This window comes from Pseudomonas sp. GL93 (assembly GCF_003408955.1).
GTDB classification, from domain to species: domain Bacteria; phylum Pseudomonadota; class Gammaproteobacteria; order Pseudomonadales; family Pseudomonadaceae; genus Aquipseudomonas; species Aquipseudomonas paracarnis.
Genome location: NZ_NKRF01000044.1, coordinates 1 through 57671, shown reverse-complemented (window position 1 = coordinate 57671; position 57671 = coordinate 1). Strand labels below are relative to the sequence as shown.

Annotated in this window: 48 protein-coding genes, 1 tRNA gene and 1 pseudogene (1 of these 50 running past the window's edge); 19 read left to right on the top strand and 31 right to left on the bottom strand. The window is 59.8% G+C overall.

From position 1 onward, the window contains the following. The 19 genes from CER19_RS07460 to CER19_RS07365 all read right to left on the bottom strand — a co-directional run. On the bottom strand, positions 1–7169 hold the 5' portion of the coding sequence (locus tag CER19_RS07460; RefSeq protein WP_256660400.1) for a filamentous hemagglutinin N-terminal domain-containing protein. It extends 3562 nt beyond the left edge of the window; 7169 of the gene's 10731 nt are visible here — the first part of the coding sequence; the start codon lies at positions 7167–7169; its stop codon lies off the left edge, out of view. A gap of 30 nt (positions 7170–7199) precedes the next feature. After that, positions 7200–8921: a ShlB/FhaC/HecB family hemolysin secretion/activation protein gene (locus CER19_RS07455; protein WP_116665959.1), complete on the bottom strand. Its 1722-nt coding sequence runs from the start codon at positions 8919–8921 to the stop codon at positions 7200–7202. A 396-nt stretch (positions 8922–9317) separates the two neighbouring features. Continuing rightward, positions 9318–9393 (bottom strand) — tRNA-Lys (locus tag CER19_RS07450). Positions 9394–9516: 123 nt separating this feature from the next. Continuing rightward, positions 9517–10164: a 7-carboxy-7-deazaguanine synthase QueE gene (gene queE, locus CER19_RS07445; protein WP_116665958.1), complete on the bottom strand. Its 648-nt coding sequence runs from the start codon at positions 10162–10164 to the stop codon at positions 9517–9519. Positions 10165–10328: 164 nt separating this feature from the next. After that, complete coding sequence (gene ybgF, locus CER19_RS07440; RefSeq protein ID WP_014719713.1) at positions 10329–11159, bottom strand: tol-pal system protein YbgF; 831 nt, start codon at positions 11157–11159, stop codon at positions 10329–10331. A gap of 6 nt (positions 11160–11165) precedes the next feature. Beyond that, positions 11166–11666: a peptidoglycan-associated lipoprotein Pal gene (gene pal / locus CER19_RS07435; RefSeq protein ID WP_003193861.1), complete on the bottom strand. Its 501-nt coding sequence runs from the start codon at positions 11664–11666 to the stop codon at positions 11166–11168. Between the two features lie 55 nt (positions 11667–11721). Further along, complete coding sequence (gene tolB, locus CER19_RS07430) at positions 11722–13002, bottom strand: Tol-Pal system beta propeller repeat protein TolB (protein ID WP_032874245.1); 1281 nt, start codon at positions 13000–13002, stop codon at positions 11722–11724. Positions 13003–13019: 17 nt separating this feature from the next. Then, complete coding sequence (gene tolA, locus CER19_RS07425; protein ID WP_003193863.1) at positions 13020–14093, bottom strand: cell envelope integrity protein TolA; 1074 nt, start codon at positions 14091–14093, stop codon at positions 13020–13022. Further along, positions 14093–14545 (bottom strand): protein TolR, encoded by a 453-nt coding sequence (tolR, locus tag CER19_RS07420; RefSeq protein WP_161793227.1) that lies wholly within the window; start codon positions 14543–14545, stop codon positions 14093–14095. Before tolR ends, tolA begins: the two co-directional genes overlap by 1 nt. Positions 14546–14568: 23 nt before the next feature. Continuing rightward, positions 14569–15264, bottom strand: coding sequence for a protein TolQ (gene tolQ / locus CER19_RS07415; protein ID WP_003193865.1), 696 nt, complete (start codon positions 15262–15264; stop codon positions 14569–14571). Between the two features lies 1 nt (position 15265). Further along, positions 15266–15721 (bottom strand): tol-pal system-associated acyl-CoA thioesterase, encoded by a 456-nt coding sequence (ybgC, locus tag CER19_RS07410; protein WP_005790903.1) that lies wholly within the window; start codon positions 15719–15721, stop codon positions 15266–15268. Between the two features lie 249 nt (positions 15722–15970). After that, positions 15971–17029, bottom strand: coding sequence for a Holliday junction branch migration DNA helicase RuvB (gene ruvB, locus CER19_RS07400; RefSeq protein ID WP_003193867.1), 1059 nt, complete (start codon positions 17027–17029; stop codon positions 15971–15973). After that, on the bottom strand, positions 17030–17641 hold the full coding sequence (ruvA, locus tag CER19_RS07395; RefSeq protein ID WP_003175802.1) for a Holliday junction branch migration protein RuvA: 612 nt from the start codon (positions 17639–17641) through the stop codon (positions 17030–17032). A gap of 72 nt (positions 17642–17713) precedes the next feature. Further along, the gene (gene ruvC / locus CER19_RS07390) at positions 17714–18238 is read right to left on the bottom strand and encodes a crossover junction endodeoxyribonuclease RuvC (RefSeq protein ID WP_019821257.1); all 525 of its coding nucleotides are present in this window, start codon (positions 18236–18238) and stop codon (positions 17714–17716) included. Positions 18239–18408: 170 nt separating this feature from the next. Further along, positions 18409–19155 carry a YebC/PmpR family DNA-binding transcriptional regulator gene (locus CER19_RS07385; RefSeq protein WP_116665956.1) on the bottom strand — a complete coding sequence of 249 codons (747 nt, stop codon included), beginning with the start codon at positions 19153–19155 and terminating at the stop codon, positions 18409–18411. A 135-nt stretch (positions 19156–19290) separates the two neighbouring features. After that, positions 19291–21066, bottom strand: a complete 1776-nt coding sequence (gene aspS, locus CER19_RS07380; protein ID WP_073522935.1) for an aspartate--tRNA ligase — start codon at positions 21064–21066, stop codon at positions 19291–19293. Positions 21067–21174: 108 nt separating this feature from the next. Continuing rightward, the gene (locus tag CER19_RS07375) at positions 21175–21396 is read right to left on the bottom strand and encodes an FmdB family zinc ribbon protein (RefSeq protein ID WP_003193872.1); all 222 of its coding nucleotides are present in this window, start codon (positions 21394–21396) and stop codon (positions 21175–21177) included. A 162-nt stretch (positions 21397–21558) separates the two neighbouring features. Then, positions 21559–21912 (bottom strand): ribbon-helix-helix domain-containing protein, encoded by a 354-nt coding sequence (locus CER19_RS07370; protein ID WP_116665955.1) that lies wholly within the window; start codon positions 21910–21912, stop codon positions 21559–21561. 181 nt (positions 21913–22093) lie between these two features. Continuing rightward, positions 22094–22567, bottom strand: coding sequence for a Dps family protein (locus CER19_RS07365; RefSeq protein WP_116665954.1), 474 nt, complete (start codon positions 22565–22567; stop codon positions 22094–22096). Positions 22568–22994: 427 nt separating this feature from the next. On the opposite strand from CER19_RS07365, the gene CER19_RS29280 reads away from it, so the two are divergent. Next, positions 22995–23597, top strand: a complete 603-nt coding sequence (locus CER19_RS29280) for a cold-shock protein (RefSeq protein WP_003193875.1) — start codon at positions 22995–22997, stop codon at positions 23595–23597. Positions 23598–23672: 75 nt separating this feature from the next. Here CER19_RS29280 and CER19_RS07355 read toward each other — a convergent pair whose 3' ends face one another. Next, complete coding sequence (locus CER19_RS07355) at positions 23673–23879, bottom strand: SlyX family protein (protein ID WP_003193876.1); 207 nt, start codon at positions 23877–23879, stop codon at positions 23673–23675. A 3-nt stretch (positions 23880–23882) separates the two neighbouring features. Continuing rightward, on the bottom strand, positions 23883–24308 hold the full coding sequence (locus CER19_RS07350; protein WP_116665953.1) for an HIT domain-containing protein: 426 nt from the start codon (positions 24306–24308) through the stop codon (positions 23883–23885). 741 nt (positions 24309–25049) lie between these two features. On the opposite strand from CER19_RS07350, the gene CER19_RS07340 reads away from it, so the two are divergent. Beyond that, positions 25050–26348: an OprD family porin gene (locus CER19_RS07340; protein WP_116665951.1), complete on the top strand. Its 1299-nt coding sequence runs from the start codon at positions 25050–25052 to the stop codon at positions 26346–26348. 182 nt (positions 26349–26530) lie between these two features. Here CER19_RS07340 and CER19_RS07335 read toward each other — a convergent pair whose 3' ends face one another. Further along, positions 26531–27373 carry a mechanosensitive ion channel family protein gene (locus tag CER19_RS07335; protein WP_116665950.1) on the bottom strand — a complete coding sequence of 281 codons (843 nt, stop codon included), beginning with the start codon at positions 27371–27373 and terminating at the stop codon, positions 26531–26533. Between the two features lie 136 nt (positions 27374–27509). Continuing rightward, the gene (locus CER19_RS07330) at positions 27510–27995 is read right to left on the bottom strand and encodes a YajQ family cyclic di-GMP-binding protein (RefSeq protein WP_003193880.1); all 486 of its coding nucleotides are present in this window, start codon (positions 27993–27995) and stop codon (positions 27510–27512) included. A 123-nt stretch (positions 27996–28118) separates the two neighbouring features. Here CER19_RS07330 and CER19_RS07325 point away from each other — a divergent pair, with 123 nt between their 5' ends. Genes CER19_RS07325 through CER19_RS07315 form a run of 3 tightly spaced genes read left to right on the top strand, consistent with a single transcriptional unit; the run spans position 28119 to position 31700 of the window. Continuing rightward, positions 28119–29036: a putative 2-dehydropantoate 2-reductase gene (locus CER19_RS07325; protein ID WP_116665976.1), complete on the top strand. Its 918-nt coding sequence runs from the start codon at positions 28119–28121 to the stop codon at positions 29034–29036. 46 nt (positions 29037–29082) lie between these two features. After that, on the top strand, positions 29083–31119 hold the full coding sequence (locus CER19_RS07320) for a PAS domain-containing sensor histidine kinase (protein WP_116665949.1): 2037 nt from the start codon (positions 29083–29085) through the stop codon (positions 31117–31119). A gap of 2 nt (positions 31120–31121) precedes the next feature. Further along, entirely contained in the window at positions 31122–31700 is a 579-nt protein-coding gene (locus CER19_RS07315) for a cob(I)yrinic acid a,c-diamide adenosyltransferase (RefSeq protein WP_032895497.1), read from the top strand. A 126-nt stretch (positions 31701–31826) separates the two neighbouring features. On the opposite strand, the gene CER19_RS07305 is transcribed toward CER19_RS07315, so the two are convergent. From CER19_RS07305 to secA, 3 genes are all read right to left on the bottom strand, one after another. Then, a complete protein-coding gene (locus tag CER19_RS07305) occupies positions 31827–32771 on the bottom strand; it encodes a Nudix family hydrolase (RefSeq protein WP_116665947.1) in 945 nt (314 codons plus the stop codon). Positions 32772–32914: 143 nt separating this feature from the next. Next, complete coding sequence (gene argJ / locus CER19_RS07300; RefSeq protein ID WP_116665946.1) at positions 32915–34132, bottom strand: bifunctional glutamate N-acetyltransferase/amino-acid acetyltransferase ArgJ; 1218 nt, start codon at positions 34130–34132, stop codon at positions 32915–32917. A 124-nt stretch (positions 34133–34256) separates the two neighbouring features. Beyond that, positions 34257–36992 (bottom strand): preprotein translocase subunit SecA, encoded by a 2736-nt coding sequence (secA, locus tag CER19_RS07295; protein WP_116665945.1) that lies wholly within the window; start codon positions 36990–36992, stop codon positions 34257–34259. Between the two features lie 306 nt (positions 36993–37298). Here secA and CER19_RS07290 point away from each other — a divergent pair, with 306 nt between their 5' ends. Further along, positions 37299–37754 carry a DUF721 domain-containing protein gene (locus CER19_RS07290; RefSeq protein WP_116665944.1) on the top strand — a complete coding sequence of 152 codons (456 nt, stop codon included), beginning with the start codon at positions 37299–37301 and terminating at the stop codon, positions 37752–37754. A 4-nt stretch (positions 37755–37758) separates the two neighbouring features. Here CER19_RS07290 and CER19_RS07285 read toward each other — a convergent pair whose 3' ends face one another. Beyond that, positions 37759–39237 (bottom strand): helicase HerA-like domain-containing protein, encoded by a 1479-nt coding sequence (locus CER19_RS07285; protein WP_047711675.1) that lies wholly within the window; start codon positions 39235–39237, stop codon positions 37759–37761. A 205-nt stretch (positions 39238–39442) separates the two neighbouring features. Here CER19_RS07285 and CER19_RS29370 point away from each other — a divergent pair. The 5 genes and pseudogenes from CER19_RS29370 to CER19_RS07265 form a co-directional block, all read left to right on the top strand. Continuing rightward, positions 39443–40474, top strand: a pseudogene (locus CER19_RS29370) (cache domain-containing protein); the annotation flags it as partial. Positions 40475–40567: 93 nt separating this feature from the next. Then, on the top strand, positions 40568–41332 hold the full coding sequence (locus CER19_RS29365; protein ID WP_370694806.1) for a methyl-accepting chemotaxis protein: 765 nt from the start codon (positions 40568–40570) through the stop codon (positions 41330–41332). 222 nt (positions 41333–41554) lie between these two features. Then, positions 41555–42676, top strand: a complete 1122-nt coding sequence (locus tag CER19_RS07275; protein WP_116665942.1) for a glycosyltransferase family 1 protein — start codon at positions 41555–41557, stop codon at positions 42674–42676. After that, positions 42669–43421 (top strand): DUF2334 domain-containing protein, encoded by a 753-nt coding sequence (locus CER19_RS07270; RefSeq protein ID WP_116665941.1) that lies wholly within the window; start codon positions 42669–42671, stop codon positions 43419–43421. The genes CER19_RS07275 and CER19_RS07270 overlap by 8 nt, the downstream gene beginning before the upstream one ends. Beyond that, the gene (locus CER19_RS07265; protein WP_116665940.1) at positions 43409–44518 is read left to right on the top strand and encodes a lysylphosphatidylglycerol synthase transmembrane domain-containing protein; all 1110 of its coding nucleotides are present in this window, start codon (positions 43409–43411) and stop codon (positions 44516–44518) included. Before CER19_RS07270 ends, CER19_RS07265 begins: the two co-directional genes overlap by 13 nt. Before the next feature lie 123 nt (positions 44519–44641). On the opposite strand, the gene purU is transcribed toward CER19_RS07265, so the two are convergent. Beyond that, positions 44642–45490, bottom strand: coding sequence for a formyltetrahydrofolate deformylase (gene purU, locus CER19_RS07260; protein WP_102061326.1), 849 nt, complete (start codon positions 45488–45490; stop codon positions 44642–44644). A gap of 351 nt (positions 45491–45841) precedes the next feature. On the opposite strand from purU, the gene mvaT reads away from it, so the two are divergent. Then, entirely contained in the window at positions 45842–46216 is a 375-nt protein-coding gene (gene mvaT, locus CER19_RS07255; protein ID WP_019821235.1) for a histone-like nucleoid-structuring protein MvaT, read from the top strand. Between the two features lie 90 nt (positions 46217–46306). On the opposite strand, the gene sbcB is transcribed toward mvaT, so the two are convergent. Continuing rightward, the gene (sbcB, locus tag CER19_RS07250; protein WP_116665939.1) at positions 46307–47734 is read right to left on the bottom strand and encodes an exodeoxyribonuclease I; all 1428 of its coding nucleotides are present in this window, start codon (positions 47732–47734) and stop codon (positions 46307–46309) included. Between the two features lie 167 nt (positions 47735–47901). Here sbcB and CER19_RS07245 point away from each other — a divergent pair, with 167 nt between their 5' ends. Genes CER19_RS07245 through CER19_RS07220 form a run of 6 tightly spaced genes read left to right on the top strand, consistent with a single transcriptional unit; the run spans position 47902 to position 54560 of the window. Further along, entirely contained in the window at positions 47902–48594 is a 693-nt protein-coding gene (locus tag CER19_RS07245) for an RDD family protein (protein WP_116665938.1), read from the top strand. After that, positions 48591–49571, top strand: a complete 981-nt coding sequence (locus tag CER19_RS07240) for a stage II sporulation protein M (protein WP_116665937.1) — start codon at positions 48591–48593, stop codon at positions 49569–49571. Before CER19_RS07245 ends, CER19_RS07240 begins: the two co-directional genes overlap by 4 nt. After that, complete coding sequence (locus CER19_RS07235; protein WP_116665936.1) at positions 49558–51087, top strand: DUF4129 domain-containing protein; 1530 nt, start codon at positions 49558–49560, stop codon at positions 51085–51087. The genes CER19_RS07240 and CER19_RS07235 overlap by 14 nt, the downstream gene beginning before the upstream one ends. Beyond that, on the top strand, positions 51084–52241 hold the full coding sequence (locus tag CER19_RS07230) for a DUF4350 domain-containing protein (protein WP_116665935.1): 1158 nt from the start codon (positions 51084–51086) through the stop codon (positions 52239–52241). Before CER19_RS07235 ends, CER19_RS07230 begins: the two co-directional genes overlap by 4 nt. Further along, positions 52238–53221, top strand: a complete 984-nt coding sequence (locus CER19_RS07225; RefSeq protein WP_116665934.1) for a MoxR family ATPase — start codon at positions 52238–52240, stop codon at positions 53219–53221. Before CER19_RS07230 ends, CER19_RS07225 begins: the two co-directional genes overlap by 4 nt. 7 nt (positions 53222–53228) lie before the next feature. Beyond that, positions 53229–54560 carry a DUF58 domain-containing protein gene (locus CER19_RS07220; RefSeq protein WP_116665933.1) on the top strand — a complete coding sequence of 444 codons (1332 nt, stop codon included), beginning with the start codon at positions 53229–53231 and terminating at the stop codon, positions 54558–54560. A gap of 52 nt (positions 54561–54612) precedes the next feature. Here CER19_RS07220 and CER19_RS07215 read toward each other — a convergent pair whose 3' ends face one another. Together CER19_RS07215 and CER19_RS07210 are read right to left on the bottom strand one after the other, a co-directional pair. After that, positions 54613–54972: a PilZ domain-containing protein gene (locus tag CER19_RS07215; RefSeq protein ID WP_116665932.1), complete on the bottom strand. Its 360-nt coding sequence runs from the start codon at positions 54970–54972 to the stop codon at positions 54613–54615. 222 nt (positions 54973–55194) lie between these two features. Further along, positions 55195–55569, bottom strand: coding sequence for a tol-pal system YbgF family protein (locus CER19_RS07210; protein WP_116665931.1), 375 nt, complete (start codon positions 55567–55569; stop codon positions 55195–55197). Positions 55570–55742: 173 nt separating this feature from the next. On the opposite strand from CER19_RS07210, the gene pyk reads away from it, so the two are divergent. After that, the gene (pyk, locus tag CER19_RS07205) at positions 55743–57194 is read left to right on the top strand and encodes a pyruvate kinase (RefSeq protein ID WP_003193904.1); all 1452 of its coding nucleotides are present in this window, start codon (positions 55743–55745) and stop codon (positions 57192–57194) included. Positions 57195–57671: the final 477 nt, after the last annotated feature.

Sequence of the window (57671 nt, the reverse complement as noted above, 5' to 3'; positions counted from 1 at the left end):
CCGTCGCCCAGGCGCTTCCAGCTGGCATCGGGGTTGTAGCCGAGTTTGCCGAGCAGGTAGTCGGAGCTCATGAACTGCTTGAGGTCGGTGAGCGCCGGGTTGGTTTCGATCAGGTATTTGTGGCTGTTGTCTACCGGGGTAATGTCCGGCATCCCTTGCACGTGGGTGATCGAGGGTGCGCGGCTGTCCAAAGCCAGTGGGCCTTGGCCATTGATTGCGCCGCTGACGGGCTGGCCGTCGAGGCTGAAACCGCGCTCTTGCACGGCGCTGTAGTCGAGGGTTTTCTCGCGGTCGGCGGCGGTGATGACACGCCCGCCTACGCTGAAGTCACCGGTGGCGGTATTCGCTTTACCCGCTGCGCCGGCCTTCGCGGCCTGGCCGCTGAGGCGGAACAGGCCATTCTGGCTGGTCGGCAAACTGAAGCCGGGTAAGGTCACCGGGTTGACTTGGCGTTGGGCCAGGTCTGGCGGTAGCTGCGCGGTGATCGCCGGCTTGACCGTGGAGGCAAATACATCCGAGTTGGTGTTGCGGTTGGCCGCCGGGGTGTCGATGTTGGTAGCGTTCGGGCGGATGACGCTGTTGTTGATTTCTTTGGTTGCGTTAACGGTGACCGAGCCGGCCGCCTGGATCACCGCTTGGGCGATCACGCTGCCCGAGGTGGGCACGGTGTAGTCGATATCGGAGGTGAAGAAGGTGTCCGAAAACCTCGTCTTCTGAATGAACTGGTCATACGTGTACTGACCCGGCTTGTAGTCACTTGAGTTGGGATCGTTGCTACGGTTGAACAGCCCGATTTCGCTCATCAGCAACAAGTAAGCCGAGCGGTTGCCCGTGTAGTAGTGATAACCGACAGTGCGTTGCTCCCCCCCGGCAGCACCGGTGTTGTTCAGCACATCGGTGTTGATCAGGATGTTTTTTGCCGCCGATATAGAGCTGTAGAGGTTATCGACGGTCTTACTGCCCACCGTCAGGTCGCCACCCGTGTTGATGTAGGCAGAGGGGCTAGTGCCCTTGATGACATCTTCATATTTCTCGAAGCCGCCAAAGACCAGTTCACAACCTTTGCCATCGCAAAGGTCATTCCAGTAAACCGAGAGCTGGCCCGATGTCAGCTGCTTTTCGGTCGTGAACTGGTCACGACGGTTACTCAGGGTATCGGCCAGCAAGCGCATGTTGCCGTCGCTTTCCAGGGTACCGGAGACGTTTTCGATCAGTTCACTGCGCCCGTTGACATCGTCGCGGGCGATGTCGAGGCCGCCCAGGCTGTAGACATCACCAAAGCGGTTGCTGAAGTCGTTGACCCGCAGGGTCATGTCCTTGCCGCTGAACAGCAGGCCTTTTTCGTTGAGCAGATGCGTGGCGTTAAGGCGAACATTCTCGGAGCCGCCCAGGGTGCCGTAGTTGTTCAGTGTTGCAGCATCGACAGTCAGGTCACCCAGCGACGTCAGGCGGCCACGGTTGTTCAGGACGTTGTTGCTGGTGACCTGGGTGGCTGCGCCACCGGTAATACGAGCGCTTTCGCCCAGGTCCATGTTGGCGGCGGATAGGCTCATGTCGCCCAGGCTGCTGATTCGGCCATCGCCGCTATAGGTGCCGGTCAGGGTCAGCTTGAGGGTGCCGTCACTGGCCAGCAGGCCGTCGTTGGTCCAGGTGTCGCCGGTGCCGGTGAGGCTTTGTGCGCCGAGCAATTGGCCGCTGGCGGTCTGGGTGAACTGGCCGATGTCGAGGTTCAGGCGCCCGGCCTGGATCACGCTGCTGTTGGTCCAGCTTGCCGCCTTGATGTCCAGTTGGCCGTTGGTGACGAAGCTGCCGCCAGCGCGGGTGACCTGGTCGGACGTCAGGTCAAACGTGCCAGTGCCGGTATGCACGATGCGCCCGCCGTTGTTATCCAGGCTGCCAGCTTGCAAGTTTAGGGTTTCGTTGGCGCTTTCCAGCACACCTAAGCGGTTATCGAATAAACCGATGGTGTGGATAGCCGTGGTGCCCACACCGCCCATGGCGCGCAGGTTGCCGCTGGCGTTGTTGATGGCCTGTGCGACGAGGCTCAGGGTGCCGTCGCTTTCAATCAGGCCATAGCTGTTGCTCAGGGCCCCCGTCAGGCCGAAATCAATTGTGCGCGCGCCGACCTTGCCGCCGTCGCCGACCGCCGTGCCTTGGTTGTCGAAGTCCTCGGCCGTGACCTTGAGCAAGGTGTCGGCATACACACCGCCTCCCTGGTTATTCAAGGTGCTGGTGACGATGCGGTTTTCACCGCCCAGCGCCGACAGATGCCCAAGTTGGTTGAGCAACCCGCCCTTGGCCTGGATATCCAGCGACTGCGCCTGGGTGATGCCGCTGCCGTTATCGAACAGGCCGGTGACCAGTTTGATCCAGCCGGTGCTGCTGTTGAGGATGCCGCCTGCGGTGTTGGCCACGCTGGCCGTTTCCAGGTCCAGGTTGCCACTGAGACTGTCGACCCGACCTCCCTGGTTATTCAAGGTGCTGGTGAGGCGTATGCGGTTTTCGGTCTGGCTTTGCAGCGTGCCCTTTTGGTTGTTGAGCGCTTGAGCGGCAAGATCCAGCTTGCCCTTTTGGCTGTAAATCAAGCCGTCTTGCTGGTTGTGGATGTCACCGGCCAACACCTTGATCAGCAGGTCTTTCTGGCTGGCGAGCGTGCCTTTGGCGCTGTTGTCCAGGTCGCCGTTGGCAAGGGTCAGGTCGAGTCGATCCTGGCTGACCAGTTGGCCGCCACGGTTGTCCAGGCTGGCAGCGTTCAGCAACAGTGCTGCGCCACTGGCCAGGCGGGCGTTGTTGGCGTTGATCAGCGCACCACTGAGGGTGCCGTCCAGGGTGCTCTGGCTGATCAGTTGCCCACCACTGTTGTCCAGGCTTTGGCCGACCAGAGAGATGTTGGCCGCGCTGACCTGGCCGCCACGGTTGAGGATTTCACTCTGGGCGTTGTTGAAGTCCAGGTGTTGACCAGCAGAAATCAAACCGTTGTTGCCGTTGTCCAGGCGGCCGGCAATGTCGAGGCTGACATCGGCCTGGCCCGAGATGATCCCTTGGTCATTGTTCAAGCTGGCCGCGCTGAGGGTTTGCGTGCCCTGGCTGACCAGGGCGCCCGCTGCGTGGTTATCCAGTGCGCCAGTGAGCAGGGTTTGCAAGGTGCCGCTCTTGCTCGACAACGTGCCTTCGGCGCTGTTGTCCAGGCTGCCGCCCACGACCGTCAGGCCATTCCAGCCAGAGATCAAACCCTTGTCGGCGTTGACCACTGTATCCGCTTCAAGACGCAATTGATCGGCACTGAGGATGACCCCACGATCACCGTTATCGATGCGCTTGGCGGCGACGGTGAACGCCGTCTGGCTGGAGATTTCGCCTTGTTCACGGTTGGTCAGGTTGGCCAGGCGCGCGAAAGTCAGCGGGCCTTTGGCGCTGATCAAGCCTGCGCTGTTATCGAGATTGCCGCCTTGCAGGTCAAGGGTTACAGCGCGTTCGCCGATCAAGCGGCCCTGGCGCTGAATCAGCTGTTGGACGGTGAGTTTCAAGTCGCCCTTGGCCGAGATTTCACCGTCCAGGCTTGAGTCCACACGCTGCCCCACCAAAGTGAGATCGCTTTGACTGTTGATCAGGCCCGCACCGTTGTCGAGGTCAGCGACGGTCAGGTTCAAGGTTTGCTGGCTGCCGATTACGCCACTGCGGTTATCCAGATCGGCTGCGGTCAGCGTCAGGCTGCCGTCGCTGACCAGTTGCCCGCCCTGCCCGTTGTTCAGCGTGCCCGTGCTCAGGGTCTGAAGCGTACCGGCAGAAAGCCGGCCCTTGTCGCTGTTGTTCAATGAGCCCGAGGTTGTAGTAAGCGTAGTGGCAGCGTAAATCAGCCCTTGGTTATGGTTGTCCAGAACGCCGGTGACCTTCAGGTCCAACGCGCCCTGGCTGGCGAGTGCACCAGCGGCTTGGTTGTCCAGACTGTCAGCCTGCACCTGTAGCAAGTTCTTCGCCGACAACACCCCTTCGAGGCTGTTATCCAGCGCCTTGGCGACGCGTACCTGAAGGCTGTCGCCACTGATGAGTTTGCCGCCGCGGTTGTTCAGCGCATCGGCGGCCAACAGGAATGACTGGGTGCTGGAAATCTCACCGCCCTGACTGTTGTCGACGGTGCCCAGGTTGTTCAGCAGCAGTTGGCCCGGTGTCGCGATCAGGCCGTGGTCGCGGTTGATCAGTTGCCCATGGTTCAAGTCCAGTTCGATGTTGGTGTTGCTGACCAGCTCACCACGGTCATGCTGGTCCAGCCCACTCAGGGTTGCCTTGACCGTTGACTTGGCGAAGATCGACCCTTGCTGGCTGTTGTCCAGTTGCCCTGCGTTGAGGGTAATACCAGCGTCACTGCTGATACTGCCGCGCTGGCTGTTATTCAGGCCGGCACTGCGCACATCAACCTGCTGCTTGGCGCTGATCACACCGCCCTGGCTGTTGTTCAGCGCAGTGCTGACCAGCGTGGCTGTGCCATCAGCGAGTAGTTTGCCTGCCTGGTTGTTCAACTGGCCCTGAGTGGTGATCGACAGCGCATTGGCTGCGGACAAAATGCCGCCCTGGCTGTTGTTCAGCGTACCGGCCTTGACGGTTAACACGCCCTCGCTGAGTAGCGTGCCCTGCCCTTGGTTGAGCAGGTCGCCGGTCAGGCTGATGTTCAGGTCTTTTTGGCTGGTGACACGGCCACCCTGGCTGTTGTCCAGTTGGGCGCCGTTCAACACAAGGCTCTCACGCCCCGCCAGCAGGCCTTTGTTTTGGTTAAGCAAGCGTTGGACCGTGAGCGTCAGGCCGCTGTCGCCGATGACCTTGCCGGTGGTGTTGTTCAGTTGATCGGCGACCACCAGCACCTTTGCCTGGCTGGATATCTCGCCTTGCTGGTTAAGAATGGTCTGGCTGCGCAGGTCCACGCCGTTGGTGGCAGCGATAAGGCCGCCGTTGCGGTTATCCAGGGACGTGCCGGTCAGGTTCAGCGCACCGTCGCTGACGAGTTCGCCCGCTTGTTGATTGAGCACACCGACCGTTGCCTGCAAGTCGCCCTTGGCGCTGATGCGACCGGCGCTGTTTTCGAGCTGGTTGGCGTTGAGGGTCAGCGCACCATCGCTGCCCAACTTGCCGCCGTTGCTGTTGTTCAACTGATTCAGTTGCACGTGCGCTACGGCCTTGGTACTGATCACGCCCGCTTGGCTGTTATCCAGATCGCCGCCGGTGAGAGTCAGCGCGTCGTCGGCAATGACCAGGCCACCCTGGTTGATCAGGCTGTCGCCGTGCAACGCCAGGGTGGTTTTGCTGGACGCCAGGCCGCCCTGGCTGTTGTTCAACTGCCCTGCGGCTATTTGTTGAGCCCCCTGGCTGACGAGGTTGCCTTCATTGCGATTGTCCAGCAGCCCGGCGACGGTCAGGTTCATCACGCCCTGGCTGGCAACGGAACCTTTATCGCGGTTATCCAGGCTGGCCGCCTGTACCGTAAGGCTGGTGGCAGAGAAAATCCCCAGGCGATTATCGATGGCACCGCTGGCGGTCACGTTGAGGTTGCTGCCCAGCAATTTGCCTGAACGGTTATCCAGGGTCGTGCCGATCACGGTGGTCTGATCGGCAGAGATTTCACCCGCCTGGTTGCTCAATTGCCCGGCGGTTACACGGGCCTGCGCCTGGCTGGCGACCAGGCCGTTATCGTTAGTCAGTTGGCCGGCGTTGAGCGTCAGGTTCTTGAGGCCGATTACGCGACCGCTCTGGTTATCCAGTGCAGCGGTTACCGTAACGTCGGTGCTGTTTTCACTGTGCAGCAGACCGTTGGTGCGGTTATCCAGGCCGGTGGCCGTTACCTTCAGCGACTCTTTGCCAAGCGCGCGGCCGCCACGGTTGTCGAGTTGATTGGCATTGATCAAGGTGGTGGTGCCGCTCAACGTGCCGCCTTGGTTATTGAGGGTCTGGCTGGCTGTAGCGGTAAGGGTTCGGCTGGCAACCACGCTGCCGCTATTGCTCAGGTTCGCCGCGTGCAGGCTGACATCGCCATTGGCATTGCGGCTTTCATCAGCGTTGACACCGGCTTCGATGATGCCGCTGTTGATCACCTGCCCATTGCTGGTCAGAGTGATGCTGTCCCGTGCGGCGAGGCTTTTCTGGTTGCTCAGGCCACCCGTGGTTTGCACATCGATTCGCGTGCCGGCATACACCGCCCCGACAGCATCCAACTGACCGGCCTTGATCACCACCGCTTCGCTGGCTTTGGCATTGGCCAAACTCAGGCGCCCATTGGCATCTAGCTGAATGTCACCGCCGCTAGCCATGAGTGCACCGTCGAGCTTAACGCCCACACCGGCTTCAGTCCCCACCAGCTTGATCGCCCCGGCATACATCCCACCCAACGCCGTCGAGTCAATCGCCAGCCCCGGCTTGGCGCTACCGTCGTCGGCCCGTGCGGTGGCACTCAAGGTCTGCGCATTCACATCATTGCGCCCAGCAACCACGCTCAACTTGCGCGCATTGATCTGCGCATTGATCTTGGCCGAGCGGGTGATGATTTCGAAGCGGTCGACGTTGCTGGCGTTCAAGCCCTGGCCGTCGATAGTTACGGCGCCGCCATCGACCTGGTAACGGTCCAGGCGGCCGTTATCGAGGATGGGTTTGCCGGTGGTCAGGGTGACGTTGGGGGTGTTGATGAAACCGCAGCCACTGCAGGTGATGCCGTAGGGGTTGGCGACGATGACCTTGGCCGACTGGCCCGCCACTTCGGTGTAGCCGCGCAACTGGCTCGGGCTGCCGCCGTTGACTTCGTTGAGGATGATATTGGCGGCGCGGCCTTGCAGGTTCGGGTTGCCGAGGATAATGCCGCCCAGTTGCGTCGATTGGGTACGGTCGGTGGCGTTGTTGAGGATTACGCCGTTGGTGCCGACGTTGTAGTCCTTGAACTGGTTGTGGGACAAGCCACTGCCATTGGGGGTGGCGATGTTCACCACCGGCACGCCATTGCCCGCCACGCCCACGGTGGTGCCGGGCGCGCTAACCACGATGCCTTCGGCCTGGGCCAGCAGCGGTTGCCAGAACAGCGCGTTGGCCAGGATCAGCGCCAGGCCACGTTTGGGCAGGCCGAGGAACGCGTCACGGCTTTTCAGGGCAGCAGATGGCTGGCGAACCAGGAAGGCAAATTGGCGAACATCCATTTCAAATTCTCGTTGCAACTGGGCGTTGAATTACAGGAAGAAATCCAGGCGGAAGTAGATCGGCGCTTCGCGTTCAAGCAGCGCGGCCGGTCGTTCCAGGGAGTGGGCAAAGGTCACGCTGGTGCTGAGGTATTTACCGCGGGCGAACAGCTCAAGTGAGTTACTCGAGACGCGGCCGTGCACTTCGCCGTTGTAGCGACCGTTGCGGATCACGCCTTGGTCGTAACCGACACTGGCGCCGTATTCACCGAACACCGGGCGCAGCCAGTCGAGCGTCACCGGGCGGCTCCAGCGCAGGTCGTTGCGCCAGTAGCCGCCGCTGTCGCCGGTCAGTTGCTGGTCCTTGTAGCCGCGTATCGACGCCGAGCCGCCGAGGCTCATGCGCTGGGGGCTGAACAGCACGTCTTCACTGCGTTGGCCGGTGGCCAGGCTGGTGAAACTGAACGACTCGCCCCACAGCGTGAAGGGTTGCAGGTAGCTGACGGTGGCGGTGTATTTGCGGTAGCGGGAGTTGGCCAGTCGATTGCCATTCTGATCGCGCTCATGTTGGGCCTGGGCATCAAGCAAACCAATGCCGTCCTGCATACCGAGGTCAATGTTGACAAAAGCACTGCCAACTCGCCGACCGTGGTTGATACCCCACTGCAACTCGCTGAGCCGATTGCTGCTGACGGCCAAGCGGCTGTCTTCGATGTAATTGTTGGTACGCAGGTGGGACAGGCCGACGTTGAGCGAGGTTTTGCTCACGGCATCACGGTGGATCACCCGCTCAGCGCGCAACTGATGGTTTTCACTGTCGCCGGTTTGCTTGAAGTCAAAACCATCGCCCTGGACCACCGAACGGTAGTCGCTCTGGTTGTAGCTGTAGCTGAAGTTCCACCAGCCCCAGGGCACGTTGTAGTAGAGCATCGCGTTCTTGGAGGTTTTCTGGTGGTCGCTGACGGCGTCATGGCCGCCGCGCAGAATCAGCTGATCGGCCAGGCCCAGCGGGCTGTCCCATTCAAAGCCGGTACCCCACTGCTGCTCGCCGGTGCTTTTCTGGCCATCATTGTTACGCGACAGGCTGGCACGCCACGGCTTTTGCGGGTTGTTTTTGACCAACACCGAGCTGCCGCCCACGGCATCGCCCGGGGCCAGCTCCATTTGGGCTTGATTGGACGGCAAACGGTTGAGTTGATCGACGGCCTGCTCGATTTCCCGCAGGTTCAAGATCTCGCCGCTTTTGCCGGGAAAAGCCATGGCCAGTTCGCGGTCCGACAGCTTGCCGGTGTCGGCGCCTTTCAGGCCTTCAAGCTTGCCCTCCACTACCAGGACTTGCAGATGCCCTTTGGACATATCCTGCTGCGGCAAATAGGCGCGGCTGGTCACCAGGCCCTTGTCGATGTAGTAGTTGGTGATGTCTTTGAGCAGGGCGTTGAGTTGTGCAACGCCCAGGCACTGACCGGCGTACGGTTTGAGTAGACGCTCGCGTTCAGCGGCAGGCAGGTGGTCGGCACCCTGGAGTTCAATGGTTTGGATCGGGAAGCAACGGCTGTCCACCGGGGCTACCGGCGCTTCGGGCCGGGCCTCTTTGCCAGGCAGTTCCTTGAGCTGCTCAAGGCGGCGCTGTTGGTCTTCCAGCAGGCGGTTTTGCCGCTCGCGGATCAGGTCCTGATCCCCCGGCAGGGTTGCCGCCATCACGCTGTGGGAAACGAGGCAGGCAAGCAGGGCAATGCTCAGTGAATACCGAGTCCGTGGCAGTGAGGCAGACATGTTCGATCCATCGCGTGACGAAGGATGGCAAACTAACATCGTGGGAATGACGCGCCAATAAACTGACTAAACTTTAGGAAATTTCCTACAAACAACTAACATTATGATTTTTAACGTAAAAATTAAAAATAAATAAATATCGGCTGAAATCTTGAAAAATTTTCCGACCAGCGGTATCAGATTTGATACACATTGAACACACACAAACGATCGGACTATTCGGCCAACACCGGTCCGCGTATGAGTATTTGATTGATTTAAGGAATGTCTGGACGACAACGGGAATCTGAGCAGCCGCTGACCCAAGGTCGACTCGGCCAGGCCAAATTACAGGCAAAAAAAAACCCGGAAATCCTCACTTGCGTGGGCCTTCCGGATTTTCTAAACCGCCAAAAATGGTGGGTCGTGTGGGATTCGAACCTACGACCAATTGGTTAAAAGCCAACTGCTCTACCAACTGAGCTAACGACCCGCTGTGTGGTGGCGCGTATAATACTGATTTCTAAGGATTATTCAACACCTTATTTGAAATAAATCAGAAAAAACGCATTTGAACGGTAATTCGGTGGGCAGAACGTCTCTTGCAGCCGTCGGATCAGCGCCCCGGCTCGTCGTTCCACAGGTACTTATGCAGCTGCAATTGCAGGCGCACCGGCAGGTTGTCCGCCACTACCCAGTCCGCCAGGTCGCGGGCATTCAGGTCGTGATGGCTGGGCGAGAACAGTACCTCGCCCGCACGGCGCTCGAGGCCGTATTGGATTAGCTTGGAGGTAGCCCAGTCATAATCGTCACGGGAACAGATGACGAACTTGACCTGATCGTTGGCCGTCAGCAAGTCCATGTTCTCGTAGCGGTTGCGGTGTGCTTCCTTGGAGTCGGGGGTCTTGAGGTCGACCACTCGGCTGACTCGCGGGTCGACCGCAGAGATGTCCAGGGCGCCGCTGGTCTCCAGTGAGACCTCGTAGCCGGCATCACACAGGCGCTTGAGCAACGGGATGGCATTGGGTTGCGCCAATGGCTCGCCGCCCGTCACACAGACGTAGCGCGGCCGGTAGCCGGCAACCTGTTCCAGGATGTCGTCGAGGGTGCGCACGGTGCCGCCGCTGAAGGCGTAGGCGCTGTCGCAGTATTGGCAACGCAATGGGCAGCCGGTGAGCCGTACAAATACGGTGGGCAGGCCAGCGGTGCGCGTTTCACCCTGTAACGAGTAAAAGACTTCGGTAATACGTAATGTGTCTTGCATAGTCGCCACGGGCGTAACAGCTAAACAGGCTGTCCGCCTCCGTCAGGCACTTCAAGGGATTGCGCCAACGCGTCAACCCCAGGAAGCGTGTTTCATAAAAGGGCGTGGATTCTAACGAAAAAACCCGCGACAAGCGCGGGTTTCTTCTAAACGGACTGCATTGCTTACAAGCGTTGCAGGTCCCGCTGGGCCAACTGCGCCGCGGAGGTACCCGGGTACTGGGCAACCACCTGCTGCAGAATGCCTTTGACCTTGTCGGTATGACCCAGGCGGCGTTCTACGTCAGCGAGTTTATACAGCGAATCCGGAACCTTGGCGTGCTTGGGGTACAGCTGGCTGACCTTGGCAAAAGCCTGGCCAGCCCCCTGCAAATCACCCTTTGCCAGGTTGACCTCACCCAACCAGTACTGGGCATTGCCCGCGTACTGGCTGTTGGGGTACTTGCGCAGGAAAGCGGTAAAGGCCTGGCTGGCCTTATCGAAATCCTTGGCCTTGATCAGGTCGAAGGCTGCATCGTAATACAGTTTTTCCTTCGCCGGATCACCCGGTTCACTGCTGGCAGCAGGGGCAGCAGCTGCGGCCCCCGCTGCTGCGCCACCGGCAGCAGCGCTTGGCGCGCCACCGGCAGCAGAATTATCAGGAGTAGCGGCAGGTGCAACACCGGCTCCAATACGACGATCAAGATCCTGGTAACGCTCCAGGCCTTCTTGCTTGAGCTGGTTCACCTGGTTCTGCAGAACTTCAATGGCGCCTTGTTGCTGGGCCAATTGATCCTGCATGCGTTGCAGCTGGTTGAACAGCTCGCCCTGTGCCGAGGGAGCGGACGTAGCCGCTCCCCCCGCATAGGCGCCGTTCGTGCCATAACCTGCTGGCGGATAACTGCTCCCGCTATTGTTATAGCCTGAGTTGCTATCCGTTACAGGAACCGCAGCCCACACCGCAAGCGGTGCGAAGCTGAGAGCCAATACAGTTAGAGCACGACGGCACGTTCGCATGACGAATTACTTACGCAGTTCGACGCGACGGTTCTGAGCCCACGACTGTTCGTCGTTGCCAGTTGCAACTGGACGCTCTTTACCGTAGGAAACCAGTTCCAGTTGGCCTGGAGCAACACCTTGCAGTACCAGGTAGCGCTGAACGGCTTTCGCACGACGCTCGCCCAGTGCCATGTTGTACTCACGAGTACCACGGGCGTCAGTGTTACCTTCCAGAACAACGCGAGCGCCGTTAGCTTTCAGGTCCTTGGCGTGAACGTCCAGAGCGCGCATGGCTTCTGGCTTCAGGTCCGAACTGTCGTATTCGAAGTAGAAAGTGGTGATAGCGCGCAGAGCAGCTTCTTCGCTCAGGGAGCCGTCGACCGCACCAGTGTTGGCGCCGTAACCAGCGTTTGGATCAACAGCTGCGCCTTCACCGGCATTGTCGCCGCCTTTAGAGGAGCAACCAACGGCTACGGACAGAGCCAGAGCCAGAGCAGCAAACTTACCAAACTTCAGCATTTCCATCGTGAAACTCCTAATGAACCCCAGTGTGTTAAGTACTTCTTTTTGTAGCGCCGCGTCAGTTCAGGTAAGGGGACCAGGATGGTTCTCTGACTTCGCCTTGTGCGGTAGGAAGTGGGAGCCTTACGCGTCCATTGATGGACACGAGCATCAAGACTCCCCGGCCCTGCTGGCGGGTGGCGTAGATTACCATGGTGCCGTTGGGCGCAACAGTGGCTGACTCATCAAGGTTGGTATCTGTAAGGATTTTTACGGTTCCGCGCTGCAAATCCTGGGCCGCAACCCGGAAATTAGTGAAACCATCCTGACGGTGAATCATCACCAACGTCTTTTCATCGGCCGAAAGCTTGGGGTTGGCGTTGTAGTTACCAATAAAGGTCACACGTTCCGCACCGCCGCCGTTGACATTTGCCTTGTAGACCTGAGGCTTGCCGCCACGGTCGGAGGTGAAGTAGATGGTCGAACCATCCTTACCCCAGAACGGTTCGGTGTTGATGCCCGGGCCGCTGGTCACACGCGAGAGCTGACGCGAGGCCATGTTCATCACGTAGATGTCCGGATTGCCGTCCTTGGACAGCACGAAAGCCAGGCGCGAACCGTCCGGCGACCAGGCTGGCGCACCGTTGAGGCCTTCGAAGTTGGTGATCTGCTCACGACGGCCAGTATCGATGTGCTGCACAAAGATGCGCGGACGACGCTGTTCGAACGATACGTAGGCAATACGCTTGCCGTCCGGCGCGAAGCGCGGCGACAGGATTGGCTCACGGGACTGCAGCAAGGTCACTGCACGTGCACCGTCGTAGTCCGAACGCTGCAGGGTGTAGCGGGTATTGTCTACAGAGAAACGCTCAGCCGTCACATACAGCAGGCGCGTCGAGAACGCCCCCTTGATACCGGTGAGTTTTTCAAACGACTGGTCCGAGATGTAGTGAGCCATGTCGCGCAGTTGCTCGGCGGTACCCGATACGCTGCCGGTCAATACCTGCTGCTCGGTGGCCACGTTGAACAATGTGTACTGGATCTGCAGGCGACCGCCGGCTGGCGTGATGCTGCCGACCATCAGGTACTGGGCACCGACCGCCTTCCAGTCACGGAAGATGACTTCGCTGGCCTGGGTTGGCTGGCTGATCATGTTGCCTTTTGGAATCGGCGCGTAGTAACCGGAGTTACGCAGGTCGTCGCTGACGATCTGGGCCATGTCGTCCGGCAGCACGCTGCCGCCCTGCCAACCGAACGGCACGACTGCAATCGGGGTGGCCCGATCACTGCCGCTGGTTACCAGGATGTTCTTTTCATCCGCCGCCGCTATCCCTGCCATACAGCAAATAACGACAAGCATTCCTCGAAGAAGGTTTCTCACAAGGCTAGATCCTCAGGTGTGAATGTCATCTTGAATGAACGATAGGGAGCGAAGTCACTTGGTTTCATTCCCTGCATCTCGGTCAACCGGCCAATATTCTTGACCGCTGCAACCGCCGAACTGTCGAACGAACCGTCACCACTGGACTTGGCCACGCTGACCGAAGTCACCGTACCGTCCGGCAACATGCCGATCTGCAGCACTACTGTCATGCCTTTACGTGCCGAAGGTGGACGTGTCCAGCCTTCCGCTGCCCGCGCCCGAATCAGGTCGTCGAAACTGCCCGCGACTTCATCGCCACGCTCATCGGCCAAGGCTTGCTGACGCTGCGGCGTGTCGGAAAGCAAATCTGCCAGGGCCTGGGCCTTTTTCTCTTCGGCGGATTTGCGTGCTGCTTCCTGGGCCTTCTTCTTGGAGGCGTCGGCGGCAGCTTTCTTCTTCGCTTCGTCGGCGACTTTCTTCTTCGCCTCGTCTGCTTCAGCTTTTTTCTTGGCGTCTTCGGCGGCTTTCTTCTTCGCGTCTTCGACTATCTTTTTCTTGGCTTCTTCAGCGGCCTTTTTCTTGGCCTCTTCTTCGGCAGCCTTCTTGGCTTCTTCTTCCGATTTCTTCTTGGCTATATCAGCCAATTGTTTCTCTTCGGCCTTTTTCGCTTCGGCAGCTTTCTCGGCTTTCTTGGCTTCATCAGCCTTTTTCGCCTCGTCGGCCTTCTTGGCTTCGTCAGCCTTTTTCGATTCCTCGGCCTTTTGAGCCGCCTCTTCTTTCTTTTGTTCCGCAGCAGCCTTCACCGCTTCCTGCTCGACCTTCTTCTGTTCCATCTGCTCGACTTCAGTCTGGCGCGCGGCCGACTTCTGGGCCTCACCCGCAATCTTCTGATTGGTCTGGGTGGTAGCCTGGCTTTTCGATTTCAGCTGATACAGGGTCGCCTGCACGATCGGTTTGGCTGGCGGCAGGTCCGGGGTCATGGCAAAGCTGACAAACAGCATGCCGAACACCAGGACGTGCAGGGCAATTGCCCACACGCCAGGCCAGAAGTAGCTTTCCGAGGCGGACGGCTCTCGCTGTTGCTGCATCAGGGCGCCTCGGTAATCAAGCCAACGTTACCGACGCCGGCCTTCTGCAGCCCGCCCATAGCGCCCATGACGGAGCCGTAGTCGACCGATTTGTCACCCCGGATAAACACCTGGGTGTGCTTGCCGCCTTCGTTGCCGGAGCGAATGATCTTGGTCACCGCATCGGTCATGGCCGGCAAGGTCAGGGCCTTGTCCTGCTGCTTTTGCGTGTCGACTTCGCTGCCAAGGTTCCAGTAATAGGTCTTGTCAGCCTTGATCGAAATGGTCAGGACCTGCGTGTTGTTGTCCTGCGGCAAGGCTTCACTGGAAACCTTGGGCAGATCAACCTTCACGCCCTGGTTGAGCATCGGCGCGGTCACCATGAAGATCACCAGCAGCACCAGCATCACGTCGATGTAAGGCACTACGTTCATCTCGGCGACCGGCTTGCGCTTTTTGCGAGCTCGAGCGATTAAAGCCATTGGGAATTACCTGCTTATTCTTCGCTGGTGTGCACTTTACGGTGCAGGATCGCCTGGAATTCATCGGCGAAGGTGTAGTAACGGCCGATCAAGGTTTCGCTGGTTGCGGCAAAACGGTTGTAGGCGATTACTGCGGGGATAGCGGCGAACAGGCCGATCGCGGTGGCGATCAGGGCTTCGGCAATACCCGGGGCCACGGTGGCCAGTGTGGCTTGCTGCGCCTGGGCCAGGCCGCGGAAGGAGTTCATGATGCCCCATACGGTACCGAACAGGCCGATGTACGGGCTGACGGAACCCACGGTGGCGAGGAACGGCAGGCCCTGCTCAAGCTTCTCTTCTTCGCGGGAGATGGCCACGCGCATGGCACGGGCCACGCCTTCCATCACCGCTTCCGGGTCGACGCCAGGCTGCTGGCGCAGACGGGAGAATTCCTTGAAGCCGGCACGGAAGATCTGCTCGACGCCGGAGTCCGGGTCCGGGTTGCTGCCGGCCTGGCGGTACAGCTTGGACAGGTCGATACCCGACCAGAAGCGCTCTTCAAAGCTCTCCAGGGCACGTCGACCGGCGCGCAACATGTTGCTGCGCTGAAAAATCATGACCCAAGAGGTAACCGATGCGGCTACCAGGGTCAGCATGACCAGTTGAACCACAACACTGGCATTGCTGACCAGGCTCCACATGGAGGAATGGTCGACGACGGTAGGTTCCACGCTAAATCTCCTGCTTTGATTGTTGACCCGCGCCGCTCACGGCGGCAAAGGCCGCGCGTAGAGTTTCGGGAATGGCCCGAGGTTTCAAGCTGTTGGTGCGCACACACGCCACCAGGAACTGCCCCTCACAGAGCAGCGTTGCATCCGTGGCCCGCCTGACCTGCTGTTTGAAACGCAGGCTGGCACGGTTCAATTCAATGACTTCGGCACTGACCAGCAATTCATCGTCCAGTCGCGCCGGTGCGTGGTAACGCGCCTCGCTGGAATGCACGACGAATAACAGGTCCTCCCCTGCCAGCGTGGATTGGGCAAAGCCCAGCTCCCGTAGCCGCTCGGTTCGAGCCCGCTCCATGAATTTCAGGTAGTTGACGTAATACACGATGCCGCCGGCATCGGTGTCCTCGTAATAAACGCGACAGCGATGTGCGAACGACTGATCCCCGTTTTGCGCGCGCATACTCTAGTGCTTACTCCTCAGGTTGCCAATCCGGCTGGACAACTGTTTTTTCATTCCTGAACGCTTTTGCAGTGACTCAAATGACGACGCCAGACACTGGGACAGCACAAAGCTCGGATAAATCACCCCACATGACAAATACCCTGTAGGAGCGAGCTTGCTCGCGAAGAACCTGAGCACGCCGCGTATAACCAGACATATCGCGTTATCGTTGGCGTTTTTCGCAAGCAAGCTCGCTCCTACAATTTTTTAATCGTCTACCGCATCGAGGAATTCGTCTACCACGGGCATCTCGCCCAATCGTGACGGAATGTTTAGCCCAAAGTGCAAATAGGCATGGCGCGTCACCACTCTGCCCCGTGGTGTACGCATGATATAGCCTTGCTGGATCAGGTACGGCTCCAGCACGTCCTCAATGGTATGGCGCTCTTCACTGATAGCCGCCGCCAGGCTGTCCACGCCGACCGGGCCACCGTCGAATTTCTCGATCATGGTCAAAAGTAGACGTCGATCCTGATGATCAAAGCCATGCTCGTCCACATCCAGCAGGTTCAAAGCCAGGTCCGCCACCGCCTTGGTGATGTGGCCCTTGGCACGCACCTCGGCAAAGTCGCGCACGCGGCGCAGCAAACGGTTGGCAATTCGTGGCGTACCGCGAGCGCGTCGAGCGATCTCAAAGGCGCCTTCCGGGTCCAAGGGCAAGCCAAGGATACTCGCCGACCGGCTGACAATGGTCGCCAGATCGGCGGTGCTATAGAACTCTAGACGTTGAACAATGCCGAAACGGTCTCGCAGCGGGTTGGTCAACATGCCCGCGCGGGTGGTGGCGCCCACCAGTGTAAACGGCGGCAGGTCGAGCTTGATCGAACGGGCCGCAGGGCCTTCGCCGATCATGATGTCGAGCTGGAAATCTTCCATGGCCGGGTACAGCACTTCTTCGACAATTGGCGACAAGCGATGGATTTCGTCGATAAACAGCACGTCGTGGGGTTCAAGATTGGTCAGCAGCGCTGCCAGGTCACCCGGCCGCTCCAGCACCGGGCCGGAGGTGGACTTGATCGACACGCCCATTTCCTGGGCGATGATATTGGCCAGGGTGGTCTTGCCCAACCCCGGCGGGCCGAAGATCAGGGTGTGGTCCAGGGACTCACTGCGCCCGCGCGCGGCCTGGATAAACAGCTCCATCTGCTCGCGCACGGTGGGCTGACCGATGTATTCGGCCAGGCTCAGGGGGCGGATGGCCCGGTCCTGGACTTCTTCACGGTCACGCGGGCCGGTGGCCGCGATCAGACGATCGGCTTCAATCACTTAAATCATTCCCTTCAGGGCACGGCGGATCATGTCTTCGCTGCTCAGGTTCTTGTCCTTGATGGCCGATACCGCCTTGCTGGCCTCCTGAGGCTTGTAGCCCAGGGAGATCAGCGCACTGACGGCATCGCTTTCGGCACTGGCGACCTGGCCAGCCGGCATATCCGGCTGGTTCGGTACCAGGGCGAACATGCTCGGCACCACTTCCCAGGCTTTGAAGCGGTCCTTGAGCTCGACCAACAAGCGTTCGGCGGTCTTCTTGCCCACCCCCGGCACCTTGGTCAGGGCCGAGGTGTCCTGGGCCGATACAGCACGCACCAACTCATCCACTTCCAGGCTCGACATCAAGGCCAGGGCCAATTTGGGCCCCACGCCATTGAGACGAATCAGCTCGCGGAAGAAATCGCGGTCGCGCTTGCCGATGAAACCATAGAGTAGTTGCGCGTCTTCGCGCACCACTAAATGCGTGTGCAAGGTTATCGGCTCGCCGACCGACGGCAGGCGATACAGGGTGGTCATGGGCACTTCAAGCTCATAACCCAACCCATTCACATCCAGAATCAGGTGCGGCGGCTGTTTCTCAGCCAGGGTGCCGCGCAAGCGTCCAATCACGGTTCAGATCCTTAAAGCTTTGGGGGGTCAGATCGGGGCCTGACCGCAAAAATAACGATTGCGCTGATGCTATCAGAGACGCAGGCGCCCGCCACGACTACGTGCTGCGCCCAAGCCGTGAGGCAACAGGCTGGAGCGGGTATGGGCATGGCAAATGGCGATGGCCAGGGCGTCGGAGGCGTCGATCTGTGGTTTTGACGTGAGCTTGAGCATGTGCATCACCATCATCTGCACCTGCTCCTTGTTGGCACCACCGGTACCGACCACAGCCTGCTTGACCTGGGTCGCGGTGTATTCAGCGATCTCCATACCCTCCTCGGCACCCGCCACGATGGCAGCGCCACGGGCCTGGCCGAGCTTCAACGCCGAGTCGGCGTTCTTGGCCATGAAGACTTTTTCGATGCCCATGGTGACCGGGCCGTAGGTCTGGATGACTTCACGTACGCCGCGATAGACGATCTGCAGCCGCTCGGCCAATTCCCCTGCGCCAGTGCGGATGCAGCCCGAGGCGACGTACACACAGCCGCGTGGGGTCTGCTGCACCACGCCAAAACCGGTGATGCGCGAACCGGGGTCGATACCTAGGATTAAAGTCATAACGCCTGCGGGTTGGATTTACAACGGTATGTGCCAGGCACACATTTGTGTAACAGCATAGAACCCCTGTGGGAGCTGGCTTGCCTGCGATACGGGCACCTCGGTACTTCTGTCAAATCGAGGTGATGCTATCGCAGGCAAGCCAGCTCCCACATCGGGTCTCATCGTGCTTAGGCAAGCTGTTCGGCCACGGATTCCGGGATCTCGGCATTCGAATACACATTCTGCACATCATCCAGGTCTTCAAGCATGTCCAGCAGCTTCAGCACCTTCTGGGCACCGTCCAGGTCCAGTTCGGCACTGGTGGTCGGCAGCATCACGATCTCCGCGTCGGTGCCGTTGAAACCAGCGGCTTCCAGGGCATTACGCACGGCGTAGAAGCTGGCGAACGAGGTAAACACATCGATGGAGCCGTCTTCGTTGGTGACCACGTCATCGGCATCCGCTTCCATCGCGGCTTCCATCAGCGCGTCTTCATCGGTGCCCGGTGCGAAGGTGATCTGCCCCTTGCGCTCGAACAGGTAGGCCACCGAACCATCCGTGCCGAGGTTACCACCGCACTTGCTGAACGCATGACGTACGGCCGCCGCTGTACGGTTGCGGTTGTCGGTCATGCATTCGACCATCACCGCCACGCCGCCCGGGCCGTAGCCTTCGTAGGTCAGCTCGACCATGTCGTCGGTATCGGCCGCACCGGCACCACGGGCCACGGCGCGGTCAATGATGTCGCGGCTCATGTTCGCGCCCAGCGCCTTGTCCAGCGCCAGGCGCAGACGCGGGTTGGAGCCCGGGTCACCGCCACCCTGGCGGGCCGCGACGGTCAGTTCGCGGATCCACTTGGTGAAGATCTTGCCTTTCTTGGCATCCTGACGCTCTTTGCGGTGCTTGATGTTCGCCCACTTGGAATGGCCAGCCATAACACAACTCCGAATTCTCTAGAAACCTTATCAATCCCGCCCCAGGCGAGATTTCCCTCTTTTAAACGCAAAGGCGCATCCGAAGATGCGCCTTTTTGACTGCCTGCTACCTTATCGCGCTTTCACGCAGCAGCCTTACTCAGCCTTCGGCGTCTCGCGCAGGCGGATGTGCAGTTCGCGCAGTGCCTTGGCATCCACCACACCCGGCGCCTGGGTCATGACGTCCGCAGCGCTCTGGGTTTTCGGGAAGGCGATCACTTCACGGATCGACTGGGCGCCGGTCATCAGCATCACCAGACGGTCCAGGCCGAACGCCAGGCCACCGTGCGGCGGCGCACCGTATTTCAGGGCGTCGAGCAGGAAGCCGAACTTCTCTTCCTGTTCCGCTTCGTTGATGCCCAGCAGGCGGAAGACCGCTTGTTGCATCTCTTTGCGGTGGATACGGATCGAGCCGCCACCCAGTTCAGTACCGTTCAACACCATGTCGTAGGCACGGGACAGCGCGCCTGCAGGGTTGGCTTCCAGCTCTTGCGGGGAGCACTTAGGCGCGGTGAACGGGTGGTGCAACGCGCTGAAGCTGCCGTCGTCGTTCTCTTCGAACATCGGGAAGTCGACGACCCACATCGGTGCCCATTCGCAGGTCAGCAGGTTAAGGTCGTGACCGAGCTTGATACGCAGCGCGCCCAGGGCCTCGCTGACGATCTTGGCCTTGTCGGCGCCGAAGAACACGATGTCGCCGTCAACCGCACCGACGCGATCAAGGATCACGTTCAGGTTGGCCTCAGGGATGTTTTTCACGATCGGCGATTGCAGGCCATCGACGCCGTTGGCGCGTTCGTTGACCTTGATGTACGCCAGGCCCTTGGCGCCGTAGATGCCGACGAACTTGGTGTAGTCGTCGATCTGCTTGCGCGGCATGCTCGCGCCGCCAGGCACGCGCAGGGCGGCGATACGGCATTTCGGGTCGTTGGCCGGGCCGCTGAACACCTTGAAGTCGACGTCCTTGAGCTGGTCGGCCACGTCCACCAGTTCCAGCGGGTTACGCAGGTCTGGCTTGTCGGAACCGTAGCGGCGCATGGCTTCTTCGAAGGTCATGTGCGGGAATTCGCCGAACTCCAGGTCCAGCACTTCCTTGAACAGGTTGCGGATCATCTGCTCGGTCAGGCCCATGATCTCTTTTTCATCGAGGAAGCTGGTCTCGATATCGATCTGGGTGAATTCCGGCTGGCGGTCAGCGCGCAGGTCTTCGTCACGGAAGCACTTGGCGATCTGGTAGTAACGGTCGAAGCCGGCCACCATCAGCAGTTGCTTGAACAGCTGCGGCGATTGCGGCAAGGCGAAGAAGCTGCCGGCGTGGGTACGGCTAGGCACCAGGTAGTCGCGCGCGCCTTCCGGGGTGGCCCGGGTGAGGATCGGCGTTTCGACGTCGAGGAAGCCGTTTTCGTCGAGGAAGCGGCGAATGCTGGTGGTCATGCGCGAGCGCAGGCGCAGCTTCTCGGCCATTTCCGGACGACGCAGGTCCAGGAAGCGGTAGCGCAGGCGGGTTTCTTCGCCCACGTCGGAGTATTCGTTGAGTGGGAACGGCGGGGTTTCCGACTCGTTCAGCACTTCCAGCTCATAGCCCAGCACTTCGATGCCGCCGGACGCCATGTTCTTGTTCACGGCACCGGCCGGACGCAGGCGTACCTTGCCGGTGATCTTCACCACATATTCGCTGCGCACGCGGTCGGCGGCGGCGAAACTCTCGGCGCGGTCCGGGTCGAACACCACCTGGGCCAGACCATCACGGTCACGGATGTCGAGGAAGATCACCCCGCCGTGGTCGCGGCGACGGTGAACCCATCCGCAAAGGGTGATTTCCTGACCTTCCAGGGTCTCGTTCAGTTGGCCGCAATAGTGGCTGCGCATCATGGTCGTGGTTTCACTTCTCGTAATTCGAAATTCGGTGGCAGGCCTGCCTCGTCACCGTACAGTTAAGCAGGGGACGGATAATGCAGGAGCCTGCGCGTAGAGTTCAACTCAGTCTGCTTTGTCGCCGCCCGCCAGGTTCTTCTTGGCGCCGGTCTTGAAATCAGTCTCGTACCAGCCGCTGCCGCTCAGGCGGAAGCCCGGCATGGACAACATCTTCTTCAACTCAGGTGCCTGGCAGGCAGGGCAATCGACCAGCGGCGCGGCGCTGATCTTCTGAATGGCTTCCAACTGATGACCACAGGAAGCGCATTGATAGTCGTACATGGGCATGGGGATGTCTCGGCGATCAGATCGTTACAGCGCCACGCCCTGCCCTGTGCATAAAGCCCGGCATGCGCAGCAAAGCGCGGGATTATATCTGGTAAATCAACACAGCGCAGCCGGCTTTGTGCCCAGGGCCCGGCCCGCCGGGATGACGGGCCGACCACCGGACTACTGCGCGAGCGTGTCCGCGGACGTGAGGGCGCTCCGCCCTTTGAGCACATGGACCACGCACACCACCCTCACCAGCCCACTGAAGTTCTTCACGCCTCCGTAACGCAAATGCACTTCCCGATCGACATAGGACAACAATGCACTGACCGAACAGGTATTGAGCCTGGCGATTTCCGTCAGGATGTTCCAATAGATCTGTTCAAGCCGCAGGCAGGTAGAAAACCCATTGAGCCTGACCGACCGGGACAGTGGCTTGGCCAGCCCCATATCAAAACCCTTGGCAAAAGGGTCGACCTTTATCTTGTGAAAACCACAGGTTTCCATCACTCCCTTACCCACTCCACGTGACATACACCTGACACTCCATTGCCAAACAGCAGCCAACAGGTTTCTCCCATTGGACGATGGGCCTATAAAACAGCAGCCAGCACAGAGCAGCCAGAAGACGGGGAGTTGTTAGTCGTAGGACAACGCCAGGAAGCGCAGGGAAACCAGCAGGCGGCGCCCAAAAGGCGCCGCCAGGGTTCGACAATTACTGGTTTTCGAGCAGGGAGCGCAGCATCCACGCGGTTTTCTCGTGAACCTGCATACGCTGGGTCAAAAGGTCCGCCGTCGGCTCATCACTGACTTTGTCGAGCAATGGGAAGATGCCCCGCGCGGTACGCGTGACCGCTTCCTGGCCGGCGACCAACTGCTTGATCATCTCTTCGGCGCTCGGCACACCCTCTTCTTCCTTGATGGAAGACAGGCGGGCGGAAATCGAAAAGGCACCCGGCGCCGGGAAGCCCAGGGCACGGATACGCTCGGCAATGGAGTCCACTGCCAGCGCCAGCTCGTTGTACTGCTCTTCGAACATCAGGTGCAGCGTACGAAACATGGGGCCTGTAACGTTCCAATGGAAATTGTGGGTCTTCAGATACAGAACATAGGTATCGGAGAGCAGGCGGGAAAGTCCGTCGACGATGGATTTACGGTCTTCTTCACTGATACCAATATCGATTGCCATGTGTTTCCCCTTCAATTGACGAGCATTCATTGATCAGGTGCAGCTCCACTCTAGCAAGAGAGTGCGCCACGTGCAGCCCGACACACTCGGGTGGCATGCGGCAAATCGCCCCGCACCGCCTGCGGGATCTGATCTTGCAAGCCTGTTTACCTGTAGGAAGGATCTAGGCCGCCACTGAAAAAATCCCGCACCTGTCTAGGACAAGCGTTTGACGCAGAAATGCCGCGGCCGTGGCAATACCCCGAAATGCTTGATTTGAGTAGGCACAGCCTTTGCTGTTAAATAGACGCGGTGTGGCTGCCGTTTATTCCTGCGGCACGTCACATAGGCTGATACCCGCGCACGTGCTCAACGCCTCCCATTGTTCAGAAGCGAACCGTGCCAGTCAGCTCTTCCTTGTGATCCGTCTTAACGTGAGTTAACCAAAATGTTGAAAATCGTCCACCTGCTAACGGGCGTTGCAGCGTTGCTGCTGTCCTTTATTCCGAGCCTGCAGCCTGAAAGCCTGCCCTACCTGGAACAACACGACGCCCTGTACCTGGCCTTGTTCGGCCTTCTTAACCTGACGCTCGCACCGGTAATCCCTTACTGGAACAAAGGCACGCGTCATCAACTGCAAAACCTGGTCAGTGCGCTGCTGGTGCTGACTGTTGTCGTACAAACCCTTACCCTCCTGGCGCCCATGCCTGAAGTCGGGGGCCATCCGGCCATCCTGCTCAGCCTGGTGATTGCTGTGGTCGCCATCGTTCTTCACCTGGCCATCAGCTTCTACCGCTCGTCTCCAGCGGCCGCGTCGCAAAACTATGACATGACCAACCGGGATACCGGGACCGTCAAGTGGTTCAACACCTCCAAGGGCTTCGGCTTCATTTCCCGCGATTCGGGCGACGATATCTTCGTCCACTTCCGAGCCATTCGTGGCGAAGGCCATCGCGTCCTGGTCGAAGGCCAGCGCGTGGAGTTCTCGGTGATGAACCGTGACAAGGGCCTGCAAGCTGAAGACGTCATCGCTGCCCTGCCGCGTCGCTGATTCCACAGCCCTCGCAGCAAAAAAAAACCGCGATCCAGCCTTGGCTGGGTCGCGGTTTTTTTATTGCGTGCGCATTCAATAGTGGGGTGGCGGCGCTTCTTCTTCGGATGACTCGAACTGCCCGCCCATTTCTTCCTGGCGCTTGAGCAGTGCAGTCATCTGCAATTGCAGGCGTTCGACGGCCCGCTGCTGGGCAACCAGGATGTCATTGAGGGTTTCAATGGTGTCGTCCTGGAAGGCCAGGCGGCTCTCCAGGTCGGTGACGCGTTCTTGCAGGTCCATGGTTCAGTCCTGGGTAAAGATGAAGTCGGCAGGCAATAGCTCACGCAGTCGGCTGCGAATGGCGGCCACCTGCTCTTCGGTATAGGGCCGGGCCTGGTGCTTGCCCCACACCGGGGCTGGCCAGGCGGCATCATCGCGCTTGCGCACAATCACATGCACATGCAACTGGCTGACCACGTTACCCAGCGCGCCGATGTTCATCTTGTCGGCCGCCAGCCCCTCGTTAAGCATCTGCGCCAGGGCCGTCGTTTCTTGCCACAAGGTTTGTTGATCTGCGACATCCAGTTGAAACACTTCGCTGATACCTTCGATGCGCGGCACCAGAATGAACCAGGGGTAATTGGCGTCATTGGACAGCAGCAGGCGACAGAGCGGGAAGTCCCCAATGGCCAAGGTATCTTGTTGCAGGCGTTGATCTAAGGCGAACACGTGGGCACTCCGTTCGGCAGGTCAGTAACAGGTGCCCAGCATACCTTCGAATGCCCAAGGCTTCACGGGCAATGCTGGCGGCCTTGAGGCAACCGGGCAAAAAAATGCACCCTTTAGAGGCAGTGACCCAGGTGAGCAACGCTAGGCCGGGCCTTAACGGGATGCACCAAAATGACCCACCTGTGCCTCAAAGGGATCCGCCGATTACCCACTGATAAGGGTCAACCGGTAACGTTTTACCCAGGTACAGGATTCAGGTACCACCGAACCGGGGTAACACCCCGGCGTCAAGCCCAACCCAAATGGCGTAACCCCCCCGTGCTTATGCGGTTTTTACAGGTTCATCACACTTTTCACGAAAAAATGACATTCGGTCAGCGGTTTGAGCACGCTTGTTGCATTCACCCCCATATCGTCGGCAACGGCACCCGTTTGGACACAGGTGTTTCGCGATAAAAACAGTGGCGTTTCAATGTGTATCAGGGAAGCGTTCAAACTTTGGAAGAAGTCTGAAAACAGCATTGAAGTTGTCAGCCTGGATACATTTCTGGCTGTGAATTTGCGACATGGATCTAGCGATTTACGACAGCCTCGTAAAGAAGCTGAAAGGATAGTTGAGTAAGTATCGTCAATAGGGTCTGCGTGAGATAACTTTGCGCCGACACAAAAAGAAAGAGCCGCCCAGATAAAAATACAGGTGGGACGGCAGTACTCTTCCTAAAACCAAAGGAGCAAATCACGATGCGCGTGATGAAGTGGAGCATGATCGCCCTGGCTGTTTCAGCAGGCACCTCGCAGTTCGCAATGGCGTCCGCCCAGGACGATTCCAAGGGCTTTGTTGAAGACAGCACGTTCAGCATCAATACTCGCGCGCTGTACTTCAGCCGTGACTTCCGTAATGAGCCAGGGGGCGGTTACAGCACCGTCAACGGCAAGCGTAAAAGCCGAGCTGAAGAAACCGGCCTGGGCTTCAATGCCCTGTACGAGTCGGGCTTCACCCAGGGCACCATTGGTGTCGGTGTTGACGTGATCGGCCTGATGGGCGTCAAGCTCGACAGCGGCAAGGGCCGCGCCGGCACCGGCCTGTTCCCAACCGGTTCCGACGGTCGTTCGCAAGATGACTATTCCAAAGGCGGCGGCGCGGTCAAGTTCCGCATCTCCAACACTGTGCTGAAAGTCGGTGACCAATACACCACAGCCCCAGTGTTTGCCTCCGATGACAGCCGCCTGCTGCCAGAGCTGCCACAAGGCATCTCGATCACCAGCAACGAAATCAAAGGCCTGAAGCTTGAAGGCGGTCACTTCACTTCCAGCGTCGCGCAGAACCAGACCTACCACGACAGCCTGGGCCTGACCAAAACCGACTTCGTCGGCGGTGTGTATGCCTTCACTCCAGAAGTCACCGGCAGCCTGTACTACGCGAAAACCGAAGATTACTTCCGCAAGTACTACAGCAACCTGAACTGGACCCACGCCCTGAGCGATGATCAGTCGTTCGCCCTGGACTTCAACATCTACGACACCAAGAGCGACGGCGCCGGCCTGCAACGCGCAGAGAAAGATGGCGTGACCAAGCTCGACAACCGCGCCTTCAGCTTGCAGGGCGCGTACACCATCGGTGCTCACACCTTCACCCTGGCAGCCCAGAAAGTCACCGGTGACGGCGACTACGGTTACGGCGTAGACGGCGGCGGCACTGTGTTCCTGGCCAACTCCATCGCCCGTTCCGACTTCAACGCCGAAGGTGAAAAGTCCTACCAGGCGCGTTATGACATCAACATGGCGACCTTCGGCATTCCGGGCCTGAGCTTCATGACCCGTTACGTCACCGGTAGCGGCGCCAACACCGGCACCACCTCGAACGGCAAAGAGTGGGAACGCGACATCGAAGCCAAGTACGTGATCCAGAGCGGCCCGGCAAAAAACCTGAGCCTGCGTCTGCGTCAAGCGACTTACCGTTCCGGTGATGGCGTGTACTACGGTTCGCCATCGATCGACGAGCTGCGTCTGATCGCCAACTACCCGCTGAACATCTTGTAATTGCCGGTTTAATTACAACGATGGCTTGAGGCTTCGGCCTTAAACAAAAAGCCGCTCCTCTGTTTAAACAGGGAGCGGCTTTTTTATTGCAGTTTTATTTCATCCCGCAAAACAACTAGCAAGCTAAGTAACTAGTTTGTCAAAGCTGACCTATCGGCCAACTTCGATAGCATCACGCCAAGTTATTTCGGCGCACTTTCCTGCATCACGCGAATAACCCGTTGTGGGAACGGAATATCAATCCCTGCTGCTTTCAAACGGTCACGTGCCAGTTCATTGAGCATGAACATCACGTCCCAATAATCCGGCGTGTTGGTCCAGCAACGCAGGGAGACGGTGATGGAGCTATCGCCCAAGGTCGAAACCACGGCCACAGGCTCAGGGTCTGCCAGCACGCGTGGGTCTTTGGCCAGTTCCAACAGGACTTCGCGGGCCTTCTGCAGGTCTGCCTCGTAGTCCACCCCTACGTCGAACACAACCTTGCGGGTCGGCTGGCGGTTGGTGTTGGTGATGATCCCGTTGGACAGGATGCCGTTCGGCACGATCACTGTCTTGTTGTCACCGGTGCGGATGACGGTGTGGAAGATCTGGATGCTGTCGACGGTACCCGAGGTGCCCTGGGCTTCGATCCAATCACCGATGCGGAACGGACGGAACAGTAGAATCAGCACACCACCGGCGAAATTGGCTAGGCTGCCTTGCAAGGCCAGGCCGATCGCCAAAGTTGCAGCACCGATGGCGGCGACGAACGAGGTAGTTGCCACACCGATCATCGAAGCCACGCTGACGATCAGCATGACTTTCAGTGCGATGTTCGCCAGGCTGGTGACGAAGTGTTGCAGCGCCAGGTCCGCGTTGCGCACGGCCAGCAAGCGCCCTACTCGGTGGGTAAAGACATTGATCAGCCACCAGCCGATAGCCAGGGTGATTACTGCCAGCAATACGCGGCTGCCGTATTCCATGATCATAGGGATCCAAGACTGGGAGGTCTTGATCAGGTGATCCATTTCAGCGTTCAAATCCATCTACTTTCTCCTGTTGTGCGGCGATAAGGCTCTATTGACTACCTGAAAACGCAATTGAGCCCCGAAGGGCTCAATTGTAGGCAATGATGCTGGGGCGTGGGACGCCAAAAGTGCCCACAGGTTCCCCAAAGTGCCATCAGTCGCGGAAGTTATTGAACTGCAGCGGCATGTCAAACGTCTTGGCGCGCAGGGCCGCGATGGCCTCTTGCAGGTCGTCACGCTTCTTGCCGGTAACGCGAACCTGCTCGCCCTGGATGGCGGCCTGGACCTTGAGCTTGGCGTCCTTGATGTGCGCGACGATCTTCTTCGCCAGTTCCTTGTCGATGCCTTCCTTGAGCACGGCTTCCTGCTTCATCAGCTTGCCGGAAGCGTAGGCGTCCTTGACTTCAAGGCACTGCACGTCGATCTTGCGCTTGACCAGGGCCAGCTTGAGGATCTCGATCATCGCTTCCAGCTGGAAATCGGCTTCAGCGGTCAGGTTGACGGTCAGTTCCTTTTCCTTGAATTCGAAGCTGCCCTTGCCTTTCAAGTCATAGCGACGGTCCAGTTCCTTGACGGCGTTCTCGACGGCGTTGGTGACTTCGTGTTTGTCCAGTTCAGATACCACGTCGAACGAAGGCATGTGATTTCTCCAATATAAGGGGCGGGCTCAGTAGAGATGGAGCGCGCCCGAGCTAAAATGCCGGGGCATTATAGCGGTTCTTTCGCGCCGTTCACCGCTGGCGACCTTATGGAGTACACACTGATGTCTACCCCCTGGCATATTCTTGGCGCCGGCAGCCTGGGCACCCTCTGGGCCACGCGTCTGGCGCGCGCAGGCGTGCCCGTCAGGCTGATCCTGCGCAATGAGGCGCGCCTGGCCGACTATCGAGCCGGCCAAGGTCTGACCCTGGTCGAGCAGGGTGTGGAACAAACTTACCCGGTAGTCGGTGAAACGCCTGACTGCCCGGAGCCGATTCATCGCCTGCTGGTCGCGTGCAAAGCCTACGATGCCCAAAGCGCTATCGCCCAGTTGCAACATCGACTAGCACCCGACGCCGAACTGATCCTGCTGCAAAACGGCCTTGGCAGCCAGGACGCAGTGGCCGCACAAGTACCGTCGGCCCGTTGCATCTATGCCTCAAGTACCGAGGGCGCATTTCGCGATGGCGATTGGCGGGTGGTATTTGCCGGCCATGGCTACACCTGGCTGGGGGAAGCGAGCCATCCCACTCCGCCGCTGTGGCTGGATGATTTGCAAGCGGCGGGCATTCCCCATGAATGGGCCACCGATATCCTGACGCGCCTATGGCGCAAGCTCGCGCTCAATTGCGCAATCAACCCACTGACCGTGTTGTACCACTGCCGCAACGGCGGTTTGAACGCCCACCACTGCGAGGTCGCCACGCTCTGCGCCGAACTGGCCGAACTGCTGGAGCGCTGTGGCCAGCCTGCGGCTGCACAGGACTTGCACAGCGAAGTCCAGCGGGTGATCCAGGCCACCGCCGCCAACTATTCCTCCATGTACCAGGACGTCGCCAACGCCCGACGCACCGAGATCAGTTACCTGCTGGGCTACGCTTGCCAGGCCGCGGCCCGCCATCAGTTGGCAGTGCCGCACCTGCAACAGGTACACACGCGGTTGGTGGCGCATTTGCTTGCACACGGATTGGCCAGCGACTGAGGCACGCGCTACCCTGCCTACCTGTCTATCACCTGGGAAAACCCTGATGCCACTGCGCCAGCGTCTTGAAAATCTACCAGTAGGACAAAAACTGCTGGCGGCCCTGCTGGTGCTTCTCACCACCGTATTGCTGGTGGCCAACCTTACGTTTATCAGCGCCGCCTACTGGATCTCCCAGGAAAGCATGGCCCCCCAGGCCTTGCAGGCTATAGGTAGACTGGTGTCCAACCCCTCGCTCGCCGCCGAGGCGCTTGAGTCTCCGACCAAAGCCGAGGCACTGCTCAATGAGCTGACCAGCTATTCGCCCTTGCGCGCCGCCGCGCTGTACGACGGCGAAGGCAACCGCCTGGCGCAAATGCAGCACGGCGACCGCCTGCACCTGCCAGACCACTACCGGCATATCGAAGCGTGGCGCCTCACCGAATTTCGCAGCAACCAGATCATCACCCTGCCCCGCGGCAACCAGCCTTCGGGGCATTTGTTGCTGGTGGCCAGCAGTGAGCTACCGGTGGCGTTCTATACCGGCACGCTGACCGCGAGCCTGGGCATCCTGATTTTCAGTGTGTTGCTGTGGCTGGTCATCGCCCGGCAAATCAAACGCCTGATCACACGACCGATTCATGAACTTGAAGAACTGTCCCGCCAGGTGACGCGCGAGGAGAACTACGCTTTACGCGCCGGGCGTGGCAACCGTGATGAAATCGGCAGCCTGGCCGAAGCGTTCAACACCATGTTGTCGCGCATCGAAGCCCGCGAGCAGCAGCTCAAACGCGCACGCGACGACTCCCAGGCCGCGTATGACCAGGCCCAGGGTTTGGCCGAAGAAACCCGGCATACCAACCGCAAGCTGGAACTGGAAGTCCAGGTACGCAGCAAGATCGAGAAAAAACTCACGGGGTTCCAGAATTACCTGAACAGCATTATCGACTCGATGCCCTCGGCGCTGATCGCCCTGGACGAACAACTCTATGTCACCCAGTGGAACCAGGAAGCCACCGCCCTATCCGGCACGCGCCTGGACGAAGCCCTGAACCAGCCGGTGTTCCTGCCCTTCCAGCCGCTCAAGCCGTCCCTGCCACAGATCAAGGCGACTGTGGAGCAACACACGGTGGAGCGGATCGAGCGAGTCACCTGGATCAAGGACGACGAGCCCAAGCATTACGCGCTGACGTTCTACCCGTTGATGGGCGGCGCCGGGCGCGGTGTGGTAATCCGGATCGACGACATCACCCAGCGCCTGTCCCTGGAAGAAATGATGGTGCAATCGGAAAAAATGCTCTCCGTGGGCGGCCTGGCGGCGGGTATGGCCCATGAGATCAACAACCCACTGGGCGCGATCCTGCATAACGTGCAGAACATTCGCCGGCGCCTGTCCCCCGAGCTGCCCAAGAACCTGGAGCTTGCCGAGCAGGTGGGCATCGAGCTGGAGACGGTCAACCGTTACCTGCAAGGCCGTGAAGTCCCGCAATTGCTCGACGGCATTCAGCAGGCCGGTGCGCGTGCCGCCAAAATCGTTACCCACATGCTCAGCTTCAGCCGCCGCAGCAATCGCCAGATGGCTCCCTGCGATTTGCCGGCGCTGATCGACCAGGCCGTGGAAATCGCCGGCAACGACTTTGACCTGACCATCGGTTTCGATTTCAAGGGCCAGGCGATCATCCGCCAGTTCGATCCGCAACTGGGCCCGGTGCCCGGCACCGCCAACGAGCTGGAGCAAGTGCTGCTCAACCTGCTGAAAAACGCCGCCCAGGCCATTCACCTGCGTGAAGACGACAGCGAACCTGGGCGCATTATCCTGCGCACCCGCCTCAACCCGCCGTGGGCAGAAATCCAGGTGGAAGACAACGGCATCGGCATGAGCGAAAACGTGCGCAAACGCACGTTCGAACCGTTCTTTACCACCAAGGAAATCGGCCAGGGCACCGGGCTAGGCCTGTCGGTGTCGTATTTCATCATCACCAACAACCACAAGGGCCAGATGGAAGTGCATTCCACCCTGGGCCAGGGCACCTGCTTTACCTTGCGCCTGCCTTTGGCCGGCAGCCAATTGCCCCCCACTGAACTTACCCAACTGGAGCACTGACCATGGGCTTTCGCCTGTCGAAGATCTACACCCGTACCGGCGACAAGGGCGAAACCGGCCTCGGCGACGGCCGCCGCGTGCCCAAGGACCATCCACGCGTGGAAGCGATTGGCGAAGTGGATACGCTGAACAGCCAATTGGGCCTGCTGTTGGCCAACCTTGAAGAACAAAGCGGCAAGCACCCGGCGTTGAAGGACGTGATTGAAGTGCTCACGCCTTGCCAGCATCGTCTGTTCGACTTGGGCGGTGAGCTGGCAATGCCGGTGTACAAGGCGTTGAATGCGGCGGAAGTGGATCGGCTGGAGGCTGCGATTGATCGCTGGAACGAGGAAGTCGGGCCGCTGGAGAATTTCATCCTGCCTGGCGGTTCAGCGTTGATCGCTCAAGCCCATGTGTGCCGCAGCCTGGCGCGCAGCGCCGAGCGCCGTTGTCAGCACCTGAATGCGGTGGAACCGTTGGAGGGTGTGGGGTTGGCGTACATCAATCGGTTGTCGGATTTGCTGTTTGTGGCGGCCAGGGTGATTGCCAAACGCCAAGGTGTTGCGGAGGTGTTGTGGCAGGCGGCGGCCAAGCCACACTGAGCATTGCGGTGTTTGATCGGGCGCTTTCGCGAGCAAGCCCGCTCCCACATTTGATCGCATTCCAATGGTGGAACTCGGTCAAATGTGGGAGCGGGCTTGCTCGCGAAGAGGTCAGTCAGCGCACCATCACACCTGCGGCCAGAACGCTCGAATACCTGCCACACCTTGCGCACCAGCCTCCCAAGCCTGCTCCCGTTGCGCCGGCCCAACCCCGCCCAACAGAAACACCGGCTTGCTGAACCCGGCGATCAACTGCTGCGCCTGCTCCCACCCCAACGGCTGGGCATCGGGATGGGTCTGGGTCGGCTGCACCGGCGACAGGGTGACAAAATCCACGTCCATCATTTCTGCCAGGGCCAGCTCTTCAGCGTTGTGGCACGAAGCCGCCAGCCAACGGTCTTTGGGCAGTGGACGGCCCTTACTGGCGTATTTGCGCAACTGCGCCGAGGTCATGTGCCAGCCGGCAGCGGGGAAATCCCCCAGCCATTCAAACGGTCCCTTGAGCATCAACTGCGCCTTGCCGGCACACAGGCCCACCGCATCCACCGCCAGGTCACGGTATTTGGGGTCGTAACCGTTGGGGGCACGCAATTGAACCAGCTTGATGCCACCGGCAATAGCCTTCTGGATACCGCGCAACAACGTCGGGGTTTCCAGCTCGCCAGGGGTGATCAGGTACTCGGCGGGCAAGCGTGCCGCTGCGACAATCGGCGCATTCGCCGCCGGGAATTCATAGTTGACCAGGTCCCGCGGTGCCACCCACGCCAACGGCTGCCCTTCAGCGCCATGGGGCTCGCCGGTAAAAGCCGTGACTTCCCAGACATCCAGCAATACCTGTTTATCCGGGTAGTCATGTTGCACCTTGATCAGCGGCCGCGCCGTGGTGACCTGGATGCCCAGCTCTTCCTGCAATTCACGGGACAAGGCCGTGGCGACCGACTCATCGGCCTCCACCTTGCCGCCCGGAAACTCCCAGAGGCCGCCTTGATGCTGAGTATCGGCACGGCGCGCCAGCAGGATCCTGCCATCGACACCGCGGATCACCGCTGCTGCTACATGCACTCGTTTCACGCCACTGCTTCCTCTCGTCGTAGCCCTTTGTAGGAGCGAGCTTGCTCGCGAAGAACGTCAACGATAACGCGTGCATCCAGGATAACCGCGATGGCATTGAGTTTTTCGCGAGCAAGCTCGCTCCTACAGGGGGAGGGTCATTTTCAGGTACGGTATTCCGCGTTGATCTTCACGTACTCGTGGGACAGGTCGGTGGTCCAGATGGTTTCGCTGCAGTCACCACGACCCAGTTCGATACGGATGGTGATTTCTTCCTGCTGCATTACTGCCGAGCCCTGGGCTTCGGTGTAGGTTTCGGCACGGGCGCCACGGCTGGCGATGCACACGTCACCCAGGAACACGTCGATCTTGCTCACGTCCAGGTCCGGCACGCCAGCACGGCCGACAGCCGCGAGGATACGGCCCCAGTTCGGGTCCGAAGCAAACAGCGCGGTCTTGATCAGCGGCGAGTGCGCCACGGTGTAGCCCACATCCAGGCATTCCTGGTGGTTGCCGCCGCCGTTGACTTCAACCGTAACGAACTTGGTCGCGCCCTCGCCGTCACGCACGATGGCCTGGGCCACGTCCATGCACACTTCAAACACTGCCTGCTTCAACGCCGCGAACAATGGCCCTTCGGTAGAAGTGATTTCCGGCAGGTTGGCCTGGCCGGTGGCGATCAGCATGCAGCAGTCGTTGGTGGAGGTGTCACCGTCGATGGTGATGCGGTTGAACGACTTGTTGGCGCCGTCGAGCATCAGGCGTTGCAGCACATCGCGGGAAACTTTGGCGTCGGTGGCGATATAGCCGAGCATGGTGGCCATGTTCGGGCGGATCATGCCTGCGCCTTTGCTGATACCGGTGACGGTGATGGTCACGCCCTCATGCACGAACTGACGGCTCGCGCCTTTGGGCAAGGTATCGGTGGTCATGATGCCGGTGGCCGCAGCCGCCCAGTTATCCACAGACAGATCATCGAGCGCGGCTTGCAGGGCGCCTTCGATTTTTTCCACCGGCAGCGGCTCACCGATCACACCGGTGGAGTACGGCAGCACCTGGCTGGCATCGACGCCGGTCAACTGCGCCAGCTTGGCGCAGGTGCGCGCCGCCGCGACAAGGCCCGGCTCGCCGGTGCCGGCGTTGGCATTGCCGGTGTTGGTCAGCAGGTAACGGATCGAACCGGCCACGCGCTGCTTGGCCAGAATCACCGGCGCGGCGCAGAAGGCGTTGAGGGTAAAGCCCCCCGCCACGGTCGAGCCTTGCGCACAGCGCATCACCACCACATCCTTGCGCCCCGGGCGCTTGATGCCGGCCGAAGCGATACCGAGTTCAAAACCGGCAACCGGGTGCAACGTGGGCAAAGGACCAAGACCAACAGCCATGAATGCGCTCCTTAAAAATAGGTGATGTCTGTGCCGTCGCTATCGACGGTGGGAATTAATGGCAAAACGCCGCGACGGCAAAGGCCGGTCGCGGCGCGGGGTGTTGCAGCGTCAGGCGAAAATCTTATTCGATCTGGCCGTGGCAGTGTTTGAATTTCTTGCCCGAACCGCAGTAGCACAGCTCGTTGCGACCCAGCTTCTGGTCATTGCGAACCGGGGTCTGCGCCAGGGCCACATCGACCTCTTCACCCAATGCCTCAGGCGCATCCAGGCCCGGCGCTTCGTCGTGCTGGAACTGCATGCGCGCCGCCAGGGCCTCGGCTTCCTGACGCAGGCGTGCTTCTTCCTCGATCGGGTCTTCGCGACGCACCTGAACGTGGGACAGCACGCGAATCGAGTCGCGCTTGATCGAATCCAGCAATTCGGAGAACAGCGTGAACGACTCGCGCTTGTACTCCTGCTTCGGGTTCTTCTGGGCGTAGCCACGCAGGTGGATACCGTGGCGCAGGTGGTCCATGGTCGACAGGTGGTCTTTCCACAGGTCATCCAGCACGCGCAATACGATCTGTTTTTCGAAGGTGCGCAGTGCTTCGGCACTCGCTTGCTCTTCTTTCTCGTTGTACGCCGCCAGCAGCTCGGCCATCAGTTTTTCGCGCAGGGTTTCTTCGTACAGGTGGTCGTCTTCGTCCAGCCATTGCTGAACCGGCAAGTCCACACCGAAGTCGCTCTTCAATGCCGCTTCCAGGCCGGCAACATCCCACTGTTCAGGCAGCGATTGTGGCGGGATATGGGCGCTGACAGTGGCGTTGAGCACGTCCTGACGGAAATCAGCGATGGTCTCGCCAATGTTGTCGGCGGCCAGCAACGTGTTACGCATGTGATAGATCACTTTACGCTGTTCGTTGTTGACGTCGTCGAACTCGAGCAGTTGCTTACGAATGTCGAAGTTGCGGCCTTCTACTTTGCGCTGGGCCTTCTCGATGGCGTTGGTCACCATGCGGTGCTCAATCGCTTCACCGGACTGCATGCCCAGGGCTTTCATGAAGTTCTTCACCCGGTCCGATGCGAAAATACGCATCAGGCTGTCTTCCAGCGACAGGTAGAAACGGCTGGAACCGGCGTCACCCTGGCGACCGGCACGGCCACGCAACTGGTTGTCGATACGACGCGATTCGTGACGCTCGGACGCGATCACCTGCAAGCCACCGGATTCCAGCACGGCCTGGTGACGCTTCTGCCAGTCGGCCTTGATCTGGGCGATCTGCTCAGGCGTCGGGTTGTCGAGCGAGGCCACTTCCACTTCCCAGTTGCCGCCCAACAGGATGTCGGTACCACGACCGGCCATGTTGGTGGCGATGGTCAGTGCGCCTGGGCGACCGGCCTGGGCGATGATCTCGGCTTCTTTCTCGTGGAACTTGGCGTTCAGTACCTTGTGCTCGATACCTTCCTTGTTGAGCAGGTTGGACACGTGCTCGGAAGTCTCGATGGTGGCGGTACCCACCAGGATCGGGCGGCCCTTGGCCATGCCATCCTTGATGTCATTGATGATCGCCGCGTATTTCTCTTCGGCGGTCAGGAACACCAGGTCGTTGTAGTCTTTACGCGCCAACGGCTTGTTCGGCGGAATGACCATCACGGCCAGGTTGTAGATCTGGTGGAATTCGAACGCTTCGGTGTCGGCCGTACCGGTCATGCCGGACAGCTTGTTGTACAGACGGAAGTAGTTCTGGAAGGTGGTGGACGCCAACGTCTGGCTTTCGGCCTGGATGTTGAGGTGTTCCTTGGCTTCGATGGCCTGGTGCAGGCCTTCGGACAGGCGGCGACCGGGCATGGTACGGCCGGTGTGTTCGTCAACCAGCACGACCTGACCGTCCTGCACGATGTACTCGACATTGCGGTGGAACAGCTTGTGGGCACGCAGGCCGGCATACACGTGGGTCAACAGGCCCAGGTTGTGCGCCGAGTACAGGCTTTCACCTTCGGCCAGTTCGCCGATCTGGGTGAGCATTTCTTCGACGAACTGGTGGCCCGCTTCGTTGAGTTCGACCTGGCGGGTCTTCTCGTCGATGGTGAAGTGACCTTCTTTGGTCACCACGCCTTCCACTTCCTCGATGTGCTGCTCCAGACGCGGGATCAGCTTGTTGATCTCGGTGTACAGGCGCGAGCTGTCTTCGGCCTGGCCGGAGATGATCAGCGGGGTACGGGCTTCGTCGATCAGGATGGAGTCGACTTCGTCGATCACGGCGAAGTTGAGTTCACGCTGGAATTTTTCATCCATGCTGAACGCCATGTTGTCGCGCAGATAGTCGAAACCGAATTCGTTGTTGGTGCCGTAGGTGATGTCGCAGGCGTACGCGGCGCGCTTCTCTTCCGGCGGCTGGAACGGCGTTACCACGCCGACGGTCAGGCCGAGGAATTCATACAGCGGGCGCATCCAGTTGGCGTCCCGGCGAGCCAGGTAGTCGTTCACCGTCACAACGTGCACGCCCTTGCCGGACAGTGCGTTGAGGTAGACGCCCAGGGTTGCCACCAGGGTCTTGCCTTCACCGGTGCGCATTTCGGCAATCATGCCTTCATGCAAGGTCATGCCGCCGATCAACTGGACGTCGAAGTGGCGCATGCCCATGACGCGCTTACCGGCTTCGCGGGCGACCGCGAAGGCCTCGGGCAGCAGCTTGTCGAGGGTTTCACCTTTGGCTATGCGGGCCTTGAACTCTTGGGTCTTGGCGCGCAATTGCTCGTCCGACAGAGCAACCATCTGCTCTTCGAAGGCATTGACCAGCTGCACCGTCTTGAGCATGCGTTTGACTTCGCGCTCATTCTTGCTTCCAAAAAGTTTCTTTAACAAAGGCGCAAACATATCGGCAGGTTCTTCCACACATAGGGATGGAGGGCGCACCGTGAGTGGCCCGAGCAGCCCTCACGGCCGCATTGCGAACGCGCATTCTACCCGGAATCGTGGGTGAGGAAAGTAACGTTGTTTCCCGATGCAGGCGCGGCGCTATGAGAGGGCTTGTTTAAAATAAGGGCTTTTGCTGGAACTTCAACCCATCAGACGCAGAAGTTACTTATTGATTTCGCGGAAAAAGCTGTAGCAACGCAGAGCCTCGGGCTGTGCAGGCGCTTTCTGCTAAGATAGCGGCTCTGTTACCTAAGGTGTCTAAACATGGCATTTCGCCCTCTCGCAGCCCGCGCCCCCGGCGTGTTGCTCCGCGAAGCCAAACCGCTGAAAGCCATCTTTGGCCATGCCAAACGCCTGGGCCATTTGCAACGCCTGCTGGAAAGCCAGCTGCAACCTGCCGCACGTGAGCACTGTCATGTGGCGTCCTGGCGCGAAGGCAATCTGCTATTAATTGTCACTGATGGTCATTGGGCCACCCGCTTGCGTTATCAGCAAAAACGCTTGCAGCGCCAGTTGATGGCGTTTGAAGAATTCGCCGGCTTGACGCGCATTCAGTTCAAGGTACAGCCACCCACCGTGCCGCAAAGCGCAGTGGGGCATACCATGGCCCTGTCGGAAACGGCCGCCGAACCCCTTCAGGCCACCGCCGAAGGGATCAACGACCCGGGCTTGCGCGCCGCCCTGGAACGGCTGGCCGCCCATGCCCGGCCCAAAGCCTGAAACGCTATTTGCGTTTGCTGCCGCCCAATAACGAACCCAGCAGACCACGCACCAACTGGCGCCCCATCTGATTGGCGGCCTGCTGCATGGCTGACTTCAACGCCTTGCCCGCCGTGGTCCCCAGGAAGGCACCCGCCTTGTCGGTGAAGCTCGGCTCTTCGGCGGCCGGAGCGGCCTGCTCGGCAGGCCCAAGTTCCTTGCGGGCCATCAACACTTCATAGGCAGACTCACGATCCACCGGTTTGTCATAGCGCCCCAACAGCGGCGAACTGGCAATCAACGCTTTACGTTCGGCTTCGGTGAGCGGCCCGATCCGCGATTGCGGAGGAGCAACCAGTACGCGCTGGACGACTTCCGGCGTGCCTTTTTCCTGCAAGGTTCCCACCAATGCCTCACCGGTGCCCAACTCTGTGAGCACCGACAAGGTATCGAACGTTGGGTTGGGCCGGAAGCCGTCCGCCACTGCCCGCAAGGATTTCTGTTCTTTGGCAGTGAACGCACGCAAACCGTGCTGGATGCGCAGGCCCAACTGCGCCAGCACCGTATCCGGCAAGTCGCCCGGCGATTGGGTGACGAAATACACGCCGACGCCTTTGGAACGGATCAGGCGCACCACCTGCTCCAGGCGCTCCTGCAAAGCTTTTGGCGTATCGGCGAACAACAAGTGCGCCTCGTCGAAAAACAACGCCAGCAACGGTTTGTCGGCATCGCCGCGTTCCGGCAATTGTTCGAACAACTCTGCCAGCAGCCACAACAGGAAGGTCGCGTAGACCTTCGGCGCTTCATGCACCAAGCGGCTGGCGTCCAGCAGGTGGATGCGCCCACGCCCATCACTGGCGGGCTGCAAAATATCTTCCAGTTGCAGGGCCGGCTCGCCAAACAAGGCTTCGGCGCCCTGCTGCTCCAGCACTGCCAGGCGCCGCAACAAGGCCTGGCTGGAACCGGTGGTCATCAAGGCGGCGTCTTCGCCCAGCAGTTCCGGGTGATAGCGCAGGTGATTGAGCAGTGCCTTGAGGTCCTTGAGGTCCAGCAGCAACAGGCCTTCGCGGTCGGCCACTTTGAATGCCGCATAGAGCGCCGATTGCTGGCTGTCGGTGAGTTCCAACAGGCTGCCGAGCAAGAGCGGGCCCATTTCACTGATGGTGGTGCGCAACGGATGACCGGATTGGCCGTGGATATCCCACAGGGTGACCGGGTACGCCTGAGCCGTGTAATTAAGGAAGGGCATACCGGCGATGCGCTCGGCCACTTTGCCCTGGGGGTTGGCGGCGGCGCCCAGGCCGCAGAGGTCGCCTTTGATGTCGGCAGCGAACACCGCCACACCCGCATCACTGAAGGCTTCCGCCAGGCGCTGCAAGGTGACGGTCTTGCCGGTGCCCGTGGCGCCGGCGATCAACCCATGACGGTTGGCCAGGCGCATGGACTGGGCGATGGGCTGGCCGTCAAGGCCGGCACCGATAAGCAGTTGTGTGGAGTCAGGCATTTCGTCACCTATGGTTAATCTTTAGTGCCGCGAGGTCGATATAGACGGATGTAAGCCCGACAAAGACTAAAAAACGGTCAGATAATTCCGATATGGACCAACGGAGCTATCACCAGAAATACCACACCTTTTTTGACGCTGCCATTTTGCGCCTCCCGCATAGGATGCGCCTCGGATATTAAGACCTTAGCGGACCCTTCAAGCCATGAACAAAAATCTGCGCTTCAGCCACAAGATCCTGCTTGCAGCCTCCCTTATCGTCATCGCCGCTTTCGCGTTGTTTACCCTCTACAACGACTACCTGCAGCGCAACGCGATTCGTGACGACCTCAATAACTACCTGCATGAGATGGGCGACGTCACCGCCAGCAACATCCAGACCTGGCTCACCGGGCGTATCGCCCTGGTGGAAAACGCCGCACAGAACATCGCCATCAACCCTGAAAAAACCGTCGTCGCCAGCCTGCTGGAGCAGAAAGCGCTGACCTCGTCATTCATGGCCACCTACGTCGGTGACAGCCAGGGCGCGTTCACTATCCGCCCCGACACCAAGATGCCCGACGGCTTCGACCCGCGTGTTCGCCCCTGGTACAAAGGCGCCCAGGCCAGTAACGGTTCGACCCTGACCGAACCCTATATCGACGCGGCGACCGGGCAACTGATCATCTCTGTCGCCACACCCAGCGCCAAGGGTGGCCAGAGCATCGGCGTAGTCGGCGGCGACCTGAGCCTGCAGACCCTGGTGGATAACATCGGCGCGTTGGATTTTGGCGGCATGGGTTATGCGTTCCTGGTCAGCGCCGACGGCAAAGTGCTGGTGCACCCCGATAAAGCCCTGGTGATGAAGACCCTGGCGGACGTTTATCCAAAAGACACACCGAAGATCAGCGGCGACTTCAGCGAAGTGCAAGCCAATGGCAAGACCAATATCGTGACGTTCACACCGATCAAGGGCCTGCCATCGGTGAACTGGTACCTGGGCGTTTCGGTGGATAAAGACAAGTCTTTCGCCATGCTCAGTGAGTTTCGCACCTCGGCGGTGATCGCCACGATCATCGCGGTGGTGATCATCATCGCCCTACTCGGCATGCTCATCCGCGTCTTGCTGCAACCTTTGCACCTGATGACCCGGGCCATGCAGGACATTGCCGACGGTGAAGGCGACCTGACCCGCCGCCTGACCATCCAGAACAATGATGAATTCGGCACCCTGGGCAATGCCTTCAACCGCTTCGTCGAGCGCATTCATACCTCGATTCGCGAAGTGTCTTCAGCGACCGAGCACGTCAATGAAGTGGCCCTGCGGGTGGTCAGTGCCTCAAACTCGTCGATGGTCAACTCCGACGAACAGGCCAACCGCACTAACAGCGTCGCCGCCGCCATCAACCAACTGGGGGCCGCGGCCCAGGAGATCGCACGCAACGCCGCCCAAGCCTCCAGTCAGGCCAGCGATGCACGGCATCTGGCCGAAGACGGCCAGCAGGTGGTTGAACGCAATATCAAAGCGATGACGCAGTTATCCAGCATGATCAGCACCTCAAGCACCAATATCGAAGCACTTAACAGCAAAACGGTGAATATCGGCCAGATCCTTGAAGTGATCACCAGCATTTCCCAGCAAACCAACCTGCTGGCGCTCAACGCGGCGATCGAAGCGGCGCGCGCCGGGGAAGCCGGGCGTGGCTTTGCGGTGGTAGCCGATGAAGTGCGCAACCTGGCCCATCGCACTCAAGAGTCGGCGCAACAGGTGCAGACGATGATCGAAGAGCTACAGGTGGGTGCCCGGGACTCGGTGACAACCATGAGCGAAAGCCAACGCCACAGCCTGGACAGCGTGGAAATCGCCAACCTGGCCGGCGAGCGCTTGAACAGCGTGACCCAGCGCATTGGCGAGATCGACGGTATGAACCAGTCGGTCGCCACCGCCACTGAAGAACAGACCTCGGTGGTGGAGTCGATCAATATGGACATCACCGAGATCAACACCCTCAACCAGGAAGGGGTGGAAAACCTGCAATCGACCCTGCGCGCCTGCTCGGACCTGGAACAACAGGCCTCGCGCCTGAAGCAATTGGTGGGCAGCTTCCGGATCTGAGGTCCCCCCACCTTAATCCACCTGTAGGAGCGAGCTTGCTCGCGAAAAACGTCAACGATAACGCGGGCTGCCTGAAGAAACGCGGAGTCTGTGAGTTTTTCGCGAGCAAGCTCGCTCCTACAGCGTGCTGTTTGTCCGCTCCCGCCACCGTCATGCTGCGAATCTAAACCGAACATCTATCCTTACCTCAGGTCCATCTAGGGAGAGCAATGGATCGGAGGGATGTTCATCGTGCATATCGCTGACATAACCATGTTCTACGCCCCGGCCAGCGGTGGCGTACGCACTTACCTTGACGCCAAGCACCGGCGTCTGGCGCTCAAACCGGGCATTCGCCACAGCCTGTTGATACCCGGTGCACACTTGAGCGAGCAGGACGGCATCTTCAAAGTACCGGCGCCCGCCCTGCCCTTCGGCAAAGGCTATCGCTTCCCCCTTCGCTTGGCGCCCTGGCGAAATGTCCTGCACGATTTGCAGCCCGATCTGATCGAAGTCGGTGACCCTTACCTGACCGCCTGGGCCGCACTGGATGCCCGACGCCAATTGGATGTGCCGGTCATCGGCTTTTACCACTCCGACCTGCCACTGCTGGTGAGCAACCGCATGGGGCCTTGGTTTACCCCCAATGTTGAAGCCTATGTGCGCAAACTCTATGGGAATTTTGACCGAGTGCTCGCCCCCAGCCAGGTAATGGCCGACAAACTCACCGGGCTTGGCGTCAGAAATGTCTTCGTGCAACCGTTGGGTGTAGACCTGCAAACTTTCACCCCTGAGGTACGTGACCCCGGCCTGCGCGCCGAACTGGGGATTGGCGAAGACACTCGGCTACTGATCTTCGCCGGGCGCGGCTCCAAGGAGAAAAACCTGCCGGTGCTGCTCAACTGCATGAAGCGCCTGGGAGATGGTTACCACTTGCTGCTGGTGGGCTCCGGCATGCCGGCCAGCGTGCCGGACAATGTCACCGTGGTCGATGGATTCCGCCCTGCCCAGCATGTTGCGCGGCTGATGGCCAGCGCCGACGCCTTACTGCATGGCGGCGACCAGGAGACCTTCGGCCTGGTGATCCTGGAAGCCATGGCCTGCGGCATTCCGGTGGTCGCCGTGGCAGCCGGGGCCTTTACCGAGATTGTCGACGAGCGTTGTGGCCTGCTGTGCGCGCCCAACAACCCCAAGGCCATGGCCGATGCGGTGCGCGAGCTGTTCAGTACCGACTGCCGACGCCTGGGTGCTCAGGCTCGGCGCCATGTCGAGCAGCATTATGCGTGGGACACGGTAGTCGACAGCCTGCTGGGGCATTACTACGCCGTACTGGGCAGCCATGAACCGATGCTCGCCCATGGCTGAGCGCGCGCTGATGCTGGTACTGCACGACGTGGCACCGCACACCTGGGCCGACTACCGGCCCTTCGTCGAGGCCGTCGATGCACTGGGCGACGTGCCCATCACGTGGCTGGTGGTGCCGGACTTCCATCACCATGACGACCTGGCCGCCCACCGTGATTTTCGGCGCCTGCTCGACAGCCGTGTCGCCAAGGGCGATGAACTCACCTTGCATGGTTATTACCATTGCGACGACCAACCTCGGCCGCGTACGCCAAAAGAATGGTTTATGCGACGCATCTATACCCACGAAGGCGAGTTTTACCAGCTGTCCGAGGCTGAGGCGTTGCGGCGGCTGACCGCCGGCATTGAGGTATTCCAGCGCAATGGCTGGCCGCTGCAGGGCTTTGTTGCGCCCGCCTGGTTGATGAGCGATGGCACCCGGCAGGCATTGCGCCAGTTGCCGCTGAGCTACACCAGCGACCCACACCATCTTTATCGCCTGCCGGACTTCACCCCCATCGACGCCCCGGGCCTGGTGTGGAGCGCCCGCAGTGCCTGGCGCCGCGGATTGTCAAAAGTCCTCAGCGACCGCCGTGAACAGCGTTGGCAGGAGGCTCCGCTGATCCGACTGGGATTGCACCCGGTGGACATGCGCCACAGGTTTTCCCGCGATTATTGGTTGCATACCCTGCAGCGCCTGCTCAGCACAGGGCGCGTCCCCCAAACCAAGGCCGCCTGGCTGGCGACGCAGCCATGGGTCGACTGATCTGGCTGGTGCTGGCCCTCTTGGTGGCACTGGCCATTCCGGTATGGCTGGGCGGCGGCGAAAGCATTGCGCGCCTGCGCCAGTTTCCGTTGCCCCAGTTGCTGGGGATGTTCGCCATGATCATCGGCTGCTGGCTGATCAACAGCCTGCGCATCCGCCTGTTGCTTGGCGAGTATCGCGGCCAGTTAGGGCCGCTCAAAAGCCTTGGTGTGGTGATATCCACTGAATTCGCCATGTGTGCAACTCCCGGCGGCAGCGGCGGGCCGTTGACCCTGATGGCCCTGCTGGCGCGCAATGGTATCCGCCCCGCCCATGGCAGCGCGGTGTTCGCCATGGACCAATTGAGCGACCTGGTGTTTTTTCTCTGCGCACTGGTGGGGATCTTGCTGTATGCGCTGTTCCATAGCCTCAGCCCGCGCCTGGAGTGGTTGCTGGGGCTCAGCGCCGTGTCGATGGTGGGTGGGGTGATCAGTGGCTGGGCCGTGGTGCATTTTCACCGGCGGTTGATTCGCCTGGCGGGTTTGGCACTCAAGGCCATGAAGGTCGGCGCTACCACCCGCCGACGCTGGGCACGCCGGTCGCTACGTTTTCTTGCGGCGTTCAGCGCCACCCTGAAACTACCCCGGAGCACCTTGCTGGGGGTCTTTGTGCTGACCAGCCTGCATTGGCTGCTGCGTTACAGCGTGCTGTACCTGGCGCTGCGCGGGTTGGGAGGCGAGGTGCAGTGGGCCTGGAGCTTTCTGATCCAGATGTTATCCCTGACTGCGGGGCAGTTCAGCCTGGCGCCTGGCGGGGCCGGCGCTGCGGAATTGACGTCAGCGGCACTGCTGGCGCCCATGGTGGGCACATCCACAGCGGCGGCGGCGATTCTGATCTGGCGAGCGGTGACCTACTACTTCTATTTGCTGGCCGGTGCGCCAGTGTTTCTATTGATGGTCGGCAAACCGCTGCTCAAGCGTCTTTTTCGGGGACGGCAGGCGACGGGGCCTGCGCCAGTGTCTGTTCCCATAAACGCGCCGCGCCTGGAAAATCAGTACCATCCTCGGCATCCAGCGCGTCCGGGTCGTAACGACTCAAACAGCCCTCGCCCAAGGTAGCAGGTGCCCGTGAGGTGGCTTTATCCAGCGGATCGCTCATGGGAATCTCCTGAAACAGAAATAAAAAAGGGCCTGGAGAGTTTTACCTCCAGGCCCCTGTGTCTTTCAATCACAATCGCCGGGTCAGAAGACCACGGTCTTGTTGCCGTGCACCAACACGCGATCTTCCAGGTGATAGCGCAGGCCACGGGCCAGCACCATCTTCTCGACGTCACGGCCGAACCGCACCATATCTTCAATACTGTCGCTGTGGCTGACGCGCACCACGTCCTGCTCGATGATCGGGCCGGCATCCAGCTCTTCGGTCACGTAGTGGCAGGTTGCACCAATCAGCTTCACGCCACGCAGGGAAGCCTGGTGATACGGTTTGGCACCGACAAAGGATGGCAAGAAGCTGTGGTGGATGTTGATCACCTTGCCAGCGTATTCGCGGCACAGTTCCGGTGGCAGGATTTGCATGTAGCGCGCCAGCACCACCACATCCGCGTCATGCTGCTTGACCAGGCGCGACACCTCGGCAAATGCCGGCTCCTTGTCCTGTGGGTTGACCGGCACATGGTAATAAGGGATGCCATGCCATTCGACCATGCTGCGCAGGTCGTCGTGGTTGGAGATCACGCAAGCAATCTCGCAATCGAGTTCGTCGCTGTGCCAGCGGTGCAGCAGGTCTGCCAGGCAGTGGGATTCGCGGCTGGCCATCAGCACCACGCGTTTCTTCTGCTCGGTGTCGGTGATGTGCCAGGTCATCGAAAACTCTTCGGCAATCGGCGCAAACGCCTCGCGGAAGGCTTCCAGGCCAAAGGGCAGCGTATCGGCACGGATTTCGTGACGCATGAAAAACCAACCACTGAGATTGTCCGAGTGATGGCTCGCCTCGGTGATCCAGCCATTATGGGAAGCCAGAAAGTTACTGACCTTGGCAACGATGCCAACCCGGTCCGGGCAAGCAATCACCAGCCGAAAAGTGCGCATTAGGGGGAAACTCCAGAACTTCACAAAGGCCGCTATTCTAGCGATTACGCGGAAAAACTGCAGTATTCCCTTGCACCTTATCTTGAGGCATGGCCGTGGTAACACCCCTTAATCGTGTAAGGTTTTACCACCGCTATATGACGGTACAACGGCATGCTGAGGCCGGTAGCAAAAAATTAACGCGATTATCTTTGCGCTTAACGCTTACTAATTAACTCATCGGCCAGGTTTTCTCACACACATTCAATGTCATTCACCTAAATACCGTCTTAAATGTTTACTTGATGAAATTGCCTGACTATTATTAGGCCACTCACCCTGTCATTCAGCGTTCTACATAAGGTAGTCCACATGTCACTGATCAACGAATACCGCGCCACCGAAGAAGCTATCAAAGAGCTGCAAGCCCGTTTGAAGAACCTGTCCGAAGACGACAAGCTGAAAACCGAGCTGGAATTCGAAGGCAAATTGCGCACCCTGATGGGTGAATACTCCAAATCCCTGCGTGACATCATCGCGCTGCTGGATCCAGAGTCGAAAGTTAAAGCACCGCGCGGCGCTGTGAAAACTACCGGCACCAAGCGTGCCCGCAAGGTCAAGCAATACAAAAACCCACACAACGGCGAAGTGATTGAAACCAAAGGTGGCAACCACAAAACTCTGAAAGAGTGGAAAGCCAAGTGGGGCGGTGACGTAGTTGAAGGTTGGGCAACCCTGCTGGGCTAAGCCCGGTCGGACGTTCACCCGATACGTCACACATGAAAAACGCCAGCTTGCTGGCGTTTTTTATTGTCTGAATATTCTGTAGTTATGCGCCTACAGATTCAGGCGCGCCGCTAATGAATCCACATAGTCCTGCCATTGCGCCAGCACCTGGCACTGAAACGATGTAGCACTAACCGCCAACTCCTCACGCGCCTGCTTAAATGCCAACAGGGTATTCGGCGCCCCCCACTGCGCATCCGACAAACGTTGCTGACAGAAAAGTTTCCAGCGTTGTTGCTCCTCATTGTTCAAGGTTTCAGGAAAGTTACGCGCCCGGTAGCGAAATAATAATTCCGGCAAACGATGATCATCGAACGGCCACTGCTGACGGGCTAATTGCGCGGGCTCTGCCATGCGAACTTGCTCACATAAACGGCGGTCACGGTCACCTATAAAACCATCATAGAGCTGCTGCTCCGGGTCCGCGTTCGACGCAAAGTCTTCCTCAGCATAAATGGCCGCTAACTTGTCCCGCCAAACTTCCTGTGCGTCAGTTAGCCGCAGCGCCCGCGCGAGGCAAGCCTCCTTATCCAGTTGCAGGCGCTCAAGGTCTTGCGGGCGCAGCACCTTCAACGGCGCAACCACCGGGCAGCGGTTGATATGCAGCAGCTTGAGCGGAACCGGCAGCTCACCTTCGGCCAACTCATCGCGGCGCGTGTAAAGACGCTGACGCAGGGTCGCCGCATCAAGGTCCAGCAGTCCTTGTGGATCGAGCCCCAGGTCACAGACGATCAAGGCATTGCGATTGCGCGGGTGCCAGGCCAGGGGCAAGACCACGCCCAGATAATGGCGCTCGGCAGAAAAACGCCCCGAGATATGCACCATCGGTTGCAGCAACCGCACCTGATCCATGACCCGCTGCTTGCTACGCAATTGAAACAACCATTCATACAACTTCGGTTGTTTCTCCCGGACCAACCGCGCCAGGGCGATGGTTGCACGCACATCCGACAACGCATCATGGGCCTGGCCATGGTCGATGCCGTTGGCCTCGGTCAAGCGTTCGAGCTTGAGGGTCACACGCCCGTCCTGCTCGGGCCAGTTGATGCCCTCCGGCCGCAGGGCGTAGGCGGTGCGCATCACATCAATCAAGTCCCAGCGACTGTTGCCGCCCTGCCACTCGCGCGCATAGGGGTCGAAAAAATTGCGGTACAGACTGTAGCGCGTCATTTCATCGTCGAATCGCAAGGTGTTGTAGCCGGCGCCACAGGTACCTGGCGCGGCCAGTTCGGCGTGCACCCGAGTCATGAAATCGGCTTCGGCAAGGCCCTTCTCGGCGAGGATAGCCGGCGTAATGCCCGTGATCGCACACGCTGCCGGATGAGGCAGGATATCGTCGCTGGGCTGGCAATAAAGGTTGATCGGCGCACCGACCTCATTGAGCTCAAGGTCGGTGCGGATACCGGCTACCTGGAGCGGGCGATCGTTGCGCGGGTTGATGCCGGTGGTTTCATAGTCGTACCAGAAAATCGAGGTCACGGGCTATTCCTGTGCTGAAGACCGACAAAGTCTAGGCGCTGCAAGGCGTTCGGGGCCAGCGATACCTTACTGTATAAATATCCAGAAAAACCTCGGGTGGTTGCTTCCATCGTCGACACTGCTAGCATCCGTGTCTCTTAAGCCGCTTCGCACTGCCAAGGATCGCAATGCCATCAACGCCTTTGGATACCCACTATCAGATAGAAACGCCCGAGGGCATCGACCTGCCCCTGCGCCCTGCTGGCCTGCCCTCGCGGGCATTGGCCTTTGCATTCGACCTGGGCGTGCGCGGGATCATCATGGGTATCCTGCTGGTGCCGCTGGCGCTGCTCGGCAATGTGGGGATCGGGCTGGGTTCGCTGCTGCTGTTCCTGGTGAGCTGGTGGTACATGGTGTTGTTCGAAGTGCTCAACCAGGGCTGCTCGCCAGGCAAGCAGGTCATGGGGCTGCGCGTGGTACAGGATGACGGCACGCCCATTGGCTGGTCGGCATCGCTGATCCGCAACCTGCTGCGTTTTGTCGACATGCTGCCCTTCGGTTATTTCCTCGGCGCGATCAGTTGCCTGCAGCATCCGCACTTCAAGCGGCTCGGCGACCTGGCCGCCGGTACGCTGGTGGTCTACCGGGAATTGCCGCTGGTACGCCCAAGCATCCCTCAAGCGCCCGCCCTGCGCCTGCCCTTCGCACTGGAGTTGAGCGAACAGCGGGCCATCCTCGGTTTCGCCGAACGCCAGGCCGAGCTCTCGGCCGAACGGGTGCATGAACTGGCCGCCATCCTCGCAGTACCCCTGCAGGTGTCTGCGCCGCGTGCCGTGGAGCAACTCAACGGTGTAGCCCGTGGTTTGTTGGGGCCGACATGAAGCAGAGCCTTTTTGAAAGCCGCCACCAGCACCAATGGCAAACCTTCGCCGAGCAGTTGACGCAACTGGAACAAGGTAAAGCCAAGGCCGCCGATGTTGCCGACTTCCCGCATCAATATCGACGCCTGTGCCAACACTTGGCCCTGGCTCAGCAACGCGGCTACAGCAGTTACCTGGTCGACCCGTTGCAACAACTGGCACTGCGCGGCCATCAACAACTGTATCGCCATCGCAGCCAACTGACGGCAAACATACTGGCGTTTCTTCTCGCCGACTTCCCGCGCCTGGTACGCGAACAATGGCGCTTCGTGCTGATCGCTGGCCTGCTGTTCTTTGGCAGCCTGGTGGGGATAGCCCTGCTGGTGTACCTGTTCCCGGACCTTGTCTACAGCATCATCAGCCCCCAGCAGGTGGCCGAGATGCAGGGCATGTACAACCCCGACGCCAGCCGTCTGGGCCGTGCTGCCGAACGTGCCGCCAGCGAAGACTGGATGATGTTTGGCTATTACGTGATGCACAACATCGGCATCGCCTTCCAGACCTTTGCCGCCGGCCTGCTGTTCGGCCTGGGCAGTGTGTTCTTCCTGATTTTCAATGGTTTGGTCATAGGTGCAGTTTCCGGGCACCTTACCGACATTGGCTATGGCCAGACCTTCTGGTCGTTTGTCATTGGTCACGGCGCATTCGAGTTGAGCGCCATCACGCTGGCCGGTGCCGCAGGTTTGCAACTGGGCTGGTCACTGGTTGCCCCCGGGCGCTTGGCGCGCAGCGAGGCCCTGCGCCTGGCCGCCCGCAAAAGCATACGGATGCTTTGCGGTGTCATGGTTTTCCTGTTGATCGCAGCCTTTATCGAAGCCTACTGGTCGTCAACCACTCGCATCGAGCCCTGGATCAAATACGCAGTAGGCGCCGCGCTCTGGCTGCTGGTGGCCGCTTACCTGTCCCTGGCCGGGCGGAGTCGCCATGCGCCTGACTGACGCCAGCGTGGTGATTCGCCCGCGCACGTCCTGGGAAGCCATGGACCTGGGTGTGCTGATGGCCAGGGAACACCGTTTCCTGCTGATGAGCAGTTGGGCACTGGTGAGCCTGCCGGTATTCATCTTGTTGACGGTATTGCTCTGGAATTACCCGTCTTTGGCCATGTTCCTGTTCTGGTGGCTCAAGCCTGCCTTCGACCGCTTGCCGCTGTACATTCTGTCCAAGGCCCTGTTTGGTGAGCCTCCCAGCCTCAAACAGGCCGTTCGCCATTGGCCGCAATTGCTCAAAGGGCAACTGTTCGCCAGCCTGACCTGGCGGCGGCTGAGCATGAGTCGCAGCTTCACCCTGCCCGTCAGCCAACTGGAAGGCCTGGACGGTGACGCACGTCAACGACGTCTTGGGGTGTTGCTGCAACGTAACGCTGGCGCCGCACGCTGGCTGACGACGATCGGCGTGCACCTGGAAATCGGCCTGTGGTTTGGCGGCATGGCCCTGTTCTATCTCTTCATCCCGCAACAGGTGGAACTGGACTGGGACTGGCAACGGCTGATATTGGCGTCAGGCTCGGACGTACTTTGGCTTGAGCACCTGAGCAATGCCTTCTATGCCCTGGTCCTGGTGTTCTGGGAACCCATCTACGTCGCCTGTGGCTTCAGCCTGTACCTCAACCGCCGCACGGTGTTGGAGGCCTGGGACCTGGAACTGGTATTCCGTCGCCTGCGCCAGCGCCTGAGCAACGTTGCACCACTGTTGTTGCTGGTCGTTGGCCTGGCGTTGCTACACATCAGCCCACCGACCATGGCAGATGAAACCACAGCCCCTAAGCCCCTCAGCACCCAGGCCGCCAGCCAATCCATCCAGGCACTGCTGGAAAAGCCACCTTTCAAGAACCCGGAAACCGTCACACGCTATCGGTTTGGCGAAGAAAAAACGCCGGTTAAAAACAAGGCCAAGGGCGACGGCAAATTACCTGGCTGGCTCCAGGCACTGCTCGACAACCTTAACAGCGACACCTTCAAATACGTCGCCAAAACTTTGGAAATACTGCTCTGGAGCCTTGTGATTGGCGGCCTGGCCCTGGTGTGCTGGCGTTACCGTGAATGGTTGCGCACGTTCGTCAGCCGCCTTGGGCCCACTCGCACTACCGCCCCCTCATCCGCTCCCACTCAGTTGTTCGGGTTGGAGCTGGGCGCCGAGACATTGCCCAAAGACATCGCCAGCACCGCCGAACAGCTATGGCCCACCCGGCCACGGGAAGCCCTTGGCCTGCTGTATCGCGGGTTGCTCAGCCGGCTGTTGCACGAGTTCGACCTGCCACTGACAAGCGCCGATACCGAGGGGCAGGTACTGGAGCGCGTTCATCGTTTGCAACAACCGCAATTACTGGCGTTCAGCGATGAACTGACACGCCACTGGCAAAACCTGGCCTATGGTCACCGCCTGCCGCCTTCTTCAGCCCAACAAAAACTGTGCAGCGACTGGCGTGCTCTTTTCAGTGACGGAGCGAGCCAATGAACCGGGCGTTATTGTGGACAGCGCTGTTGCTGGCGTGCCTGTTGGGTGCGGGCGGCTTATATGCCTGGCACAAGGCAATTCCATACGACGAAGTGGTTGACCGGGGCCCGTCGCCAGAGGCTCGCGCCAATCCCTATCTGGCCGCCGAGCACTTTCTACGCCAGCAAGGCTTGGTCGTGGCACACGCCAAGGGCCTTGAACGACTCACCGAACTGCCCGCCAAAGACCATAGCCTGTTGTTGCTGGGAGAGCGCAGCAACATGACCCCACGCCAGGTCGAACAACTGCTGGGTTGGGCAAAAGCCGGTGGCCACCTGCTCCTGGTCGCCGAGGCATTATGGGATGAAGAAGCCGGCACGAGCGGTGACCTGCTGCTTGATCGCCTCACCATCCGTCAAACCTTGAGCGACACCTTCGACGAACCCGTGCCACCGCGTAAAAAAACCAAACCGGATCTGACCAAGCTCTATGTCGACAACGAAACCGCACCGGCGTATTTCAGTTTTGACACCGACTTCAACCTCACCGACCCCAAGCACCTGGCGCAGTTTTCCGCCAACAGCGCCAAGTCCAGCCACCTGATGCAACTTGACCTGGGGCAAGGCCGCGTAACGGTGATCACCGACAGCGACCTATGGAAAACCGCAGATATCGGCAACCATGATAACGCCTGGTTGCTGTGGTACCTGAACCAGGGCACTGACGTCACCTTGCTGTTCAACAGCGACACGGACGATCTGTTTACCCTGTTGCTCCGTTATTTCCCCCAGGCCCTCGTCGCCCTGGTTGCGCTGCTTGCCTTGGGGCTGTGGCAGGCAGGCATGCGCCAGGGCCCGATCCAGGCACCGGCTCCCAAGGCTCGTCGCCAACTGCAGGAACACTTGAAGGCCAGCGCGGATTTCCTATTGCGCCGCAGCGGCCAGGGCACATTGTTGCAAGCCTTGCAACACGACATTCTGCGCGCAGCCCGGCGACGCCATCCCGGGTTCGAACACCTCGATGCGTCAGAGCAACGCCAAGTGCTGGAACACCTTACGCGACAACCCCCTCACATCATCAGCCAGGCGCTTGAGCCCGTTGCACTGAAGCGGCTTTCCAGCGCCGACTTCAGCCGACAGGTGGCGCACCTGCAAACCCTCAGGAATGCCTTATGAGCGACTCTCCACTGACCGCCGAAAACCTTCAGCATGCCAGCCAGCAGGCCCAGGCGCTGCGCGTGGAATTGCGCAAGGCTGTGATTGGCCAGGACCCGGTGATTGACGACGTGCTCACCGCCCTGATCGCAGGCGGCCACGTACTGCTCGAAGGCGTGCCTGGCCTGGGCAAGACCTTGCTGGTACGGGCCCTGGCCCGCTGCTTTGGCGGTGATTTCGCGCGTATCCAGTTCACCCCGGACCTGATGCCCAGCGATGTCACCGGCCACGCCGTTTACGACCTGCAGACCGAACAGTTCAAACTGCGCAAGGGGCCGTTGTTCACCCACCTGTTGCTGGCCGACGAGATCAACCGTGCACCCGCCAAGACCCAGGCAGCGCTGCTGGAGGCCATGCAGGAACGCCAAGTGACACTGGAGGGTGAAGCATTACCCATCGGCCAACCCTTCATGGTGCTGGCGACCCAGAACCCCATCGAGCAAGAGGGCACCTACCCACTGCCCGAGGCCGAGTTGGACCGCTTCATGCTCAAGGTGCGAATGGACTACCCGGATGCTCTACAAGAGCTGGATATGGTCCGCGAAGTGACTCGCTCGTCCAAGGCAGACATGTTGGAGGTGCAGCCGTTACGTACCGTGCTGCAAGCCGAGGACGTAGTACGGATGCAGCAAATTGCCAGTGACCTGCCGTTGGATGAGCAGGTGCTCGACTACGCCGTGCGCCTGGCCCGTGCCACGCGCAGTTGGCCGGGGCTGGCCATCGGTGCCGGCCCCAGGGCCTCCATCGCTCTGGTACGCGGTGCCCGTGCCCGTGCGCTGTTGCGCGGTGGCGAATTCGTCACCCCCGATGACATCAAGGGCTGCGCCCTGGCGGTACTGCGTCACCGGGTACGCATCGCACCAGAACTGGACATCGACGGCTTGGAAGTCGACCAGGTGCTCCAACAGTTACTCGACCAGATTGCAGCACCAAGGCAATGACGCGGCCATGAAACCGACCCGTCTGCTCCTGACCTGGCTGAGCGTCCTGCTCGGACTGAGCACCCTGTTAGGCGCCTCGGCAGCGTTGCAGTTGAAAGTGCCCGCCACCTTGCATTCCGTGGCCTGGGGCCTGCTGCTGGCCCTGTTGCTGTTGGCGATGCTGGATGCCGCACGCTTGCGTCGCCGTCCCTCGGCCCGCGTGTACAGGGCATTGCCCGGCAGCCTGGCACTGGGGCGCTGGGAAGAAATACGCCTGTGCCTGGAGCACGACTATAAACAGCCACTGACTGTGCAGGTGTTCGATCACGTGCCCGATGGCCTGGGTGAGGAGAACCTGCCTCAATCCATTCAACTACGCCCCGGTGAACGTGCTGAGCTGGGCTATCGCGTGCGCCCCTTGCGGCGCGGGCACTTCCATTTCAGTCGCTGTGAACTGCTGCTGCCAAGCCCACTGGGGCTGTGGTCGGCACGACGCTGGGTCGAAACCCACAATGCCACCCGTGTTTACCCGGATTTCGCACGTTTATACGGTGCGCAGTTGCGGGGTGTGGATAACTGGCTGAGCCAACTGGGTGTGCGCCAACATCAGCGGCGAGGATTGGGCCTGGAATTTCACCAACTGCGCGAGTTTCGTGAAGGTGACAGCCTGCGCCAGATCGACTGGAAAGCCACCGCCCGCCAACGAACGCCCATTGCCCGGGAATACCAGGATGAACGCGACCAGCAAATCGTGTTCATGCTCGATTGCGGCCAGCACATGCGCAGCCAGGATGATGAACTGTCCCATTTCGACCACGCCCTCAATGCCTGCCTGCTGCTGAGCTACGTCGCCTTGCGACAGGGCGATGCGGTAGGGCTGTGCACGTTCGCCAGCGACCAGCCGCGCTACCTGAAGCCGGTCAAGGGTAGTGGCCAATTGAACCTGTTGCTCAATGCGGTCTACGACCTGCAGACCACGCGAAAAACCGCCGACTACCAGGCGGCCGCCAGCCAGTTGCTGGCACGTCAAAAACGCCGCGCGCTGGTGATCATCGTCACCAACCTGCGGGATGAGGAGGATGAAGCTTTGATGGCTGCCGTCCAGCGTATCGGCAGGCATCACCGGGTATTGGTGGCCAGTCTACGGGAAGAGGTCCTTGACCAACTGCGCCAGGCGCCTGTGCAGACATTGCCCGAGGCCCTGGCTTACAGCGGCACGGTCGATTACCTCAACACCCGCAACCAACGCCATGATCGCTTGAGCGCCCATGGGCTTTCGGTGCTGGATACCTTGCCATCGGCGCTGGGTGCCGGGCTGGTCACGCGCTACCTGGAGTGGAAAAAAGCCGGGGTATTCTGAGGATGACTGCGCAGGGTCATGGCCAGGAAATGGTCGCGACCCTACGCATAATTCAGACTGAGGCCTGCAAAGGATAAAAGCTGAAGTACTGCAACAGCGCGTTGATCAGGTGCCGGTACTCTTCGGGTGCCTCAAGCACGCTGAACCCCGAGTCGTAATGCTGCGGGGTGACATCCTCGTGGCTCCACAAGCAGGTTGCCGTGAGGTCAATCGCCTTGAACTCGCCTTGCGAAACCGGCACTTTCAAGCGTAGCTCGAACTCCACCTCGGTCATCATGGGTAACGAGCTGATCAGCATCAGACCGTCTTCAGACACATTTCCAAGATAGCCGATTGGCTTGTCAGTAATACGATTGAACACCTGCAGAAAATACGGCAGTTGATGCCGTTCGATCCTTCGTTCAGTAAACATGGTGAAGTCGCCATCCAATAGCCAAAAATCTGGCCGTGCCAGTGATTCGGAACAAGCAATCGCTCGCTCTCCCTGGATCTCGGGGTGACAACAGGTACCGCTTGTCACCAAACAGCTGCCGAGTCCGGGCTTTGCATCCGTTCGAATGGGAAACTGCACAAACAGACATTCAAAGATTAGCGCAAGACTGGCGACAGGCCAGCCATGAAGCGACAAATACCATTACAACGACGCAGGCCTTGGTTTTGCCAGGCCTGCAGCCGGTAGATGCCCCAGTTGCTGCAAGGTATCGAGCCGCGCGCGGGCTCGATAGGCGTATTCGCTAGACGGGTAGTGGCCGATGATGAACTGATAGGTCTGTGCGGCATCGACAAACAGTTTCTGGCGCTCCAGGCACTGCCCGCGCAACATCGAAACCTCCGGTTGCACGTAGCGGCGGGTACGGCTCTCGCGATCGACCTGGGACAACTCCAGGGTGACACGCTCACAATCACCTACCCCATAGGCGCGGTAAGCGTTGTTCAAATGGTGGTCCATCGACCAGCGGGTACAGCCGACAACACTGACGGCCAGGGCAGCAACGAGCAAAATTCGCATGGGGTTCTCCTGTCTTGTGCAGTGTATCGACCCCTGGTCGAAAATCTTCAAGGCGTTTGCCCATTCAACCGCAGCCAAAACAAGCCAATCGTCGATAAGTAGTGCAAACGAACAATGACTACAACGAAAGAGCATAGTAGCCTTCCCCAGCGCTTGAACTCAGGAGTCCGTGCATGTCCGTCCGTCGTACCAAAATCGTCGCCACCCTTGGCCCGGCCAGTAACTCGCCGGAAGTCCTCGAACAGCTGATTCTGGCTGGTTTGGACGTCGCCCGTCTGAACTTCTCCCACGGCACCCCGGACGAGCACAAGGCTCGCGCCAAGCTGGTGCGTGACCTGGCCGCCAAGCATGGCCGCTTCGTTGCACTCTTGGGCGACCTGCAAGGCCCGAAAATCCGTATCGCCAAATTCACCAACAAGCGGATCGAGCTGAAGATCGGTGACAAGTTCACCTTCTCCACCAGCCACCCGCTGACCGAAGGCACCCAGGACGTGGTGGGCATCGACTACCCGGACCTGGTCAAGGACTGCGGCGTCGGTGACGAACTGCTGCTGGACGACGGCCGTGTGGTGATGCGCGTCGACACTGCCACGCCGACCGAACTGAACTGCACCGTGATCATCGGCGGCCCGCTGTCCGACCACAAAGGCATCAACCGTCGCGGTGGTGGCCTGACGGCGCCGGCCCTGACTGAAAAAGACAAGGCTGACATCAAGCTCGCCGCCGAAATGGAAGTGGACTACCTCGCCGTGTCCTTCCCGCGCGACGCCGCCGACATGGAATACGCCCGTAAGCTGCGCGACGAAGCCGGCGGTACCGCCTGGCTGGTAGCGAAGATCGAACGTGCTGAAGCCGTGGCCGACGATGAAACTCTCGACGGCCTGATCAAGGCCTCCGATGCCGTGATGGTTGCCCGTGGCGACCTGGGCGTGGAAATCGGTGACGCCGAGCTGATCGGTATCCAGAAGAAGATCATCCTGCACGCACGCCGTCACAACAAAGCTGTGATCGTTGCGACCCAGATGATGGAGTCGATGATCCAGAACCCGATGCCGACCCGTGCCGAAGTGTCCGACGTGGCCAACGCCGTGCTCGACTACACCGACGCCGTGATGCTCTCGGCTGAAAGTGCCGCCGGCCCTTACCCGCTGGAGGCCGTGCAGGCCATGGCGCGTATCTGCGTCGGTGCCGAAAAGCACCCGACCAGCAAGACCTCCAGCCACCGCATCGGCAAGGTCTTCGAAAGCTGCGACCAGAGCATCGCCCTGGCTGCCATGTACACCGCCAACCACTTCCCGGGTGTTAAGGCCATCATCGCCTTGACCGAAAGTGGCTACACGCCGTTGATCATGTCGCGCATCCGCTCCTCGGTGCCGATCTACGCGTTCACCCCACACCGCGAAGCCCAGGCCCGCGCGGCCATGTTCCGTGGCGTGTACACCATCCCGTTCGATCCGGCGTCACTGGCGCCGAACGAAGTCAGCCAGAAGGCGATCGACGAGCTGGTCAAACGCGGCGTCGTGGAGAAAGGCGACTGGGTCATCCTGACCAAGGGCGACAGCTACCACACCACAGGTGGCACCAATGGCATGAAGATCCTGCACGTGGGCGACCCCCAGGTCTGAGTGACAGGCTGAAAAACAAAAGCCCCGCCATGTGAATGGCGGGGCTTTTTGCATTTCAATGCAGGCCACTGTGTTGAATTTCAGGGCCTCATCGCAGCATAGGTGTCTACACAACTTTTTAGTTGTAGCCGTCAACGGTAACCATGATGCGAAGCGAGTCGCTCTTGATCTTGCTCTTGATCTTGCTCTTGATCTGCTTTTGATCTTAGGCGCCCCGTTAAACCACGCTGGCCGGAATTCGACAGGGATTTGGGGGGTAAACCGGCAGGGATGCCGGTTTAGCCGCCCCGCGCCATGGATGGCGCGTGGCGGCGGCCCCCCAAATCACTGGCGGATTACGGGCACACCGAGCCTAAGCGAGGTGCCGAGTGGTGGGGCCCCCCGGTGTCAGGATAGTTGTCGCCTCTCCTGATTTACCCCCAAAGAGCATACCGAGGGCGGAAAGAGGCAGGTTGTGACGTACTATTCTCCCGAACG

Excerpts from the sequence above, each read along its gene's own strand:
- CER19_RS07455 (WP_116665959.1), bottom strand. The coding sequence starts at position 8,921 with ATGTCTGCCTCACTGCCACGGACTCGGTATTCACTGAGCATTGCCCTG.
- queE (WP_116665958.1), bottom strand. The coding sequence starts at position 10,164 with ATGCAAGACACATTACGTATTACCGAAGTCTTTTACTCGTTACAGGGT.
- ybgF (WP_014719713.1), bottom strand. The coding sequence starts at position 11,159 with ATGCGAACGTGCCGTCGTGCTCTAACTGTATTGGCTCTCAGCTTCGCA.
- pal (WP_003193861.1), bottom strand. The coding sequence starts at position 11,666 with ATGGAAATGCTGAAGTTTGGTAAGTTTGCTGCTCTGGCTCTGGCTCTG.
- tolB (WP_032874245.1), bottom strand. The coding sequence starts at position 13,002 with ATGCTTGTCGTTATTTGCTGTATGGCAGGGATAGCGGCGGCGGATGAA.
- tolA (WP_003193863.1), bottom strand. The coding sequence starts at position 14,093 with ATGCAGCAACAGCGAGAGCCGTCCGCCTCGGAAAGCTACTTCTGGCCT.
- ybgC (WP_005790903.1), bottom strand. The coding sequence starts at position 15,721 with ATGCGCGCGCAAAACGGGGATCAGTCGTTCGCACATCGCTGTCGCGTT.
- ruvC (WP_019821257.1), bottom strand. The coding sequence starts at position 18,238 with ATGACTTTAATCCTAGGTATCGACCCCGGTTCGCGCATCACCGGTTTT.
- CER19_RS07385 (WP_116665956.1), bottom strand. The coding sequence starts at position 19,155 with ATGGCTGGCCATTCCAAGTGGGCGAACATCAAGCACCGCAAAGAGCGT.
- aspS (WP_073522935.1), bottom strand. The coding sequence starts at position 21,066 with ATGATGCGCAGCCACTATTGCGGCCAACTGAACGAGACCCTGGAAGGT.
- CER19_RS07375 (WP_003193872.1), bottom strand. The coding sequence starts at position 21,396 with ATGCCCATGTACGACTATCAATGCGCTTCCTGTGGTCATCAGTTGGAA.
- CER19_RS07370 (WP_116665955.1), bottom strand. The coding sequence starts at position 21,912 with ATGTCACGTGGAGTGGGTAAGGGAGTGATGGAAACCTGTGGTTTTCAC.
- CER19_RS07365 (WP_116665954.1), bottom strand. The coding sequence starts at position 22,567 with ATGGCAATCGATATTGGTATCAGTGAAGAAGACCGTAAATCCATCGTC.
- CER19_RS29280 (WP_003193875.1), top strand. The coding sequence starts at position 22,995 with ATGTTGAAAATCGTCCACCTGCTAACGGGCGTTGCAGCGTTGCTGCTG.
- CER19_RS07355 (WP_003193876.1), bottom strand. The coding sequence starts at position 23,879 with ATGGACCTGCAAGAACGCGTCACCGACCTGGAGAGCCGCCTGGCCTTC.
- CER19_RS07340 (WP_116665951.1), top strand. The coding sequence starts at position 25,050 with ATGCGCGTGATGAAGTGGAGCATGATCGCCCTGGCTGTTTCAGCAGGC.
- CER19_RS07335 (WP_116665950.1), bottom strand. The coding sequence starts at position 27,373 with ATGGATTTGAACGCTGAAATGGATCACCTGATCAAGACCTCCCAGTCT.
- CER19_RS07330 (WP_003193880.1), bottom strand. The coding sequence starts at position 27,995 with ATGCCTTCGTTCGACGTGGTATCTGAACTGGACAAACACGAAGTCACC.
- CER19_RS07325 (WP_116665976.1), top strand. The coding sequence starts at position 28,119 with ATGTCTACCCCCTGGCATATTCTTGGCGCCGGCAGCCTGGGCACCCTC.
- CER19_RS07320 (WP_116665949.1), top strand. The coding sequence starts at position 29,083 with ATGCCACTGCGCCAGCGTCTTGAAAATCTACCAGTAGGACAAAAACTG.
- CER19_RS07315 (WP_032895497.1), top strand. The coding sequence starts at position 31,122 with ATGGGCTTTCGCCTGTCGAAGATCTACACCCGTACCGGCGACAAGGGC.
- argJ (WP_116665946.1), bottom strand. The coding sequence starts at position 34,132 with ATGGCTGTTGGTCTTGGTCCTTTGCCCACGTTGCACCCGGTTGCCGGT.
- secA (WP_116665945.1), bottom strand. The coding sequence starts at position 36,992 with ATGTTTGCGCCTTTGTTAAAGAAACTTTTTGGAAGCAAGAATGAGCGC.
- CER19_RS07290 (WP_116665944.1), top strand. The coding sequence starts at position 37,299 with ATGGCATTTCGCCCTCTCGCAGCCCGCGCCCCCGGCGTGTTGCTCCGC.
- CER19_RS07285 (WP_047711675.1), bottom strand. The coding sequence starts at position 39,237 with ATGCCTGACTCCACACAACTGCTTATCGGTGCCGGCCTTGACGGCCAG.
- CER19_RS29365 (WP_370694806.1), top strand. The coding sequence starts at position 40,568 with ATGGTCAACTCCGACGAACAGGCCAACCGCACTAACAGCGTCGCCGCC.
- CER19_RS07275 (WP_116665942.1), top strand. The coding sequence starts at position 41,555 with ATGTTCATCGTGCATATCGCTGACATAACCATGTTCTACGCCCCGGCC.
- CER19_RS07270 (WP_116665941.1), top strand. The coding sequence starts at position 42,669 with ATGGCTGAGCGCGCGCTGATGCTGGTACTGCACGACGTGGCACCGCAC.
- CER19_RS07265 (WP_116665940.1), top strand. The coding sequence starts at position 43,409 with ATGGGTCGACTGATCTGGCTGGTGCTGGCCCTCTTGGTGGCACTGGCC.
- purU (WP_102061326.1), bottom strand. The coding sequence starts at position 45,490 with ATGCGCACTTTTCGGCTGGTGATTGCTTGCCCGGACCGGGTTGGCATC.
- mvaT (WP_019821235.1), top strand. The coding sequence starts at position 45,842 with ATGTCACTGATCAACGAATACCGCGCCACCGAAGAAGCTATCAAAGAG.
- CER19_RS07245 (WP_116665938.1), top strand. The coding sequence starts at position 47,902 with ATGCCATCAACGCCTTTGGATACCCACTATCAGATAGAAACGCCCGAG.
- CER19_RS07240 (WP_116665937.1), top strand. The coding sequence starts at position 48,591 with ATGAAGCAGAGCCTTTTTGAAAGCCGCCACCAGCACCAATGGCAAACC.
- CER19_RS07235 (WP_116665936.1), top strand. The coding sequence starts at position 49,558 with ATGCGCCTGACTGACGCCAGCGTGGTGATTCGCCCGCGCACGTCCTGG.
- CER19_RS07230 (WP_116665935.1), top strand. The coding sequence starts at position 51,084 with ATGAACCGGGCGTTATTGTGGACAGCGCTGTTGCTGGCGTGCCTGTTG.
- CER19_RS07225 (WP_116665934.1), top strand. The coding sequence starts at position 52,238 with ATGAGCGACTCTCCACTGACCGCCGAAAACCTTCAGCATGCCAGCCAG.
- CER19_RS07220 (WP_116665933.1), top strand. The coding sequence starts at position 53,229 with ATGAAACCGACCCGTCTGCTCCTGACCTGGCTGAGCGTCCTGCTCGGA.
- CER19_RS07215 (WP_116665932.1), bottom strand. The coding sequence starts at position 54,972 with ATGTTTACTGAACGAAGGATCGAACGGCATCAACTGCCGTATTTTCTG.
- CER19_RS07210 (WP_116665931.1), bottom strand. The coding sequence starts at position 55,569 with ATGCGAATTTTGCTCGTTGCTGCCCTGGCCGTCAGTGTTGTCGGCTGT.
- pyk (WP_003193904.1), top strand. The coding sequence starts at position 55,743 with ATGTCCGTCCGTCGTACCAAAATCGTCGCCACCCTTGGCCCGGCCAGT.